Annotated in this window: 48 protein-coding genes and 1 pseudogene (1 of these 49 running past the window's edge); 18 read left to right on the forward strand and 31 right to left on the reverse strand. The window is 65.6% G+C overall.

Annotated features, from left to right (window positions below; genetic code table 11):
* Both KHO41_RS13565 and KHO41_RS13570 read left to right on the forward strand, forming a co-directional pair.
* A partial coding sequence (locus KHO41_RS13565; RefSeq protein WP_211953800.1) for an IS3 family transposase occupies positions 1–877 on the forward strand: 877 nt, incomplete at its 5' end.
* Positions 878–1,841: 964 nt separating this feature from the next.
* A complete protein-coding gene (locus KHO41_RS13570) occupies positions 1,842–2,114 on the forward strand; it encodes a hypothetical protein (protein ID WP_211953801.1) in 273 nt (90 codons plus the stop codon).
* A 150-nt stretch (positions 2,115–2,264) separates the two neighbouring features.
* Here the strand turns inward: KHO41_RS13570 and KHO41_RS13575 are convergent, their stop codons facing one another.
* From KHO41_RS13575 to KHO41_RS13585, 3 genes are all read right to left on the reverse strand, one after another.
* Complete coding sequence (locus KHO41_RS13575) at positions 2,265–2,756, reverse strand: hypothetical protein (protein WP_211953802.1); 492 nt, start codon at positions 2,754–2,756, stop codon at positions 2,265–2,267.
* Positions 2,757–3,033: 277 nt separating this feature from the next.
* Positions 3,034–4,299 (reverse strand): YihY/virulence factor BrkB family protein, encoded by a 1,266-nt coding sequence (locus KHO41_RS13580; RefSeq protein WP_211953803.1) that lies wholly within the window; start codon positions 4,297–4,299, stop codon positions 3,034–3,036.
* A gap of 289 nt (positions 4,300–4,588) precedes the next feature.
* Positions 4,589–5,959, reverse strand: a complete 1,371-nt coding sequence (locus KHO41_RS13585; RefSeq protein ID WP_211953804.1) for an FAD-binding oxidoreductase — start codon at positions 5,957–5,959, stop codon at positions 4,589–4,591.
* 183 nt (positions 5,960–6,142) lie between these two features.
* Here KHO41_RS13585 and KHO41_RS41220 point away from each other — a divergent pair, with 183 nt between their 5' ends.
* Positions 6,143–6,379, forward strand: a complete 237-nt coding sequence (locus KHO41_RS41220; RefSeq protein WP_244873830.1) for a hypothetical protein — start codon at positions 6,143–6,145, stop codon at positions 6,377–6,379.
* A 412-nt stretch (positions 6,380–6,791) separates the two neighbouring features.
* On the opposite strand, the gene KHO41_RS13595 is transcribed toward KHO41_RS41220, so the two are convergent.
* On the reverse strand, positions 6,792–7,787 hold the full coding sequence (locus tag KHO41_RS13595) for a LysR family transcriptional regulator (protein ID WP_211953805.1): 996 nt from the start codon (positions 7,785–7,787) through the stop codon (positions 6,792–6,794).
* 101 nt (positions 7,788–7,888) lie between these two features.
* Here KHO41_RS13595 and KHO41_RS13600 point away from each other — a divergent pair, with 101 nt between their 5' ends.
* Together KHO41_RS13600 and KHO41_RS13605 are read left to right on the forward strand one after the other, a co-directional pair.
* Positions 7,889–8,890, forward strand: a complete 1,002-nt coding sequence (locus KHO41_RS13600) for a Bug family tripartite tricarboxylate transporter substrate binding protein (RefSeq protein ID WP_211953806.1) — start codon at positions 7,889–7,891, stop codon at positions 8,888–8,890.
* A gap of 7 nt (positions 8,891–8,897) precedes the next feature.
* Complete coding sequence (locus tag KHO41_RS13605; protein ID WP_211953807.1) at positions 8,898–10,007, forward strand: CaiB/BaiF CoA transferase family protein; 1,110 nt, start codon at positions 8,898–8,900, stop codon at positions 10,005–10,007.
* 52 nt (positions 10,008–10,059) lie between these two features.
* On the opposite strand, the gene KHO41_RS13610 is transcribed toward KHO41_RS13605, so the two are convergent.
* The 4 genes from KHO41_RS13610 to ligD all read right to left on the reverse strand — a co-directional run bounded on the left by KHO41_RS13610 (position 10,060) and on the right by ligD (position 15,809).
* Positions 10,060–11,418 (reverse strand): serine hydrolase domain-containing protein, encoded by a 1,359-nt coding sequence (locus KHO41_RS13610; RefSeq protein ID WP_211953808.1) that lies wholly within the window; start codon positions 11,416–11,418, stop codon positions 10,060–10,062.
* 134 nt (positions 11,419–11,552) lie between these two features.
* The gene (locus KHO41_RS13615) at positions 11,553–12,368 is read right to left on the reverse strand and encodes a tetratricopeptide repeat protein (RefSeq protein WP_211953809.1); all 816 of its coding nucleotides are present in this window, start codon (positions 12,366–12,368) and stop codon (positions 11,553–11,555) included.
* 2 nt (positions 12,369–12,370) lie between these two features.
* Positions 12,371–13,276, reverse strand: a complete 906-nt coding sequence (ku, locus tag KHO41_RS13620) for a non-homologous end joining protein Ku (RefSeq protein ID WP_211953922.1) — start codon at positions 13,274–13,276, stop codon at positions 12,371–12,373.
* Between the two features lie 28 nt (positions 13,277–13,304).
* Complete coding sequence (ligD, locus tag KHO41_RS13625; RefSeq protein ID WP_211953810.1) at positions 13,305–15,809, reverse strand: DNA ligase D; 2,505 nt, start codon at positions 15,807–15,809, stop codon at positions 13,305–13,307.
* A gap of 150 nt (positions 15,810–15,959) precedes the next feature.
* Between ligD and KHO41_RS13630 the strand changes: the two genes are divergently transcribed.
* Complete coding sequence (locus KHO41_RS13630) at positions 15,960–16,727, forward strand: SDR family NAD(P)-dependent oxidoreductase (protein ID WP_211953811.1); 768 nt, start codon at positions 15,960–15,962, stop codon at positions 16,725–16,727.
* Positions 16,728–16,963: 236 nt separating this feature from the next.
* On the forward strand, positions 16,964–17,725 hold the full coding sequence (gene tolA, locus KHO41_RS13635; protein WP_211953812.1) for a cell envelope integrity protein TolA: 762 nt from the start codon (positions 16,964–16,966) through the stop codon (positions 17,723–17,725).
* Positions 17,726–17,817: 92 nt separating this feature from the next.
* Here tolA and KHO41_RS13640 read toward each other — a convergent pair whose 3' ends face one another.
* Positions 17,818–18,753 carry a LysR family transcriptional regulator gene (locus tag KHO41_RS13640; protein WP_211953813.1) on the reverse strand — a complete coding sequence of 312 codons (936 nt, stop codon included), beginning with the start codon at positions 18,751–18,753 and terminating at the stop codon, positions 17,818–17,820.
* A gap of 183 nt (positions 18,754–18,936) precedes the next feature.
* Between KHO41_RS13640 and KHO41_RS13645 the strand changes: the two genes are divergently transcribed.
* From KHO41_RS13645 to KHO41_RS13660, 5 genes and pseudogenes are all read left to right on the forward strand, one after another.
* A complete protein-coding gene (locus KHO41_RS13645) occupies positions 18,937–20,865 on the forward strand; it encodes an AMP-binding protein (protein ID WP_244873832.1) in 1,929 nt (642 codons plus the stop codon).
* Between the two features lie 106 nt (positions 20,866–20,971).
* Positions 20,972–21,919 (forward strand): annotated as a pseudogene (locus KHO41_RS13650) (NAD(P)H-dependent flavin oxidoreductase); the annotation flags it as partial.
* A gap of 146 nt (positions 21,920–22,065) precedes the next feature.
* A complete protein-coding gene (locus KHO41_RS41680; protein WP_280519698.1) occupies positions 22,066–22,188 on the forward strand; it encodes a hypothetical protein in 123 nt (40 codons plus the stop codon).
* 18 nt (positions 22,189–22,206) lie between these two features.
* The gene (locus KHO41_RS13655; protein ID WP_211953815.1) at positions 22,207–22,713 is read left to right on the forward strand and encodes a Bug family tripartite tricarboxylate transporter substrate binding protein; all 507 of its coding nucleotides are present in this window, start codon (positions 22,207–22,209) and stop codon (positions 22,711–22,713) included.
* Between the two features lie 44 nt (positions 22,714–22,757).
* Complete coding sequence (locus tag KHO41_RS13660; protein WP_211953816.1) at positions 22,758–23,279, forward strand: DsbA family protein; 522 nt, start codon at positions 22,758–22,760, stop codon at positions 23,277–23,279.
* Between the two features lie 9 nt (positions 23,280–23,288).
* Here KHO41_RS13660 and KHO41_RS13665 read toward each other — a convergent pair whose 3' ends face one another.
* The 3 genes from KHO41_RS13665 to KHO41_RS13675 form a co-directional block, all read right to left on the reverse strand.
* Positions 23,289–24,563, reverse strand: a complete 1,275-nt coding sequence (locus tag KHO41_RS13665) for a multidrug effflux MFS transporter (RefSeq protein ID WP_211953817.1) — start codon at positions 24,561–24,563, stop codon at positions 23,289–23,291.
* A 196-nt stretch (positions 24,564–24,759) separates the two neighbouring features.
* Positions 24,760–25,698 (reverse strand): hypothetical protein, encoded by a 939-nt coding sequence (locus KHO41_RS13670; protein WP_211953818.1) that lies wholly within the window; start codon positions 25,696–25,698, stop codon positions 24,760–24,762.
* A gap of 23 nt (positions 25,699–25,721) precedes the next feature.
* Positions 25,722–26,075 carry a hypothetical protein gene (locus KHO41_RS13675; RefSeq protein ID WP_211953819.1) on the reverse strand — a complete coding sequence of 118 codons (354 nt, stop codon included), beginning with the start codon at positions 26,073–26,075 and terminating at the stop codon, positions 25,722–25,724.
* A 207-nt stretch (positions 26,076–26,282) separates the two neighbouring features.
* Between KHO41_RS13675 and KHO41_RS13680 the strand changes: the two genes are divergently transcribed.
* Positions 26,283–26,801 carry a hypothetical protein gene (locus KHO41_RS13680; RefSeq protein ID WP_211953820.1) on the forward strand — a complete coding sequence of 173 codons (519 nt, stop codon included), beginning with the start codon at positions 26,283–26,285 and terminating at the stop codon, positions 26,799–26,801.
* 30 nt (positions 26,802–26,831) lie between these two features.
* On the opposite strand, the gene KHO41_RS13685 is transcribed toward KHO41_RS13680, so the two are convergent.
* From KHO41_RS13685 to KHO41_RS13745, 13 genes are all read right to left on the reverse strand, one after another.
* Entirely contained in the window at positions 26,832–28,331 is a 1,500-nt protein-coding gene (locus KHO41_RS13685) for an aldehyde dehydrogenase (RefSeq protein ID WP_211953821.1), read from the reverse strand.
* Positions 28,328–29,230, reverse strand: a complete 903-nt coding sequence (locus KHO41_RS13690; RefSeq protein WP_211953822.1) for a DMT family transporter — start codon at positions 29,228–29,230, stop codon at positions 28,328–28,330. The genes KHO41_RS13685 and KHO41_RS13690 overlap by 4 nt, the downstream gene beginning before the upstream one ends.
* The gene (locus KHO41_RS13695; protein ID WP_211953823.1) at positions 29,227–30,474 is read right to left on the reverse strand and encodes a Zn-dependent hydrolase; all 1,248 of its coding nucleotides are present in this window, start codon (positions 30,472–30,474) and stop codon (positions 29,227–29,229) included. The genes KHO41_RS13690 and KHO41_RS13695 overlap by 4 nt, the downstream gene beginning before the upstream one ends.
* Before the next feature lie 36 nt (positions 30,475–30,510).
* Entirely contained in the window at positions 30,511–31,584 is a 1,074-nt protein-coding gene (locus KHO41_RS13700; RefSeq protein WP_211953824.1) for a histone deacetylase family protein, read from the reverse strand.
* A gap of 31 nt (positions 31,585–31,615) precedes the next feature.
* Positions 31,616–33,328, reverse strand: coding sequence for a thiamine pyrophosphate-binding protein (locus tag KHO41_RS13705; protein WP_211953825.1), 1,713 nt, complete (start codon positions 33,326–33,328; stop codon positions 31,616–31,618).
* Positions 33,325–33,657, reverse strand: coding sequence for a cupin domain-containing protein (locus KHO41_RS13710; protein WP_211953826.1), 333 nt, complete (start codon positions 33,655–33,657; stop codon positions 33,325–33,327). The genes KHO41_RS13705 and KHO41_RS13710 overlap by 4 nt, the downstream gene beginning before the upstream one ends.
* Entirely contained in the window at positions 33,654–35,111 is a 1,458-nt protein-coding gene (gene gabD / locus KHO41_RS13715; RefSeq protein WP_211953827.1) for an NADP-dependent succinate-semialdehyde dehydrogenase, read from the reverse strand. The genes KHO41_RS13710 and gabD overlap by 4 nt, the downstream gene beginning before the upstream one ends.
* Positions 35,112–35,168: 57 nt before the next feature.
* Complete coding sequence (gene gabT / locus KHO41_RS13720) at positions 35,169–36,431, reverse strand: 4-aminobutyrate--2-oxoglutarate transaminase (protein ID WP_211953828.1); 1,263 nt, start codon at positions 36,429–36,431, stop codon at positions 35,169–35,171.
* Positions 36,432–36,481: 50 nt separating this feature from the next.
* Positions 36,482–38,119 (reverse strand): ABC transporter ATP-binding protein, encoded by a 1,638-nt coding sequence (locus KHO41_RS13725; protein ID WP_211953829.1) that lies wholly within the window; start codon positions 38,117–38,119, stop codon positions 36,482–36,484.
* 31 nt (positions 38,120–38,150) lie between these two features.
* Positions 38,151–38,990, reverse strand: a complete 840-nt coding sequence (locus KHO41_RS13730; RefSeq protein ID WP_211953830.1) for an ABC transporter permease — start codon at positions 38,988–38,990, stop codon at positions 38,151–38,153.
* The gene (locus KHO41_RS13735; RefSeq protein ID WP_211953831.1) at positions 38,987–40,003 is read right to left on the reverse strand and encodes an ABC transporter permease; all 1,017 of its coding nucleotides are present in this window, start codon (positions 40,001–40,003) and stop codon (positions 38,987–38,989) included. The genes KHO41_RS13730 and KHO41_RS13735 overlap by 4 nt, the downstream gene beginning before the upstream one ends.
* A 137-nt stretch (positions 40,004–40,140) precedes the next feature.
* Positions 40,141–41,745 (reverse strand): ABC transporter substrate-binding protein, encoded by a 1,605-nt coding sequence (locus tag KHO41_RS13740; RefSeq protein ID WP_211953832.1) that lies wholly within the window; start codon positions 41,743–41,745, stop codon positions 40,141–40,143.
* 67 nt (positions 41,746–41,812) lie between these two features.
* Positions 41,813–43,168 (reverse strand): ArgE/DapE family deacylase, encoded by a 1,356-nt coding sequence (locus KHO41_RS13745; protein WP_211953833.1) that lies wholly within the window; start codon positions 43,166–43,168, stop codon positions 41,813–41,815.
* Positions 43,169–43,314: 146 nt separating this feature from the next.
* Here KHO41_RS13745 and pdxR point away from each other — a divergent pair, with 146 nt between their 5' ends.
* Positions 43,315–44,910, forward strand: a complete 1,596-nt coding sequence (gene pdxR / locus KHO41_RS13750; RefSeq protein WP_211953834.1) for a MocR-like pyridoxine biosynthesis transcription factor PdxR — start codon at positions 43,315–43,317, stop codon at positions 44,908–44,910.
* A gap of 147 nt (positions 44,911–45,057) precedes the next feature.
* Entirely contained in the window at positions 45,058–46,476 is a 1,419-nt protein-coding gene (locus KHO41_RS13755; RefSeq protein ID WP_211953835.1) for an FAD-binding oxidoreductase, read from the forward strand.
* A gap of 39 nt (positions 46,477–46,515) precedes the next feature.
* Here the strand turns inward: KHO41_RS13755 and KHO41_RS13760 are convergent, their stop codons facing one another.
* Entirely contained in the window at positions 46,516–47,916 is a 1,401-nt protein-coding gene (locus tag KHO41_RS13760; protein ID WP_211953836.1) for a dihydrolipoyl dehydrogenase, read from the reverse strand.
* Positions 47,917–48,055: 139 nt separating this feature from the next.
* Complete coding sequence (locus KHO41_RS13765) at positions 48,056–48,787, reverse strand: glutathione peroxidase (protein WP_211953837.1); 732 nt, start codon at positions 48,785–48,787, stop codon at positions 48,056–48,058.
* Positions 48,788–49,040: 253 nt separating this feature from the next.
* Between KHO41_RS13765 and KHO41_RS13770 the strand changes: the two genes are divergently transcribed.
* A complete protein-coding gene (locus tag KHO41_RS13770; RefSeq protein WP_211953838.1) occupies positions 49,041–50,777 on the forward strand; it encodes a dipeptidase in 1,737 nt (578 codons plus the stop codon).
* 46 nt (positions 50,778–50,823) lie between these two features.
* Here the strand turns inward: KHO41_RS13770 and KHO41_RS13775 are convergent, their stop codons facing one another.
* Entirely contained in the window at positions 50,824–52,557 is a 1,734-nt protein-coding gene (locus KHO41_RS13775; RefSeq protein ID WP_211953839.1) for an FAD-dependent oxidoreductase, read from the reverse strand.
* 215 nt (positions 52,558–52,772) lie between these two features.
* Here KHO41_RS13775 and KHO41_RS13780 point away from each other — a divergent pair, with 215 nt between their 5' ends.
* On the forward strand, positions 52,773–53,477 hold the full coding sequence (locus tag KHO41_RS13780) for a YceH family protein (RefSeq protein WP_211953840.1): 705 nt from the start codon (positions 52,773–52,775) through the stop codon (positions 53,475–53,477).
* A gap of 46 nt (positions 53,478–53,523) precedes the next feature.
* Here the strand turns inward: KHO41_RS13780 and fliD are convergent, their stop codons facing one another.
* Complete coding sequence (gene fliD / locus KHO41_RS13785; RefSeq protein WP_211953841.1) at positions 53,524–54,993, reverse strand: flagellar filament capping protein FliD; 1,470 nt, start codon at positions 54,991–54,993, stop codon at positions 53,524–53,526.
* 499 nt (positions 54,994–55,492) lie between these two features.
* Between fliD and KHO41_RS13790 the strand changes: the two genes are divergently transcribed.
* The gene (locus tag KHO41_RS13790; RefSeq protein ID WP_211953842.1) at positions 55,493–56,431 is read left to right on the forward strand and encodes a patatin-like phospholipase family protein; all 939 of its coding nucleotides are present in this window, start codon (positions 55,493–55,495) and stop codon (positions 56,429–56,431) included.
* 42 nt (positions 56,432–56,473) lie between these two features.
* Here the strand turns inward: KHO41_RS13790 and KHO41_RS13795 are convergent, their stop codons facing one another.
* Entirely contained in the window at positions 56,474–57,472 is a 999-nt protein-coding gene (locus tag KHO41_RS13795) for a tripartite tricarboxylate transporter substrate binding protein (protein WP_211953843.1), read from the reverse strand.
* Between the two features lie 52 nt (positions 57,473–57,524).
* Positions 57,525–57,671: the end of an acyclic terpene utilization AtuA family protein gene (locus KHO41_RS13800; protein WP_211953844.1), read on the reverse strand. Its footprint extends 1,653 nt past the window's final position; the window shows 147 of its 1,800 coding nt (coding positions 1,654–1,800); its start codon lies beyond the right edge, outside the window — the gene reads right to left on this strand; the stop codon is at positions 57,525–57,527.

Below are 57,671 nucleotides of genomic sequence, written 5' to 3' on the forward strand. Positions count from 1 at the left end.
CAAGCTCAGCGAGGGAGAGCGGCAGGCCGTGCTGGCGGCGGCCAACAGCCCCGGCTACGAGAGCCTGACGCCGCACCAGATCGTGCCGAAGCTGGCCGACGAGGGGCGTTACCTGGCCTCGGAATCGACGTTCTACCGCGTGCTCAAGGCCGAAGGCCAGGCGCACCGGCGCGGGCGCGCCCACAACGCCAAGTCGCGCGCGCCGACCACGCACCGTGCCGATGGCCCCAACCAGGTGTGGTGCTGGGATATCACGTGGATGCCCACCACGGTGAAGGGCCGCTTCTTCTACTGGTACATGATGCAGGACATCTACAGCCGCAAGCTGGTGGTCAATGAAGTGCACGAAAACGAGTCGGACGAGCATGCCAGCCGGCTGCTCGAGTTGGGCTGTCTGCGCGAGCAAACGGCTGGCCGGCCGCTGGTGCTGCACTCGGACAACGGGAGCGCCATGAAGGGCACCACGATGCGAGCGGCGATGGATTCCCTGGGTGTGGTGGCGTCCTACAGCCGCCCCCGCGTGAGCAACGATAACGCCTACGCGGAAGCGTTGTTCCGCACGGCCAAGTACTGTCCGCTATGGCCTGAGCGGCCGTTCGACACGTTGGAGCAGGCGCGCGACTGGGTGTATCGGTTCGTACGTTGGTACAACGAGGAACACCGCCACAGCGGGCTGAAGTACGTCACGCCGAACCAGCGGCACAGTGGCGAAGCGACGCCCCTGCTGGCGCGACGAAAGGTGGTGTATCACGCAGCCCGTGCCCGGCATCCGCAGCGCTGGTCACGGGGCATCCGGAATTGGAATCTGGATGCCGTGGTCTACCTGAACCCCGAACGGGCCGAGCCGCAAACCACGGAGTACAGGAAAGCAGCATAGCGGCGGACGCGACAACTACCTTGACACACGCCGCGAGCGACAAAAAGTGACCAAAAAGCGCGTCGTTGCCGCTGGCCATCAATTCCACGGTGGCAGGGGTTCAAACGGCTTTGGATTCAGTTTTGGTGGTCGGCCGTTCCACCCTGCTACGCCATGTGAGTCAGAACCTGTGCCTGGCGCGGCACGGCGTTTGGACGATCCCCAAGACGGACTCGGGTACAGCGTTTCAACCAGGTCAGCGGTGGGACGCCTTCGGCTGCGCTGCGCGCACGTCGTCGTCTGGGGGCAAGCTCATCATCGTTGCAGGTGCCCAAGTCCCCCGTTCCAGTTCCTAATTTCCTGTCTCTACGCGCATGCAATGCGCCCAAGGCATCGTCACCGAGGCGAGGTTCGGGTCAGACCTTCGCGGACTTACTCCGAGCCGCGCGTAGCGCAGCCGTCGGCGTCCCCGTGAGGGCGATATTAGAAGGGACCACTCCGTAATCCGGGTTCGCTCGTACGCGCTGTCCCATCCTAATCATCTACGCGGCAGGCAGTCCAGCGGTCCTCTGATGCAACAATGGCATTGGGCTCTCGATTGACCACGTAAACGCGCTTTTGCCTCCTTTTGTCGCTCGGACAAAAGGAGGTCGCCGGCTACGCCGGCGAAACAGCAGCGCCAGCGAAAATCGACAACACACCCCCAACGAGAAGCCCCATCGGCTACGCCGGCGAAACAGCAGCGCATGCCAAGAACGATACCCCCGCAATTCGGCGATGACCCTTTGTTTTGTTCCTGGCCTGGATGCACGTCCCTACCGCACGCCCGTCATTGGATCGCACTTCCGCGGCTGGCGGCAGGGCCAAGCCATCGCCGGCTAACAATCCATTACAAATACAAGGATTGGTTTGCACTATCCTCCGGAGCCAACATGACGCGGCCCGCTCTGGCCGGTGACTCACGAGGCCTGAGGCCAAAGAATTTATGAAGACGATCCCCGCGCTTTTCCTGATGGTCTCGGCCGGGCTGGCAGCCGCAGGCGCTGCCCATGCGCAGCGTGTCGTCGGTGGCATGGGCGAGGAAGTCAGGCTCGGCGCTTTTTCCGAACCAGGCCATGCCAGCCGGAACCGTGACTATGCTGCCAATATCCGTACCTCCAAGGCCGGGCCGGGACGAACGCCAGTCATCAGCCAGCAGCCTCGCCACGCTGTCGGGCGCTCCCCGGTCGTCCCGCTGCCGGGCAAGCATCTGCCCTAGACGACCCGGGTGCATGGAACCATCAATGTCCGGAACCTCATGAGTCTTCCGTGCCGCGATCAAGATGGATCGCGCTTCTCGCACACGTCCCTGCGCTAACCGTTATATCGCGCACGTCGACGAATCAACCGAGGCATTGTGGTCGTACAGCTACAGACTCCTGTCGCGCCGGGAGTGACCAAACAGCTTTGCTCCGAGCAGTATGCCAATGCCCAGCGCCATGGACGCGGCACGAAGCGGATGCGCATTGATAAACGATTCAGCGCATTCTCGTCCCGTTTCCCACTCGTTCTTTACGCGTCCGGTGACACGCTTGGCGACGTCCGCGGATTTGGCAACTAGTTCTGTGGTGGTCCTTGTGGATTTGGCGGCAAATTTCAGGAACTCCGCCTTTGCCTTGTCCCGATCTTCCCCGACAAGACCCGGCAGCCGATCCAGCAGTTTGTCCAGTTCGCGCGACAGGCTTCGCGATGCATTCTCTTCCGCTGAAGCCGCCGCATCCTGCGTCCTGTCATTTGCAGGAGCGGAGTGCAAGGTACGTTCACCGTCGCCGTAGGAAGAAGTTCCGATTTGCGCACCTGGCGCAAAACTACCACCCGTTGCGCCTGTTCCGCCCGTTCCGCCCGATTCCGTCGTTTCCATCGCCTTCCTCCCGAATGATTGCGCGCGCCCGCGCGTCGTTTCCCATGAACGCGTGAGCAAAAGGGATGCCTGCGGGCCCTTCCACTCTTTCTGGCAGGAAGGCTGCCCGTCACGCGCGCAGACATGCCATAGGGGGTCTTCTCAGTCATGCGGGCTGCAGCGTGGCGGCAAAATGGCCGCGAGCGCTTAACTGCTACGCCGGCAGATTGCAAAAATTTACGGGGAGCGTCGTAATTTTGCATGCGACCAATTCCCGGTCGATGCAGCCAACCCAGGCTTAGACGGCGTCGAGGTAGGCCTTTACGTCTGCCACCCCGAGTTGGATCAGGCCCCGCGTCTCGGTAGAAAGATCGTCCGCCTCCGCAAGGACCGATAGCGCCAGCGAAAGCTCGCGCAGCCGTTCCCGCAATTCACGCTTGTCGGTTCTCGCGAGGCTTTGGAAGTGGATGAACGCGTTTTCCGCGGCGTCTGCGATAGAAGTGGCCGTCACCTGCCCTTCTTCCCCCGCCCTGTAGGCAGCCTTCAGAATTTCATCGACATAGACCGCGACGATTGGCGTGGTGACGCCACCCTCACCGTTTAGCGGATGTTGTCCTGCATTGCCTTGACCACTGACACCCATGCCTGCTCGCTCCCGGTGGCGTGAGGGACTGGAAGGCGGCGGGAGTTGGCCGCTGTGGCGCAATGACCCGAATCGCCGGGCGAAATGCCAGGTAAATTCGGCCCCCAACAGGAAAATCTGCGCGGCGTAGTACACCCATAGCAGCAACACCACCAGCGACCCCGCGGCGCCATAGCCGCTGGCAACACCGCTCTTGCCGATGTACAGGCCGATCAGGAACTTTCCCAGCGTAAATAATGCCGCGGTCACGACAGCGCCGAGCCAGACGTCGAACCATCGAACCTTCGTCCGCGGCATGAATTTGTAGATCATCGCGAACACCACCGTCGTCAGGACAAGACTCACGATGGTGTCCAGGACGTGGCCGAAGGCCTCGCGTATGCCGAGCAGCGGCCCCCACTCCCGGCCCATTGCCGAGATACCAGCACTGAGCAGCAACGAAACGACAAGCAGGAAGCCCATGCCCAGGATCATGCCGAACGACAGCAAACGCGAGCGGATGAGCGAAAACAGGCCGGATATCTTTTGGGGCTCGGGCACGCGCCAGATTCTGTCGAGCGCCGACTGCAATTCGGAGAACACGGTGGTGGCGCCCACGAGCAAGACCAGTACGCCAACAATGGCTGTCAGCGTACTGGCCGCCGGTTTGCTGACCGCCACCAACATCTCTTCCACGGCCTGCGCGCCTTCTGTGCCGATCAGTCCATTCAATTCGCCGACCACCTCGCCGCGCGCCGCTTCCGGACCGAATATCACGCCCGCAATGGTGATGACAATCATCAGTAATGGCGCAATGGAGAAGACGGTGTAGTACGCCAGCGCCGCGCCCATACTGGGCGCGTAGTCGTCGATCCACGAATTGATGCTTTCGTGGATGAGCTGGGACGCGGTACGTGCGAAGACGGTGCCAGGGAGAAGCATGGGACGATATCGGAACGCCTTCCCCGAATGAAGCAAATATCATTCCTGTGCCGTCGCGCGGCTGCGGCGCGCCGGGCCGGACAGAACTCCGGAAAAGCTGCCGAAACAGAGAGCAAGCGGCCCCAGAGCGGGCTCGTGCAGCGAGCCACGTGAAGGCAGGAAAGCACCACGGCGCAGGCGACGGTGCAAAACAACGACACGGGGGACGCTAGCTGGCTTCAGACTTTTGCCAAGGGTTGCCAGCAACGACGCCAAACGGCGCGGGCGCACACACCCGCGCCGTGTCGATTCACGCTTTCGGCTTGATGTTCTGGTTGACCCGGAACAGGTTATCGGGATCGTACTTCGCCTTGATCGCGGCAAGGCGCGTGTAGTTCTCGCCGTAGCTCAGTTCGACTCGGTTCTCGGCCTCGTCGGCATCCATGAAGTTGACGTAGGCACCTTGCAGATTGAACGGATGGACAGCGCCCCAGTAGGCACGGCCCCAGGTCTTGAGCGCCTCGGCGTCCTTGGGATCCGGGCTGATCCCGGCAATGACCATCGAAAACGAAGCGTCCCGCGCGCTCCATGGCGTGGCATCCCCGGCGACCCGCCGAACGGCGCCGTCTATGGGATAAAGGTGCATCAGGCAAAACGGGGTCGGTGCCTGGATCGCATTGGCGATGTGCACATCGATTGCCTCATCAGGCAGCGCCTTGACAAAGTCGCCCTTCCAGTACCATTGCAAGCCTTTGGGGAAGAAGGGGTCGAACAGGCTGTTGATGGCAGTCCAAGGCATCTCGCCCATCCAATTGAACAACGGGGCGGGCAGTTTACCGAGCAACGAGTCCACGAGCTTCTTGCCCTCTTCGATCGGCCCGTTGAACGCACCGATCAGCGCACAGGCGCGTTTGTTCCAGTGCTCCTGAGGGAAAGGGTCGGTGGGAGGCACGGTCTTCAGCCCGACAAACAGGCCGAGTTCCTCAGGGGCATTCGGGATGAAATCGCGGTACGTCGACATGACCTGCTTTGCATCCTTCGCGTCCCAGAAGATAGGGCCCGCGAACACCATTTTTGCTGGGTGGGCCTGAAACAGAAAGCTCGTGACCACGCCGTAGTTGCCGCCACCACCTCGCACGGCCCAAAAGAGGTCGGTGTGCTTGTCCTTGTTAGCGGTGACGAAAGAGCCGTCGGCGAGCACGACATCCACCTCCAGCAAATTGTCGACCGTAAGGCCGTACTTGCGCGTGAGATAGCCGGTGCCTCCGCCTAACGTCAGGCCTGCCACGCCCGTGCTGCCGACGATGCCCAGCGGTACGGCGAGACCAAAGGCGTGGGTCGCGTGATCGAGATCGGCCGCTGTGCAGCCCGGTTCGACACGCACCGTGCCGCTCACCGGCTCGACGCGCACGCTGCGCATCTGGGACAGGTCGATGACCAGTCCATCGTCGCAACTGCCAAGACCGGGCCCGTTGTGTCCGCCTCCGCGGATTGCGAGAAGCAGCTTGTTCTCACGCGCGTAGTTCACCGCCGCGATGACATCGGCGGCGTCCGTGCAGCGAGCGATCAGCTTGGGCCGCTTGTCGATCATGCCGTTGTACAGCGCTCGCGCCTCATCGTAGTCCTTGTCGGACGGGCCGATCAGCCTGCCGCGAAACCCCTGAATCGCAAACTCGTCCATGGCGCTCCCTCCTTGAAGAGTGACCCATCGCGCGCCCACGCAACCGTGCTATCCCACCGCAGCCTCGCGCGGGACAGTCGGCAGGATGCATCGAACGCACGTGATCAATCGGCATCCGCGAGTGCGACAACGATTCGCAGTGATCGGCCCCGCACCTCGCTCGATAACGAGCATAGTGCGCCAATGCCATTGCCGGAAGGAACTTCCGATGGGGAAATGGAGGGTGACGCCGCGATTGAAAAGGCGCTCCATGACGGCATGCTTAATGCCGTCATGGAGCGCGGTTTCCGTGACCATCTACTGCCCGTCGGCGCAATTGGCCAGCAATTGCTGGCCGGCAGCGTCGGAACAATGGGCAAGTACCGTTCCGGAAACACTGGATCGCATTCTCACGCTGATCCGCCGGCAGGCCGGCTTTGATCTGAGCGGATACAAGCCTTCACCACTGCTCTGGCGTATCCCGCAGCGCATGGATATGCGACGCGTCCACACGTTTGAAGACTACGCCCTGCTGGTTGACGGTGACGTGGTTGAACTCGAAGCATTGGTCCGCGGCCTGCCGATCCCTGTCGAGACTTCATCGGGAAGTCTCGTGGGATCGTTGTCCATGTATTTTGCGAAACCTCGGGAGCCGATCAGCCTGGACCTCGACTGGCCGCCGCCTTTACGCAAACGGCGGGCGTCATTATTTCCAGGCATCAGTCGTCGTGAGTGCTTGGGCTTGTCACGGGTTTCCGCTCAATTCTGGCCTGCGATCGTGGTGAGGCAATCCGCCCGTGTCACGCGATCCAATGTTGACTGCCCCCCGAAGGAAAACGAACATACTTGGCAATCACCTGGCCCCAGCGCCCACGAACTGAAGTCGGCTCGAAGCCTCCTCCATCAACTCGGCCAGCCCCTCGCTGACAGCGACCACGCCTGGCGCCCCCGCCGCGTCGTCGCGCGTGATGAACACCGTACGTCCGGCCGCGAACCAGCCGCCGTGCCGGACCTGCCGCACCATGCCCAGCTGCGCGTAGTGCCGCACCGCGCTTTCCGGCGCGATCGTCAGCATGCGGCTTTGCGCGACGATGCAGAGATTGGTGTGGAACGAGAAGGACTCGACCGTGGGCTGCGGCGGCACGATGCCGGCGTTGAGGAACGGCGCTTCAAACAGCGTACGCGTATGGGCGCCGCGCGGCGTGATCACCCAGTCGTAATCGCGCAAGTTGGAAAGTCCCAGCGCGCGCTTCCTTGCGACCGGGTGGTCCAGCGCGCAGGCAATGGCCAGGCGCTCTTCCCATAGCGGCGTCACGCGCATCTCGCGCGTCGCACTTGCTTCGAGGCTGCTGCCGACGCGGCCGATCACACAGTCGAGTTCGCCGCGGTCGAGCATGCCCAGCAGGCCGGCGACCGTGGATTCGTGCACCACGAGGTGTGGACAGCCCGGCCGCGAGGCCATTCTTGCAAGCAGCATGGGCAACGCGACGACGCCGGCCAGCGGCAGGATGCCGAGGCGAACCACGGGCACCGGCGGCGCGGCATCGATGGCTTCCATCGCAGCAGACATTGCATTGAGGGCGATCCGCAAGCGGCCGAGTGCGAGTTGCCCGGCCGGCGTCAGCGCCGCGCCGCGTGTCGTGCGCGCGACCAGTTCAGTGCCGAAAGCCGCTTCAATCTCCTGGAGCATCTTGGTGGCGGCAGGCTGGCTCAGCGCAAGCTCCGCGGCCGCGCCCGACAGCGAGCCGTGCGCTTCGATCAATCCGAGAAAACGCAGGTGACGGATGCGCAGGCGGTCGAGGCGACCAGCCAGCCTCGCCTGCCGCGTCTGCGGCGTGTTGTCACTCATAACAAAACGTGATGACTTGATCAATAACTAATAATTTACAGGAAATGCCAGGACTCCCACAATCGACACCATCTTCCAGACCATGACAAGGAGACCACACGGTGCGCACGACAGGAAGACTTCTGACCAGGCTGGGCCTGGTGGTCGCCATTGCAGGCGTTTCCTGGACGGCCGCCACGGCCGCTCCGGCCAGCGAAAGCGCCTTCCCTACCCGGCCAATCCGGCTGATCGTTCCCTACGCGGCCGGCGGCGGACCCGATATCCAGGCGCGCAAGCTGGCGGAAGTCGCCGCGCGCGAACTCGGGCAGCCGCTGGTGGTCGAGAACAAGGTCGGCGCGGGCGGCATTCTGGCGGCGGAGGTGGTCGCGCAACAGCCGGCCGACGGCTACACGCTGATCCTCGGTGCTTCCACGCACATCACGCAAAAGCTGCTTCAGCCATCCGTCAAGTTCGATCCGGTCACGAGCTTCACCCACATCATCCGGTCGGGGTTCAGCCCGCAGGTGATGCTCGTGAAGAACGACGCGCCCTATCGCACGGTGGCTGACGTCGTTCAAGCCGCGCGCAAGTCGCCCGGCTCGCTGAACTACGCGTCGGGCGGCATCGGCAGCGCGGCACATCTGGCGGGGGCGGCATTTGCCAATGCGGCAGGCGTCGACCTCGTCCATGTGCCGTACAAGGGTTCCGTCGAAATCGTGCCGTCATTGATCCGGGGCGACGCGACAGTCGGCTTTCCGGTCGCGTCGACCGCCATTCCGCAGTTGCAGAACCACGCGGTGCGGGCGCTGGCAGTAACGTCCGCGCAGCGGCTCGCAGGCTTGCCGCAGGTGCCGACGCTGAACGAGGCGCTTGGCCGGCAGGATCTCGTGCTGGACGCATGGATCGGCATCTGGGCGCCAGCGGGCGTGCCGAAGCCGGTCGTGGCGCGGCTGCATGCGGCATTCCTGAAGGCACTCAACGACCCCGGCGTGCGCGACTTCTACCAGAAGGCCGGCACGATCATCGACCCCACGCCAAGCCCGGAAGCGTTCGATCGCTTTATCGCCGACGAAACGGACAAGTACCGTTGCATCGTCAAACAAAGTCATATTGCGTTGCAGTGAGGCCGACATGAATTCGACAGAACTCTCCTTCGCCCCGCTGAGCGGGATCCGCGTGCTCGACTTCTCGCACGTCATCGCAGGGCCACTGGCCACGTTCTACCTTGCGCAACTCGGCGCCACGGTACTGAAGATGGAGAACGCCAACGGTGGCGACGTCATGCGTCGCACCGAGAAAGGCCGGCAGGGCTTTGTCGCGCTGAATGCCGGCAAGCAAAGCCATGCGGTAGACCTTGGCAATGCGGCAGACCTGGCCCGGGCGCTGGAAATGGCGGCGACTTGCGACGTGGTCGTGGACAACCTGCGCCCCGGCGTGCTGGAGCGATTCGGCCTTGGCTTCGAGGCGATCCGCGCGGTCAACCCGAAAGTCGTGTACTGCACGATCTCGGGCTATGGCCAGAACAGCGGCGACGTCACCGGCCGGCCGGCGTACGACCACGTGATCCAGGCCGCCACAGGCATGGCCTTCATGGCCGGCACCGAAGACGACCCGCCGATCAAGACCGGCTTTCCGGTCGTCGATGCCGCAACGGGCATGCAGGCCGCGCTGGCGATCCTGTCGGGGCTGCGCGAGCGGGACCGGCTGGGCTGCGCCGTGCAGCTCGATGTATCCATGACAGGTGCCGCGCTGCAACTGATGTACTCGTTCGCGTGCGAGGCGTTGACCAGCGGCACGACACCGCCGCGGGTCGGCAACCAGGGCTATTCCGGCAGCCCGACTGCCGACTTCTTTGCCACCGAGGACGGCTGGATCGCGCTCGGCGCCAATACGCCGCGCCAGTTGATGCGGCTATTGGAAGTGCTCGACCTGTCGCACCTCGCATCCGATCCCGCTTACTTTGCCGAGCCGCTGGATCCGGACACGCCGGTATCGTTCGTACGCTCCGTCGATCCCGCTCGGCTCAAGGCCGTGATCGCCGAACGCGTCAGGACGCTTGGGGCGGCAGACCTCGAACACCGTCTCGGCCCGCGCGGCGTGCCAGCCGCCAAGGTGCGCAAGCTTGGCGAATTCGCCACGGAAGCGCAGCGGCATGGACGCGTATCGACCGTCATGCTGCAGGACGAAGACGCTTCGGTGATCTCTCCGGGGCTTGGCTTCGGGGTGCGGACGCATCGCTGAAATCTCCTTTCGCAACGCCGGCGCGGGCCCGGGCGGTCTTCCGGCGACCGCCTTAGCGCGGTATGGCCGCGTAGATCGCCTGGATTGCCGCAATGAGGGCCGCCGACGATTCCAGCGTCCGGCCGGGCGATGCCGGTGTGCTTCCTGTTGCCGCCGTCGTGGCGCGCGGCGCGGCATCAGGGCTCGAGGAAAACTTCACCACGCTCAATCCCTTTGCCGGATTGATGTAGATTTTCTGCCCGAATCGCCCGCCGGCCTCGACGGACCCGTCGCCGTCGTTGACCTGGTACCAGTAGTCGCCATAGGCGTAGCCGGGCTTGCCCGCCGCGAGCCGGCCCCTGGAGAAGCCCGCCTGGTTCGCGGCCGGCCGCAAGGCAAGGCGGACCGCCTGAGTGGAAATCCCCGCGCTCGCATCACCGGCGGCTGCGCGCCGGACCGCGTCCGCAAAACGGGCCGCGTCGCGCAGGGTCGTGCTCAGACCGCCGCTGGCCATCTCTGTACCGAGCGAGTCCACCTGGATGTAGGCATCGTCCTCCGCCAGCCTTGACCAGATCCGTTCCTGCGCCAGGCTGGCCCACGACTTGCCGGAGATTCGGCGTATCGCCCACGCGACCGCTTCCGCCGATCCGTTCTGGTAGAACCAGTAGTCCGGCGCGGCAGCGTCCTTGCCGGCACCGACAGTCTTGAGAAAGTCGTAGATGTTGTCCGGCATGCCCGCGCGGCGCGGAATGATGCCGACCGCACCGAACAGCCCCAGATCGGGTGGAATGTCCGGCGCATAGGCGACAGGCACTTCCATGTCGAGATTCTTCTGTACGGTAGCCTCACCGAACGGATTGCCCGCCAGCTCGGGCACATAGGTGGCCAGCCTCGCCTGCGGATCCATTCTGCCTTCGGCGATCAGCGTGGCCGCCAGCAGGCCTGTCACCGACTTGGTCATGGAGGCCCAGATGTGTGGCTGCGTGGGGCCGAAGCCTGCCAGATAACGTTCGAAAACGATCTGCCCGTTGTGCAGCACGATAAAGCCGTCGGTGTGTGTGTCGCGGAGATACTCCGACAATCCGACCGACCGCCCATCAACTTCAAACTGCAGGTCGTCGAGATGCCGCGCGGACCGCTCCGTCAGCGCAAGCGGGACCGAAGCGCGCCGGATACCGGTCGTCGGCGAGGTCTCGCGGGCATGGCGGAAGGACCAGCGCAAGTTCGCAGGCGCGAAGGCATTGGCCTTGTTCACACGCAGCTCCGCAGGCGGTGGAAAGCCTTCCATGACGCCGGCCGCCGTCGGTTCCTTACCCGGACCCGGCTGCGGCGGCTGTGCCATCACCGCCCCGGCGGCCGCAACGAGCAGCGCCATCGTTACCTTTGCCCGGTACTTGCGCAGGCAATGCGTGCGGCGGCGTATGGTATCCATTCTGTCTCCTGTGCAAATTGTGCTCAGGAGTATGAAAGGCAGGAATCGCCCCTCACAAGACACTCAGGGGCATTACGTCATAACCGATGGGAATGTCCGGGCCCAGGTTCGCAGGAGACGAACTTCGCCACCGGTCACCGGACCGGTTCAAGCCGCCTGTACTGGTGAAAATGCCGGATCGCGCGCTGATGGTCGCCCATGGCTTCGTGCAGCCGTGCGGCGTTGTAGTGCGCGTCGGCCAGATCGGGCGCCAGCGCGATACATGCATGGTATTCGGCAAGGGCCGCTTCAGCGTACCCGCTGTCTTCCAGCGCAACGGCAAGATTGAATCGAATCAAGGGCCCGTCGAGCCCTTGATCCAGTGCGGCGCGATACAAATCGACGGCATCCGCGTAGCGCCCCCGGTCACACAACAGGCAGCCGAGGTTCACGTAGGCGTCCAGCAGGCCGGGATCGGCGGCAATGGCCTTGCGGTAGGCTATCTCGGCCTCCTCGGGATCCTCTCGTTCGAACTCCTGCGCAATCTCGAACAACTCATAGCCGCTCAGGCAGACGGCGGTGGCCGGTAAGGGACTCAGGGGAAGCACGGGCGCGGAGTGGTCAGGCGCTTCGAAGTCCATGATCCGCTGTCCGGTCTCTGCTTGCCATTGACCGTGCGCGTCCTTCACGGCCACGGATCCGCCCAGCGCCGTGATACGGATGCCGGTCAAAGGCCTGCCCGTGCCAAGCGCATCCAGCTTCTTGAGCGATCGAACGACACGCCGCGGCGGGACATTGGCGGCACGCAGCGATTGCGCCGTGCGGAACAGCAGCAGGTCCTGGAAGGAGAAGCGATACTGGCTCCCCGGTCCACGGGCCGGCGTCACGATGCCCGCTGCCACCATCGCATGGACCATGGAACGCGAAATGCCAGCCAGCGTCTGCACGTCGCGCAAGCTGAACGCCTGCATGCTCAGGCCTTCTTCGCGCGCTTCGGAATGGCTGCCACCGTGGCAGTGGTTCGCTTGGCGCTCTTGCGCGGCGCGGGTGGCTCCGCGGCAGGCGTCTTGGCCGTGGCTGTCTTGCTCGCAGCCGCAGACCGCTTGCCAGTGGACAAGCTCTTCTTCAGCGCCTCCACAAGATCGATTACCTGTCCGGACGGTGAAATCTCCACCGGCTCCTGAGAGATGATCTCCTTGCCGGCGATCTTCGCATCGATCGCCGCCAGGACGCGCTCCTTCTCTTCGTCGCGATACTCGCTGGCATCGTAGTGGTCCGCCGACGCCTGCTCGATCAGTTGAATGGCGAGCTTCATTTCGGCTTCGGACACGGCGACGTCCTCGACATGCAATTCGTCAATGGACCGGACTTCGTCCGCGAAAAGCAACTGCTGGAACACCAGCCCACCCTCGATGGGCCGGATCTGAACCATATGCGACTTGCCCTTGGATGCCCATTTCGCAATCGCGCACTGGCCCGTCTTTGCCATGGCGGCGCGCAGCAGGCTGTAGGGCTTGCCGCCGCGCTTGTCCGGGGCAATGAAGTAGGTCTTGTCGTAGTAGATCGGGTCGACACCCTTTTCCGGCACGAACGAGACGATCTCGACGATATGGCTCGCGCCCTCTTCGAGCGCCTTGAGTTCGTCGGGACTGAAGATCACGAACTGGTCTTTCTCGAATTCGTAGCCCTTCACCATCTCTTCGCGCGGTACCACTTCCCGCGTTTGCTCCGAGACGTATTGCTGCTTCAGCCGCGAACCGTCCTTGCTGAGCAGGTTGAAGCGCACGGTGCTCCCGGAATCCGTCGCGGTGTAAAGCTTCACCGGAATGGAGACGAGGCCGAAGGTTAGGGAAAGCGAGGCAAGTGATCGCGCAGCCATCATGCAATCTCCACGTCACGAAGGACAATCAAGACACCGTCAGCCCAAGTGCCTCCATGGCATCCTGAAGGCTCTGCGCCGTCGACCAGAAGTCACTCCACGGATCATTCGTGCGGAAGCTCAGGTATTCCCGGGTGTTCCGCACCGTCCACTGGTCGGCGCTTTTCAGCTGCGGCAGTTCATCCCATGATAGTGGCATCGACACGCCCATGCCGGGGCGCGCACGCGCCGAGAAGGCAGCGGCGGTAGTCTGCGCGGTGCCGTTGCGCAAGTAGTCGACAAACACCCTGCCCTTGCGATGGCCCGCGCCGGCCCTGGCCACGAAACGCTGAGGGAGGGCTTTGGCCAGGTGCAGCACGGCGGCACGCGAGAAGGACTTTACGGTGTCATAGTTGTGCTCCGGCACCAGCGGCACGACGACGTGCAGCCCTTTTCCGCCGCTGGTCTTGAGCCACGCTGCGAGCCCCAGCTCGCCAAGCAGTGTCTGCACCAGTATTGCTGCCTCCTGCACGTGTTGCCACGGCACGCCTTCCCCGGGATCCAGATCGAAGATGACGCGATCCGGGTGGGCAAGATCGGCGGCCGTGGAATTCCATGTGTGGAGTTCGACCACATTCAGCTGCGCGGCACCGACGAGCGCTTCGGCCGAGTCGATCGTCAGCAGGCGGTTATGTCCCGGCCACAGGGACGCCGGCTGCTCGGTCAGCCCCGGCAGCTTCGTGGTTTCAGCGTGCTTCTGAAAGAAGACTTCGCCGCCGATGCCATCGGGCGCGCGCAGAAGCGCCACGGGACGCGCGGCGAGATGCGGCAGCATCCAGTCCGCCACGCTTTCGTAGTACCGCACCAGGTCCAGCTTGGTCATGCCAGTGGTGACGTCAATCACTCTCTCGGGGGTCACTTTCACGGCAGCGCGCGTGGCACCGGGATCGACCCGCACCGCTTCCCTGCGGACATCGCTCGCCGGAGTCTCGCTGCGCAGGGCTTTGAACGATGATTGACGTATCTGGCCCGACGGCGTCCATTCGGCAAACTCGACCTCCGCCACCAGTAACGGCTTGACCCAATGCGGCGCACTGGTACTGGTCGAGCCCCATCTGCTGCGGCCCTTCGAGGCGGGGGCAAACGGCGCTGCATCGGTCTTCAGCTTTGCGAGCCGCGTCCGCAACGCGGCGGCGGTCTTGCTGTCCCATCCCGTGCCGACGTTGCCGGCATCGCGCAGTTGCCCGTCCTCATAGACGCCCAGCATCAGGCGGCCAATCTCGCCGGGCGCACCTTCCCGGTCCCCATAGCCGCAGATCACGAACTCCTGGCGCAGCCGGCATTTGGCCTTGAGCCAGTCGGCATTGCGGGACGAGCTGTAGGCGGAGTCAGCCCGTTTCAGCATCACGCCCTCCAGCCCTAACTGGGACGCGGCCTGGAAGACCTGATCCGCCGGCGCCTCGAAACTCTCGCTGAAGCGAACGCGCTCGGAGCGGGCGTCGACAAGTCGTGCCAGATGCGCCCGACGCTCTCGCAATGGCACGCGGCGCAGGTCGCGCCCTTCCCAGTACGGAATATCGAAAAGGAAGTAGACAATCGATTCGGTGCGATGGCTGTCGATGGCGTTCTGCAGCGCATTAAAGTCGGGCAGGCCGTCGCGCAGCACCACGATCTCACCGTCGAGCCATCCCTCGGAGATATCCAGCGTCTCGACTTCCTTTGCGAGACCGCCGAGCTTGCGCGTCCAGTCGTGACCGTTGCGCGTCATCAGGTGCACCTTGGCGTCGACGATCCGGGCCAGGAGCCGATAGCCGTCGAACTTGGTCTCGATGATCCAACCTCCGCCGCTGGGCAGTTTTGCCGTCGGTGTAGCCAGTTGCGGGGCCAGGCGTGGCGGCGCCGGTGCCGGTACTGCGGCCGACAGATCGGGGGCAGCAGATGTCGATGTGGTCGATGTGGTCGATGCGCTGCCATGCTCGCGTTTCTCGACCCGACCAAGCGGATGCGCGAGCACGCTGTCCGGCAACGCGGTGATGACATCGAACTCCGCATGCGGCCGCGCCCATCGGTCCCGCTTCTTGAACAGCATCCACTGGTCATCGGCATCGCCGGGCTTCGAGATTCGCACCAGTTCCCAGCGGCCGGCGAGCTTCTGGCCGTGCAAGGCGAATTCGAGCTTGCCTTTCGCCATGCCGGCCTGGGCGTCGCCCACCGGCTCCCACGTGCCGTTGTCCCACACAATGACGGACCCTGCTCCGTACTGCTTCGGCGGGATGGTGCCTTCGAACGCCGCGTAATCGACGGGATGGTCTTCGACGTGGATGGCGATGCGCTTCTCGGCCGGATCGAAGCTGGGTCCCTTGGGAACGGCCCAGCTCAGCAACACGCCATCGAGCTCGAGCCGGAAGTCGTAATGCAGGCGCCGCGCCCAGTGTTTCTGTACGACAAAGCGCAGTGGGCCCGGGGCGCGGCGGGTACGTGTACGCGGGCCCGGTTCAGCCGTGACCTGGAAATCACGTTTTTCGCGGTATCGGTCAAGGGAAGTTCGTGCCATGAAAACAGCATAGGCGCACGCTCACTGGTCCCGTAGCTGAAGGATTGGGCCGCCGCGCAACAGGTGGACCAAGTTCCACGTCCCTGAACTTATCGCTTGCGGCCGTCTCTCAGCGGAATCGGCTATGGATACGTGCCGGGGGTACGCACAATGCGATTGCAGGGAAAGACCGCTCTGGTGACAGGCGCCTCTGGCGGCATCGGGCAAGGCATCGTCGAGCGCCTGGCGACTGAGGGGGCCGACATTATCGTTGCCGTCCATACGGCCAACGACGCGGCGCAGGAAACGGCGGAGGCGGTGCGCGCCCGCAGCCGGCAGGCGTGGGTCATTGTGGGCGACCTGGCCAGTGCGACTCAGGCCGCCGACGTTGTGAACCGCGCGGTGGCGGCGGCCGGCCGCCTGCACATCGTCGTCAACAACGCCGGTATCGAAGTCCGTGCGCCGTTCTGGGATGCCACCGAGACGGATTACGACCGCGTGCTCGACACCAACCTGAAGGGCCCGTTCTTCCTGACCCAGGCCTTCGTTCGCCACCTGCGCGCCGAGGGCCGTGGCGGCAAGGTCATCAACATCAGTTCGGTCCACGAAGACCTGCCGTTCCCGCACTTCACCAGCTATTGCGTCAGCAAGGGCGGGCTGCGCATGCTGATGCGCAACCTGGCGATCGAACTGGCGCCGCTTGGGATCACTGTCAACAATATTGCGCCGGGCGCCATTCAGACACCGATTAACCGCAAGCTGACGCATGACCAGGCCAGACTGGACGCGCTGATGGCGCAGATCCCGCTCGGCCGCCTGGGCCAGCCTGCCGACGTAGCCGGACTGGCGGCCTTTCTCGCCAGCGACGATGCAGATTACGTGACCGGCACGACCTTGTATGTCGACGGCGGCCTGCTCTGGAACTATGCGGAACAGTAAACGCGATGGATGAGGTGCGCTTTCGAGCAGGTGCCGCATAAGATCCATGGCGCAGCTCGCTCCTGTTTTGCAGCGCACTTTGTAGAATGGTTCTGTGTAGGAACGCAGCCATCAAGTCTTTTTGGCTTCCCTGGCATTGCCTGAAGCCTGATGTCCTGATTGGCTCGAAGAGCATGCTGCCATCGGCCAGGGCCGGCAGGCCATTCTGCGTCGGGGCAGCGGCGAGGCAGGTGACCATGCAGGCCAGCGCATATCCGTATCATCCCGTGCGAGAACGGCGCACCCTGATTTGTTTCCTGGCGGCGCTGTTCATGCATATGCTGCTTGGCGCGCTGCTCTACTATGGCGTGCGTTGGCGCAGCGCGGCACCGGAAGGGGTTTCCGCCGAACTGTGGGAACCCATCGCGGAGGCCGTTCCGAATCAGCCCGCGGTCGCGCCGACGCCAAGCGCGAAGCCGGCCGAAGAAGAGCCCGCCGATATCTCGCTGCAGGAACAGCGGCGCAAGGCCGAGCGCGCAGCGCGCGACGAAGCGAACGCGCAACGCGAAAAACAGGCGCGCGCGGAAGCCGAGCGCAAGGCGGCACAACGCGAGGCACAGCGTGAAGCAACGGAAGCGCAGCGCCAGGCCAGCAATGCCGAACGCCAGAGCGAACTGGCCCGCTTGCGTGCGCAGGCCGGCGGCGCCAACGCGAATGCCGGCACCGGAACCTCCGGCAAGCCTTCGTCCGGCTATGCAGAGCGCGTCCGGCAGCGGGTCAAGCCGAACATTATTTTCAACGAGGACGTCAACGGCAACCCGGCGGCCGTGGTAGCCGTCCGGATGGCCCCGGACGGATCGGTGCTGTCGACGAGGCTTGCCAAATCGAGCGGAAACTCTGACTGGGACAACGCAGTCCTGCGTGCGGTGTCGCGCTCGGACCCGCTGCCACGGGACGAAAACGGCGTCGCGCCGTCCGAAATCAGGATCACGTTCTGGCCAAAGGACCAGGGGGGCTGATCCTCTGTTCCGGCTGTCGTTCCTCGCTTACTGTGCGGCGAACTCGCTCGACGCTGGCTCGATCGGCACGATCCCCTGCGTGACGCAAGTGTTCATCGTGTTTCGCGCTCGGCATAACGCTCCGCCACGGCCGCCAGGCTTCCGCCGCCGCCCTCGAAGGCGCGCACGATGAAATCCAGCAGCACCTTGACCTTCGCCGGCATGTAGCGCGTCGGCGGCGTGATGGCGTACAGCGTGGTGCCCGGCGTGCCCTGCACGGTGTAGCCCGCCATCAGGCGCCTGAGCCTGCCGGCCTTGAGCGCGGATTGCGCCACGTAGTCAGGCAGCACGCCCACGCCGAGCCCCTCGGTCAGCGCGCGCCGCAGCAGCGTCAGGTCGATGCATTCGAGCCGCGTACGGATCTTCACGCGCTCGATGTCTTCGCCACTATCCAGTTCCAGGAAGTCGCGGATGTACTGGTCGACCCAGGCCAGCCTGGCCAGATCCGCGGGGCTCGACGGCTCGGCCTTGTCAGCCAGATAGGCAGGACTGCCGCAAATCAGCCAGTGCACCGAGGCCAGCTTTCTGGCGACGACGGACGGGGCCGGCGAATCGGTGATCTGCAGGCTGATGTCGACCTTCTTGCCAGGAAAATCCGGCACATGGTTCTTGAGGATCAGCTTCAGGTCGACCATCGGATACTGGCTGCAGAAATCGACCGTCAGCGGCGCGACGACCTCTCGTGCCAGCATCGGCGGACAGCTGAGCGTCACGGTCCCACGGACCGAGCCGCTCAGGTCCCACATCGCTTTCTGGGCGTAGTCGACCTCGGCGCGCACCAGGCTGCAACGCTCATAGAAGAACGCGCCGGCCTCGGTCAGCTCCATGGAGCGTGTCGTGCGGCGCAGGAGCTGGGAACCCAGTTCCTGCTCCAGCTCGTTGATGCGGCGGCTGACGCTCGAGCGGTCCAGCCCCATCTGGCGCGAGGCGGCGGCAAAGCTGCCGGCGTCGACCACATTGGCGAAGAAAACGAGTGAAGTGGCTTCCATGCAATTCCGCTATCGCTAACGATTGGTGCATCCAGCACACCAGCATAGTGCATTGGCGGCGTCTTGTGCACCAGTCCGTCGGATGCAAACATGTCTGCCAAGCGGGCAACAGCTCCGCATGGCTGGATAAGGTCGCGTTTCAAATCGCCCGGATGCCGCCAGAACAGACAGGAGACAAACACCTTGGCCGATTACCCACCGGTCCATCCACCGCTGCGTGCATCCATGCAGGTGCGCGGCATGGATGACATCCGCGCACTCGAACAGACGCCGCTGCACGTGGTCATGCCACAGCGCAGCACCTACGAGCTGATCCACAACAGCAAGGCCGCGTTCGGCGACAAGACCGCCCTCACCTTCCTGCATACCGGCGATCCCGCCGGCCCGGCCACCAGCTGGACCTTCGACGCGCTGTTCGCGAAGGTCACGCAATATGCCAACGTGCTGCATGCGCTGGGCATGGGCAAGGACGATGTACAGGGCGTGCTGCTGCCCAGTTGCCTGGAGTATCAGCTTGGGCTGTGGGGCGCCTCGGCTGCCGGCATTGCCCAACCGCTGAACCCGCTGCTCAGCGAAGACAAGCTGGTGTCGCTGCTGCAGGCCTCCGGCGCCACGGTGCTGCTGGCCTGGGGTGATGAAGCCGAAGCCGGGTACTGGAGCAAGGCCATGCGGCTGCGCGAGCGGGTGCCGGGACTGCGGCTTGTGATCCGGGTCGCGCCGCCCGGCGAAACACGCGCGCAACGCCCGGTCCTGCCTGAGGGCGTGCATCACCTGGACGCTTTGATGGCAGCCCAGCCGGACAATCGGCTCGTCAGTGGACGCCGCATCGCGCCGGAAGACGTCGCGTCCTATTTCCATACCGGTGGCACCACCGGCGCCCCCAAGCTCGCCCGCCACCTGCACGGCGGACAGGTCTACACGTGCTGGGCCACGGTGGAGGTCGCCGATTTCCGCGCGAGCGACGTCGCGCTCAATGGCAGCCCGCAGTTCCACGTGGCCGGTACGCTGGCGGGCGGCCTGCCGGCAATCGCCGCGGGCGTGCACCAGGTGATTCCGACCGCCACGCTGTTCCGCAACCCGGAGGTGATCCGCAACTACTGGCGCATCATCGAGCGCTTCCGCATCACCACGAGCGGCGGCGTGCCGACGGTGATGGCCGCGGTCTGCCAGGTGCCGATCGGGGACACCGACATCTCGTCGCTGCGCTTCTGCCGCTCGGGCGCGGCCATCCTGCCACCCGAGCTGGCGGCGCGCTGGGAACGGCTGACAGGCCACAAGGTCCACGAGACGCTCGGCATGACCGAGACTTCGGGTGTGTCGACCACCACGCCGCTCGGGATCGCGGGTCCAGCGGGCAGCGTCGGTTTCCGGCTGCCGCACATGCAGATGCGCCTGGTGGAAATGGATGCCGACGGCCAGGCGACCGACCGCGACGCCGCACCCGGCCAGCCCGGCATCGTCCTCTACAAGGCGCCCAATGTATTCGCCGGCTACCTCAACCCGGCCGACACTGCGAAGGCCTTCACCCACGACGGCTGGCTCATTACGGGCGACATCGGCTGGCTCGATGCGCAGGAGCGCCTGCAACTGAGCGGCCGCGCCAAGGACCTCATCATCCGCAGCGGCCACAACATCGATCCAAAGGTCATCGAAGACGCCGTCGGCGCCCATCCGGCGGTCAAGTTCGCCGCGGCGGTCGGCGCGCCGGATGCCTATGCCGGCGAGCTGCCAGTGGTGTTCGTGGCGCTGCACGAAGGCAAGCCGGCCAGCCCGGAGGAGTTGATGGACTTCGCCGCCGCCCGCGTGGACGAGCCGCCGGCCCGCCCCAAGCGGGTGTTCATCATCGACGCCATGCCGATGACCAACGTCGGCAAGATCTACAAGCCCGAGCTGCGCGCCATGGCGGCGCGGGCCACGGCCCAGCGCATCGTCGACGGCCTCAGCGACCAGTTTGGCGTGCCGCAGCACGCGCGCCCCGGCGCCGCGTGCTCCGAGGCCGATGGCTTGTCCGTGATGCTGAACGGCACGCACAGCCCCGCCTTCGAAGCCGCGCTACGCGCCGCGCTGGCGGAGCTGCCGCTGAAGCCGCAGCGCGTGCTGCGCGCCGCATGACTCCGTGCGCCTGTCTGGATGGCGGGCGCACTTCACCGACTTTAGGATTCGAGTCCTGCCCGGCCGCCTTTCGGCCCGGCGAAACACCCAACCTGAGAAACGCCCCATGTCCAAGCTGCCTGACGTCCTGCGCGCGCCGCGCCTGCCCATCATCTGCTCGCCGCTTTTCATCATCAGCAATCCCAAACTGGTGATTGCGCAATGCATCGCCGGCGCCATCGGCAGCATGCCGGCGCTCAACGCCCGCCCGTCCGAGTTGCTTGACGAGTGGCTTGCCGAAATAACCGAAGGCCTGGATGCGTGGAACCGCGCCCACCCCGACCGCCCCGCCGCGCCCTATGCCATCAACCAGATCGTGCACAAGAGCAATGACCGGCTCGACCACGACATGGCGCTGTGCGAGAAGTACAAGGTGCCCGTAGTCATCACCAGCCTGGGCGCGCGCGAGGAAATCAACCAGGCCGTGCATGGCTGGGGCGGCGTGGTGCTGCACGACGTCATCAACAATGGCTTTGCCCACAAGGCCGTGGACAAGGGCGCGGACGGACTGATCGCCGTGGCGGCGGGCGCCGGTGGCCATGCCGGCGTGAAGAGCCCGTTCGCGCTGGTGCAGGAAATCCGCGAGTGGTTCGACGGCCCGCTGGCGCTTTCGGGATCGATTGCCGATGGAGCCTCGGTGCTCGGCGCGCTCGCCATGGGCGCCGACTTCGCGTACATCGGCAGCGCCTTCATTGCCACCGAGGAAGCGCGCGCGCCCGAGGGCTACAAGCAGGCCATCGTCAATGCAACCTCGGACGACATCGTCTACAGCAACCTGTTCACTGGCGTGCACGGCAACTACCTGGCCCCGTCGATCCGCGCTGCCGGCCTGGACCCGGACAACCTGCCCACCAGCGACCCGAGCGCGATGAATTTCGGCTCGAACGCCAAAGCCAAGGCGTGGAAGGACATCTGGGGCAGCGGCCAGGGTATTGGCGCGGTCAAGGCCGTGGTGCCGGCCGGCGAGCTGATCGGGCGACTCGAACGCGAGATGGAGGCTGCCAGCGCGCGCCTGCACGGAATCCGGCCGGCCGCCGGCCACGCGTCCACGGCGGCCAATCAGCCGGTCGTACAAGCCAAGGCGTAATCGCCGCAGCGGCTGCCTCGGCCGCTTGCCCCGCCGCGGTACCTGGCCATCCCGCCTCACGCACAGGAGACGACATGAGTCATCGTCAGCCTTTCCCGTCCGCCGGCATGCCGCTGCGGCGCCTGCTTGGCTCCCTCTTCGGCGCGGCTGCGCTGCTGCCGCTCGCCACACCGGCGGCGCATGCCGCGGACGCCTAGCCAACCAGGCCGGTCCGCGTGATCGTCGGCATGGCGCCCGGCGGCGCCACCGACGTGCTGGCGCGCATCCTGGCCGAGAAGATGGGTCCGGCGCTGGGGCAGCCGATGGTGGTCGAAAACCGCCCCGGCGCCGGCGCCATCATCGGCACCGCCGCGCTGGCCAAGTCCGCGCCGGATGGCTACACGATCTCCGTCATCCTGAGCAACGCGGTCATCAGCAACCAGTTTGTCTACAGCAAGCTGCCCTACAACCCGGACACCGAGATTGCCTTCGTCTACCAGCTCGTGGACGCCGCCGTGGTACTGGTGGCGGACGCGCGCCAGCCGTACCGCACGGCGAAGGAGTTCGCGAGCTATGCACAGGCAAATCCGGGCAAGATCACCTATGGCTCGTACAGCACGGGGTCGTATGGCCATGTGGCAATGTCCTGTCTGGACGAACGCCTCAAGAGCCGGATGACCCACTTTCGGGCGCGAAGCTGTAGTCGATCAGCTGGCGGCGCGGCGAGGCCGGTCAGCGCCTAAACTGGAAAGTCCCCGGGCCGCCCGCCCATGAACCGGAGCGCTCCATGCCAGACGTCGCCGTTACCGCCGCCGACCATGCCATCGGCCCCGACACCGCCAGGGTTACCGTCGTCGAGTATGGCGACTTCGAATGCGAATACTGCCGCATGGCCTACGGCGCCATGAAGATCCTGATGGAGCACTATGGCCCGCAGGTCCGCTTCGTCTATCGCCACTACCCGGTGTCGCACTGGCACCCGTCCGCCGAAGCCGCGGCCGAATGTGCGGAAGCGGCCGGCGCGCAGCAGAAGTTCTGGCAGATGTACCGGCTGCTGCACGAAAAGCCGAACGGCCTGAAATCGGAAGCGCTGCGCCACTACGCCGGCATGCTCGGCATGGACCTGGACCGTTTCGACAGCGACATGGCGGCTCACGCGCACCTGCCGCATATCCGCGATGACATGCGCGGTGCCACGCAATGGCAGGTACGGGGCACGCCATCGTTCTTCGTCAATGGCATGGTCCAGGACGTGACCTTCGGCATGGAACGGCTGCAGCGCGCCATTGACGTGGCGTTGGCGGGTTGAGCCTGGGTTTCACGGCGAAACCACGGCTACCCTGTGCCGTTGCGCGGCCATGAACATGATGAGGCCGAATAACTGCAGCGCTGCCATGCAGAGCGCCAGCTTGACTGTCGAATCCAGCAGCAGCGGGACCAGCAGCGCCGACATCAGGAAATTGCCGAACTGCTGCACCGTGACATAGCCGCTCGAAGCAAGCCCGCGCCGTTCGGGGAAACAATCGAGCGCCAGCAATTGCAGGCTCGGCTGCGTGATGGTCATGCCCGCGCCGTAGACGGGCAGTGCAATCAGCGCCCACGGCATGGCCGCGGCGTGCAGGGTCGTGACCGCAATGTTCAATATGGCCGCGACCAGCATGACAGCGTGCCCGAGCAGCACGCTGCGCACCGGGCTGATCTTGCCGGCCATGCGATGCGACACCAGCGAGCCCAGCATGATCCCCGCTACGATCGGAATGAACAGCCAGCCGAACGACTGCGCACCGAGCCCGAGATGTCGGGTCACGAACGTGGGCGCGGCAAAGATATACACATAGATGCCGACGTTGACCCCGGCGTTCGCGAGCGTCAGCGCAACAAAGCGCCAATGAGTCAGCATGGACCCGTAGCCGCGCGCCAGCAAAGCGGGATGAAGCGGATGCCGGCGTGCCGGCGGCAAGGTTTCCGGCACCCATCGCCAGCAGGCGACGAGAAGCAATGCTGACACCAGCGCCAGGAAGACAAAGATGCTGCGCCACCCTGTCCACAGCAAGAGCCAGCCGCCGCAAACCGGCGCAATCGCCGGAGCCAGCGCGAAGATCATCGCGACCAGCGCCATGACCTGCTGGGCCTGCATGCCGTCGAAGACATCGCGCACCATGGCCCGGCCGACGATCACGCCAATGCCGGCACTGACGCCTTGCAGGGCCCTTCCCGCGTGCAGCGTCTCAATGCCCGTGGCGCCAGCGCAGATCAGCGAGCCGATGGTGAACAGCGCACTGCCGAGAAGGATCATCCGCCGGCGGCCCACGGCATCGGAGATAGCGCCGTGCCATGGCAGCATCAGCGCAAAGGGCAGCAGATACGCCGTGAGCGACTGCTGGACCTGCGCGTTCGTGGCATGCAGGGCATCGCCCATGCTCGCGAAGGCGGGCAGGTAGGTCGCGATGGCAAACTGCCCGAGCATCGACAATCCCGCTGCAATGGCCGCCATGGCGGCAATGCCAGGAAGCGCCTTCGGCAGTGGATCGCTCTGCGGGGTCAGCAAACCGGATGCTGCCCGTTCATCAGGTCCGCTGCCCTTCAGTTCCATTCGGGTCTCCCTGTGCCAGGCAGCACAATGTATGGACCCGATGGTATTGGCGTGAAGCCTTTCAAAAGGCACAAATCGCGCCAAAAGAATGGCAATTCATGCCACGCAAGGGTTTACGCCAATCAGTTTGATGGATTCGATCCGCTGCAGGCCTCACGCGATGCCTGTTCGATGGCCGGTTCGATGGCTCTTCCAGTCATTGCGCGGTCTGCTGCCTCTGATATTCGTTCAGCTTCATCGTCATGTAGGCATCCCGATCCACCTCGTGCAGCTGGCGCGAATATTTCTCCGTGGCATCGAACCAGTTGGCCAGACGCTGGCCAAGGCGCTTGGCGGGTGGAACGGACAGCGTGGCGAGATACGCGTCGATGGCCAGGTAATAACGCATCGTGTTGCGCTCCAGGAGGCCTCGCACCCCGCCGATATATTCGGTCTTCCCGGTCGATGGATCACGCGTGGTGGTAAAGCCCACCTTGCCACTGCCCAGGGTCGCCAGATAGGTCTTCATCGCCACGCGCCCGGCAGTGCCATAGCTGTATGCGTACGTCAGATGCACGAAGGTACGGCTGGCGGAGATCGAAGTGGCCTCCAGTACGATGCGGTAATCGCGCGTGCTCATCGGACCGCTGTCCGCGTTGAGCCTGACCTGGAAGTAGTCGGGTCCAGAGGCCACTACGCGGTAGTTGAATTGCACGCGGTACGTGGAGGAGAGTTTCTCCTCGACCTTTCTGCCCAGGTTGACGGTCAGGCTGGCGCCGTTTCCGCTTGCCGATGCCCGGCAATATTTCACGTTCAGGTGCAGGATCAGCGCGTCGCACCAGTTGGCAGGGCCCTGCACCGGATCATTGAGCGATCCGTTGACGGTGGCGAAGGGGTAGTCGACCACGGCATAAATATCCCCGGTCAGCGTGGAGTCGGTTTCCGTTGACGCCAGGTATAGCTGGCGCTGAAACGGGTTGCGGCTTAACTGCTCGGTCAGGCTCGCGTATTTGTCGCGCAAGCGCGCCGCATTGCCGGTTTCCTGCGCAAACACGCAGGGGCTCGCGCCGATGAATGCAAGGACGGCAAGGATCGCGAGGATCAGTCCCAACGCATGTTGTCTGCCGTTTGCTGGCGTCATCGCAAGTCCGATCATTAGCTGTCATCCGAACGCAAGGCCTACTGCGTACACTTTTCCTGATACACCTTCTGCAATTGCCTGCGGGTCCGGTCGCGCTCGACCGTGGCCACATCGTTGCCCTGGCTGTTCTCGACCGGCGCGTTCGAAGGCCGGTAACTGCGGCTCGGCGTCTGGCCGATCTGTTCGGCAAGCCGGTCGCACTGCTCGTCACGCGAAAGTGGTTGGCTAGGAGTGGGCTGGAACCGATGCGACCCTTCTCGTACGGCATCGGAGATGGCGTCATTGATGGCGGGGTCCGGCGCAGATGGCCGCTGGGTCTGGGCATGGCCACTGAACAAGGGCGCCAGACCGGCGAGCAAGGCGAGTTGGCACAGATGGCGGCGCAGTGACATGGAAGGCTCCTGGCTGGATGTACTGGTACACCGCAACATGCGGCAGGCGCAGACTCGGTCCCATTCAATATACCGTGGTATGTCCCGGCGCGTTCACTGCCTCATCGGGAAGTCTGGATACCTTCACCGTCGTTGCCTAGACTCAGGGGACAAATCCGCGCCTCGTTGCGCGAGGCGCTCCTGCGTTTGGCCACCGGAGAGCGACACATGAAATGCTTCTTCTTCGCCACTTGCATTGCAGCCCTGGCTATGTCCGGCCCCGCGATAGCCGCGGAGAGCACGACAAAATCGGCCCCTGCCACCAAGAGCACGTCGAAAAAGAGTACGACAAAGACCACCAAGGCCCCGGCGGCTCCTGCCGGCGAGAAATGGCAATGCGAGCTGGGGACCGTGATGTACCTGTCCGGTAACCTGCAGGTGGACCAGGTGATCGGCCTGCGCTTCCAGGGCAAGAACTATCGCCTGCCGCGCGTGGCCACCACGACTGGCGCCGATCGCTATGCCGATCAACGCTCGGGCATGGTGCTTGTCGTGATCCCGAGCAAGGCAATGCTGCTCAACAGCAAGGGCGGCCACCGCCTTGCCGACGAGTGCCAGACCGAGGCGATGCTGGCGGGTGCAGCCGCACCCACCCAGGCCGGTGGGCTTCGCGGAGGACCCAGTACGGGTCTGCTGGGGCCATCGACCTCAGGCGGGGCGTCACAGCCCCAGTCTCAGCCCCAGTAGTGGACTGGTATCGCCGTGAAGCCGTGATGCCTACACCAGGCTGATCCACGTCGTCTTCAGATCGGTGTACTTGTCGAGCGCGTGCAGCGACTTGTCGCGCCCGGAGCCCGACTGCTTGACCCCGCCGAACGGCACGGTGACATCGCCGTCCATATAGCAGTTGACCCACACGAGGCCGGCGCGCAGTCGGCGCGACACCCGGTGGGCCCGCGACAGGCTGGCGGTCCACAGGCCTGAGCCGAGGCCATACGGCGAATCGTTGGCCATGCGCACGGCTTCGTCTTCGGTGTCGAAAACGGTCACCGCCAGCACCGGCCCGAAGATCTCCTCGCGCACGATGGCGAGTGACTGGCTCGGGCACTCGAAGATGGTGGGCTGCAGGAAGTAGCCGCCAGTGTCCGCGCGCACGCGCTCGCCGCCCAGGCGCAGGCGCGCGCCTTCGCGCCGCCCGCCATCGACATAGGACATCACGCGATCGAGCTGCCGCGCGTCGACGATGGCGCCCATCGCCGAGGCCGGATCGAGCGGGTCGCCGGGCTGCATGGCTTTGGCACAGGCCTCCAGCTTCGCCATGAATGGCTCGTAGACGGCCCGGTGCACATACAGGCGCGAGCCGGCGATGCAGATCTCGCCCTGGTTGTTGAAGATGCCGATGGCGGCGGCCTGCGCAGCCCTGTCCAGGTCGGGGCAGTCGTCGAACACGATATGCGGCGACTTGCCACCGCACTCCAGCCAGACCCGCTTGAGGTTGGACTGGCCCGAGTATTCCATGAAGCGCTTGCCAGTCGCCGTGGACCCGGTAAAGGCAATGCAATCGACGTCCGGATGCAGGCCCAGCGCCTGGCCTGCCTGTGCGCCCAGCCCCGGCACCACGTTGAACACGCCCGCGGGAATGCCCGCTTCCGCGGCAAGCTCTGCCAGGCGCAGCGCGGTCAGCGGCGACTGCTCGGCCGGCTTCAGGATGACGCTGTTGCCCGCCGCCAGCGCCGGCGCGACCTTCCAGCTTGCCATCAGCAGCGGATAGTTCCATGGCACCACTGCCGCGACCACGCCCAGCGGCTCGCGCGTGATGGTGGCCAGCACATTGCCGCCAGTGGGCGCGATTTCGTCGTAGACCTTGTCGATGGCCTCGGCGTACCACGCGAACGTGCGCGCGGCCTCCGGGATGTCGTAGGCCAGCGTGTCGCCAATGGGCTTGCCCATGTCCAGCGTTTCCAGCAGGGCCAATTCCTCGCCATGGGTTTCGATCAGCGCGGCCAGGCGCAGCAGCACGGCCTTGCGTTCGCGCGGCGCCAGGCCCGCCCACACGCCTTGCTCGAACGACCGGCGCGCGGCTGCCACGGCACGATCCACGTCCGCTGCGCCGCACGCCGCCACCCTCGCCAGCACGCGGCCGTTCGCCGGGTTGATACTGTCGAAGGTGGCGCCGTCGGCGGCGGCGGTCCATTCGCCGCCGATACAGGCACGGCCTTGCGGACGCAGCGTGGCCGCGCGCGCCTGCCAATAGGCCAGATCGCGAATTTCGCTCATTGGGTTCCTCGTTTGGTTGAGATGGTGGCGGGCGCCGGCAGCGTCTGCGTCAGGCCAGCCACCACGATCAGGGCAATGCCCGCAAGCGCCAGCGCGTCAGGCCAGCGGCCAAACCACAGCGCGCTGTAGACCAGCGCCAGCAGCAGGTGGAAGTAGTTCAGCGGCGCCAGCCGCGAAGCCGGCGCGCGTTGCAAGGCGAGAATCAGCAGCACCTGCGCCGCCGCGCTCATCAGGCCCATGGCCGCTATCGCCAGCCAGTCGGCCAGGTCCGGCCACACCGGCGGCGGGAAAAACGGCGCGGGCAAGCCGGTGGCGACCATGCAGATCAGCGCGGCAAAGCCATACTGCACGCGCGCATCCACCTGCCCCGCCATGCGCCGCGTCAGCAGCTGCAGCATGGCGTAGGCGAGCGTGGCGGCCAGCATCAGCACCGTGCCGAGCCACGACACCGCACCGCCCGGACGCACGATCAGCAGCATGCCGCAGAAGCCGGCGCCTACGGCGAGCCACTGGCGCGGCCCGACCGTCTCGCCGAGCATCCACGGCGACAGGCCCACCACCATCAGCGGCGCCATGAAGTAGATGGCGGTCGCTTCGGCCAGCGGCATCCACAGCAGCGCGGTCATGAAGCAGGTGCCCACGATGGCCAGCATCAGCCCGCGCAGCACAAGCAGGCCCCGGTGCGGGGTATGCCAGAAGCGCAGCCGCCCCGAGCCGGCGAGCATGGCCACGGCCACCGCCAGCGTTGCGGCGTAGCGCACCGCATTCAGAAACGGCGCGGGATAGCGCCCGACCAGGTGCTTGGCGGTGGCATCCACCGTAGCGAACAGCATCACCACGCACAGGAACAGCAGTCCGCCGCGCCACCAGTCCGGCGCGCCCCGGGCCGCGGCGGTCATGCGCCGGCCTGCGCCACCATCGCGCCCAGCAGCACATTGGCCCCGGCTTCCAGGTGCTCGGGCCGCGCGTCTTCCACTTCGTTGTGGCTGATGCCGTCCTTGCAGGGCACGAAGATCATCGCGGTCGGCGTCACGCTGGCCATGTAGACGGCGTCGTGGCCCGCGCCGGTGACGATGTCCTGATGGCTGTAGCCGCGCGCCATGGCCTCGCCGCGCACGTGGTCGACAAGCTCCCGTGCGAACGGAGTCGGCGGGAAATACTGCACGTCCTCGATCTTCACATCCAGGCGCGCCCCGGTGGTCTTGCCCTGGGCCAGCGCCTCGCATGCGGCGCGGAACCTGGCATCCATCCCGGCGAGCTTGTCGGCGTCTTCATGGCGCAGGTCGACGGAGAACTTCACCGCGCCGGGAATGACATTGCGCGAACCCGGGTGGATGTTCACCACGCCCACCGTGCCGCGTCCGTGCGGGGCAAAGTCGTTGGCAATGCGAACGACTTCCTGCATGACGTGCGTGGCGCCGAACAGCGCGTCGCGGCGCAGCGGCATCGGCGTGGGGCCGGCATGGGCTTCCATGCCGGTCACGGTGACGTCGTACCAGCGCAGCCCGAGCGAGCCCGTGACCACGCCAATGACGTTGTCCGCAGCCTCCAGCACCGGGCCCTGCTCGATATGCGCCTCGAAATATGCGCCCACCTGACGCCCACCCACTTCCGCGGCGCCGGCATAGCCGATCGCCTGAAGCTCGTCCGCCACGCGCTTGCCGTCGACATCGGTCGCGGACAGCGCTGTCTCCAGCGGAAAGATGCCCGCGAACACGCCCGAGCCCATCATCACCGGCACGAAGCGCGTGCCTTCCTCGTTGGTCCAGATGGCCAGCTCCAGCGGCGCCTCGGTGGTCACGCCGTGGTCGTTGAGCGTGCGCATGACTTCCAGCCCGGCCAGCACGCCGAAGCAGCCGTCGAACTTGCCGCCGGTCGGCTGGGTATCGATATGGCTGCCGGTCATCACCGGCGGCAGCGCATCGTTGCGGCCCGAGCGGCGGCCGAAGATATTCCCCACGCGGTCCACGGTCACGCTCAGGCCGGCCTCGCGCATCCAGCCGCAGACCAGGTCGCGCCCCTGCCCGTCAAGCGCGGTCAGCGCCAGCCGTGCATTGCCGCCCTTCGGCGTGGCACCGATCCGCGCCAGGTCCATCAGCGATTGCCACAGGCGCTGGCCGTTGATCGCGATCTTGCTAGTCATTGCTGTTCTCCTGTATTCGAAAGTGCGCCGGCCCGCTCAGGCCATTGCCGGCGCGAAGCCGGCCAGGAATGCATCGAGCCCTCGCCCGATCGCCTCCACCTCGTAACCGCCCTCCTGCACCACCACCGTGGGCAGGCCCAGCGCGTGGATGCGCTCGCCGATGCCGCGGTAACCGTCCATGCTGACCTTGAGCACGCTGATGGGGTCGTTCTCGTAGGTATCGAAGCCCAGCGCCAGCACGACCGCTTGCGGGCGGTAGTCGCGCAGCGCGTCGAGCGCGCCGTCCAGTGCCGACAGGAACTCCGCGTCGCCGCTGCCGTGTGCCAGCGGGAAGTTGAGGTTGTACCCGTAGCCTGCACCATAGCCGCGCTCGGTGGCATAGCCGGTATAGAACGGGTAGTAGCCGGCCGGATCGGCATGCAGCGAGAGCGTCATCACGTCGGAGCGGTGATAGAAGATCTGCTGCGTGCCGTCGCCATGGTGCGCGTCGACATCGAGCACCGCCACCTTGCCGAAGCGGTTCAGCAGCGTCTGCGCCGCAATAGCCGAGTTGTTGACGTAGCAGAAGCCTGCCGCTCGGTCGCTGTGGGCATGGTGGCCGGACGGGCGGCACAGCGCATAGGCCATGCCGGCGCCATCCTGCCGCTCGCACACGTGGCGCGCGGCCGCCACCGCGCTGTGGGCGCCGCGCAGGATCGCGCGCCAGCTGTCCGGCCCGAGCGGGCAGCTCAGGTCGCCAAGGTAGTAGCCAGCCTGCGCGATCACCGAGTCGGTAGGACACACGGGCCTGCGCGGCTCGCCCACCTTGCCGTTGTGGTACGGCGACAGATTCGGCAGCACTTCGATGCCGGGCTCGAAGCCGGGGCGTGCCAGTTCCTGCCAGCGTGCATAGGCGCTCGCCAGAAAGTCGAGATACGCCGGACTATGCACCGACTCCAGCGATGCGCGCCCGAAGTCGGGCGGCGCCGCCAGTTCGATGCCGCGCGCGGCCAGCGCGTGTTGCAGTGCCGCTGCCCGGGCCGGCACGTCAGTCGGCTCGCACAGCCGGCCCGCGCGCATGAACTGGCGGGGCTCATGCAGCAACTGTTCATCCGAGAAGAAGGCACGCATGGTGTTGGAATGTTGGTGAACGGGTTGAGCGTCAGCCTGCCGCCTGGCGGGCCAGCGCCGCCGCGCGGATGCCTGACAGCGTCGCGCCGGGCGCGATGCCATCGGGGTCGTAGCGCAGTTCCAGCAGCGCCGGCATGCTGTGGGTGCTGGCGAAGTCCAGCGCGCGGTCAAGTGCCGGGCCGAACTCGGCATCGCTGGCGACGACCTCGCCATAGCCGCGATAGGCACGCGCCAGTTCGGCGAACTCCGGGTTCTCGAAGCCCAGTGCAATCGTGCGCCCGGGGAACTCGCGTTCCTGATGCGCGCGGATGGTGCCCCAGATGCCGTTGTTGAACACCAGCACCACGATGCCGAGACGGTACTGCATGGCCACGCCCAGCTCCTGCAGGTTCATCTGGAAGCAGCCGTCGCCCGCATAGCAGACCACCGTGCGTTCCGGATGCTCGAGCTTGGCCGAAATTGCCGCCGGCAGGCCGTAGCCCATCGATCCGACCGTGGGCGCAAGGCTGGTGCCGGGGCCCTTGTAGCGGTAGTACGTGTGCGGGAACACCGCGTAGTTGCCGGCACCGACGGTAATGCAGGCGTCCTGCGGCAGTCGTTCGCGCACATGGCAGGCGGCCTGGTTCAGGTTCAGCGGACCCGGCGCGGGCAGCGCCTTCTGACTGTCGAGGTAGTCGCGTCGCGCACGTTCCACCCGGGCCGCGCGGTCATGTCCGCGCGCCGGCCGCAGGGCATCGACCGCGGCCGCGAACGAAACCACATCCGCGACGATGGGGAGTTCCGCGCGGAACACCCGGCCCAGTTCCTCGGGATCAGGATACACATGAACCAGCCGCTGGCGCGGCAGCGGGCTTTCCACCACGGTATAGCCCTCGGTGGTCGCCTCGCCCATGCGGGTACCCACGGCGATCAGCAGGTCGGACTTGCGGATGCGCGCGCGCAGCGCCTCGCCCATGCCCCAGCCGACGTGGCCGGCATAGTTGGGATGGTGGTTGTCGAAGCACTCCAGGCGACGCCACGCCAGCCCCACCGGCAGCCCGAAGCGTTCGGCAAAACCTTCCATCTGGCGCATCGCCTCCGGCGTCCAGCCGGAGCCGCCGATCATCAGGAACGGCCGCTCGGCCTGTTCCAGCAGGCCGGCCAGCGACGCCAGCGCCTGCGGCGTGGGCGCGGCATGGCTGCGCACGTAACGCGGCATGTCCGCCACGGTGGCCTTGCCCCACAGCGTGTCCTCGGGCAGCGCCAGTACCACCGGGCCGGGCCGGCCGCTGGTGGCTACGGCAAAGGCGCGCGCGATGAACTCGGGAATGCGGTCGGTGCGGTCGATCTGTGCAACCCACTTGGCCATCTGCCCGAACATGCGGCGGTAGTCGATCTCCTGGAACGCTTCGCGCTCGTAGAAATCGTTGCCGACCTGGCCCACGAACAGGATCATCGGCGTCGAGTCCTGGAACGCGGTATGCACGGCAATGCTTGCGTTGGTGGCGCCCGGGCCGCGCGTGACGAAGCACACGCCCGGCTCGCCGGTCAGCTTGCCGTGGGCCTCGGCCATGTAGCCGGCGCCGCTCTCCTGGCGGCAGACGATTGGCGTGATCGTGTCCTGGTGGTCATACAGCGCGTCGATGCACGGCAGGTAGCTCTCGCCCGGCACCAGGAACACGCGGCGCACGCCCTGAATGCGCAATTGCTCGACAAGAATCTGGCCGCCGTTGCGTTCGCGCAGATTGGTGTTGGCCTGGCTCATTGGCTACTTCCTCCGCCCGCGGCGCCCGCCGCCGGCTTGATCTCGATCTCCACGAAGACGCACTCGCCTTCATGGGCATTGATGACGTTGTGCTCCACCCCGGCCGGGCGGTAGTAGGCGTGGCCGGCGACCAGCTGGCTGACCGCTTCACCGGCCGGCGTCTGCAGCCGCAGTGCGCCGGTGGTCATCGGCACCACGACGTAGTCGCAGCCATGGCGGTGATGTCCTGTTTCGGCACCGGGCGCAAAGCGCCACTCGGTGACCACCACGCGCTCGTTGTCGACCTGCACCGTGCCGACAGCCTTGGGCCTCTCCTGCGCTTCGCTCATCGGTCCACGCCTCCCATGCACAGGTACTTGATTTCCAGGTACTCGTCGAGCCCGTACTTCGAGCCCTCACGGCCCAGGCCCGACTGCTTGACGCCGCCGAACGGCGCCACTTCGTTGGAGATCAACCCGGTGTTGATGCCGACCATGCCGTATTCGAGTGCCTCGGCCACACGCCACACGCGGCCGATATCGCGGCTGTAGAAGTACGAGGCCAGGCCGAACTCGGTGTCGTTGGCCATGGCAATGGCTTCCTCGTCGGACGAAAAGCGGAACAGCGGCGCCAGCGGACCGAAGGTTTCCTCCTTCGCCACGCACATGGCCGGCGTGACGTCGGCCAGCACTGTCGGTTCGAAGAAGGTGCCGCCGAGCGCATGGCGCTTGCCGCCGGACAGGACGCGCGCACCCTTGCCGAGCGCGTCGGCGATATGCGACTCCACCTTGGCCACCGCGTCCTGGTTGATCAGCGGGCCCTGCAGCACGCCAGGCTCGACACCATAGCCAACCTTCAGCCTGGCGACCGCGGCGACGAGCTTTTCGGCGAACGCGTCGTAGACCTTGTCGTGGACGTAGAGCCGGTTGGCGCAGACGCACGTTTGCCCGGCATTGCGGTACTTGGACGCGATGGCGCCCTCCACCGCCGCATCAAGGTCGGCGTCGTCGAACACGATGAACGGCGCGTTGCCGCCGAGTTCCAGCGAAAGCTTCTTGATCGTGTCGGCGGATTGCCGCATCAGGATGCGGCCCACCTCGGTCGAGCCGGTAAAGCTGAGCTTGCGCACCACCGGGTTGGCGGTCAGTTCGCCGCCGATGGCAACCGCGTTGCCGGTGATCACGCTGAACAGACCTGCCGGCAGGCCCGCGCGCTCGGCCAGCACGGCTAATGCCAGCGCGGACAGCGGCGTGTCTTCGGCCGGCTTGAGCACCATCGCACAGCCCGCTGCCAGCGCCGGGCCAGCCTTGCGCGTGATCATCGCGAGCGGGAAGTTCCACGGCGTGATGGCAGCGCACACGCCCACCGGCTCCTTCACGACCACCAGGCGCTTGTCGCTGGCTGGCGTGGCCAGCACATCGCCGCTCACGCGCTTGGCTTCCTCGGCGAACCATTCGAGGAAAGAGGCTGCATACACGACTTCACCCTTGGCCTCGGCCAGCGGCTTGCCCTGCTCGGTGGTCATCAGCAGCGCGAGATCGTCGGCGTGCGCGAGCATCAGTTCGTACCAGGCGCGCAGCACCGTAGCGCGCTCTCGCGCCGTCTTGCGGCGCCAGCCGGCCTGGGCCGCCTGCGCGGCGTCGATGGCGCGGCGCGTCTCGGCAGCGCCCATTTGAGGCACGGTGCCAATCAGTGCACCGCTGGCGGGATCGGTCACGGCAAAGGTGGCGCCGCTGTCGGCGTCCTGCCAGTTGCCGGCGAGATAGGCCTGCGCACGCAGCAGGCCGGGGTCCTTGAGTTGCATGAATCGCCTCGTCGATATCGGTGGTGTGGGCGTAGCGGAAAGCCGCGCTTCAGCGCTTCAGCGCGTCAGTGCCTCGGCCAGGATGTCCAGGCCTTCATTCATCACCGCGTCCTGGATCGTCAGCGGGAACAGGAAGCGGATCACGTTGCCGTAGACGCCGCATGACAGCAACAGCAGGCCTTTCTCCAGCGCGCGGTTCTGCACCGTGCGCGTGAAGTCGGCATCGGGCGTGCCATCGGCCTGCCGGAACTCGACCGCGACCATGCCGCCGACACCGCGCACTTCGGCAATCTGCGGCACGCGCGGGCGCAGGCTCTCCAGGCGGGACATCAGGCGCTGGCCCAGTTCGGCGCCGCGTGCAATCAGGTTCTCGCTTTCGAGCACATCCAGCACCGCCAGCGCCGAGGCCACGGCCAGCGGGTTGCCCGCATACGTGCCGCCCAGGCCGCCGGGGGCGGGCGCGTCCATCACCTCGGCACGGCCGCACACGGCCGACAGCGGCATGCCGCCCGCCAGGCTCTTGGCCATGGTGGTGAGGTCCGGCGCCACGTCGTAGTGCTCCATCGCGAACAGCTTGCCTGTGCGGCCGAAACCGGTCTGCACCTCGTCGGCAATCAGCAGGATGCCGTGCTCGTCGCACACCGCACGCAACGCGCGAACGAACTCCGACGGCGCCACGTTGAAGCCTCCCTCGCCCTGCACGGGTTCGAAGATGATGGCGGCGACGCGCCTGGGATCGATGTCCGCCTTGAACAGGTGCTGCAGCGCCTTGAGCGAGTCATCGGTGCTCACGCCATGCAGCGCGCACGGATACGGCGCGTGATAGACCTCGCCCGGGAAGGGCCCGAAGCCGATCTTGTACGGTGCGACCTTGCCGGTCAGCGCCATGCCCATCATGGTGCGGCCATGGAAGCCGCCCGAGAACGCAATCACACCGGGCCGGCCGGTCGCGGCGCGGGCGATCTTGATGGCGTTCTCGACCGCCTCGGCGCCCGTGGTGAAGAACGCGGTCTTCTTGGCGGAGCGGCCGGGCGCGCGCTGGTTGATCTTTTCGGCCAGCTCGATGTAGCTGGCGTACGGAACGATCTGGTAGGCGGTATGCGTGAAGCGGCCCAGTTGCTTTTCCACCGCCTCGACCAGGCGCGGATGACGGTGGCCGGTGTTGAGCACGGCGATGCCCGCGGCGAAGTCGATATAGCGCTTGCCCTCGACGTCCCAGATCTCCGAGTTCAGCGCGCGCTCGGCGTAAAAATTGCACATCACACCCACGCCACGCGGCGTGGCGGCGTCCTTGCGGCGGACCAGATCGGCGTTCTTCATCACTTCTCTCCAGTTATCTTTGCTTTGGCTACAGGTTGGATCCGCGCCGCTCACGCAGCGGCACGGATCAGTGTGGGGTCCCATTCCTTGCCGGGAATCGCGCCGATCAGGCGCTGGGTATAGGCGTGCTGCGGAGCGTCGAAAATCTGCGCGGGCGGGCCGGACTCCACCACGCGCCCCTTGTGCATCACGATCACGTGGTGGCAGATCTGCGCGGCCACGCGCAGGTCGTGGGTAATGAAGATCAGCCCGATGTTCAGGCGCTTCTGCAGATCGCCCAGCAGTTCCAGCACCTGCGCCTGCACCGAGACGTCCAGCGCGGAGACCGACTCGTCCGCCACCAGCAGCTTCGGTTCCAGCGCCAGTGCGCGCGCAATGCCGATGCGCTGGCGCTGGCCGCCGGAGAACTGGTTCGGGTAGCGGTCGAATGCCGACGCCTCCAGGCCAACCAGTTGCAGCAGTTCGCGCGCACGCGCCTGCGCGGCGGCCACGGGCACGCCGTTGGCGACCGGGCCGTCGCTGATGATGCGCCCCACGGTATGGCGCGGATTGAGCGATGCGAACGGGTCCTGGAAGATCATCTGCACGTCGCGGCGCAGCGGGCGGAACTGGCGCTCGGACAGTTTCGCGATGTCCTGCCCGTCGAACAGCAACTCGCCGCTCTCGATGCCGGTCAGCCGCAGCAGGCACTTGCCGATGGTCGACTTGCCCGAGCCCGATTCCCCCACAATGCCCAGCGTTTCGCCGCGGCGCACGGTAAAGCTGACGCCGTCCACCGCGTTCACCACGCGCTTCTTCGTGAACAGGCCGCCACCGGTGACATAGGTCTTGCGCAGCTCGCGCACCTCCAGCACGGTCTCTGCCTGGCTGCGCGCGCGCTCGCTGGCGCGGCCGTGCGGCACCGCACCGATCAGGCGCCGCGTGTACGGATGCTGCGGGTGGTTGAGCACTTGTTCCGCGCGGCCCATTTCCACCAGCACGCCCTTCTCCATCACCGCGACGCGGTCGGCGATCTCCGCCACCACGCCGAAGTCGTGGGTCACGAACATGACACCCATGCCCTTCTCGGCCTGGATGCGGCGGATCAGGTCCAGGATCTGCGCTTGCGTGGTCACGTCCAGCGCGGTGGTCGGCTCGTCGGCAATCAGCAGCGCGGGCTCGAGCGCGAGCGCCATCGCAATCACCACGCGCTGGCGCTGGCCGCCCGACAGGCGAAATGGGAAGGCATGCATCAGCGTGGCCGGATCCGGCAGGCCGACGAACTCGAGCAGTTCGAGTACGCGCCGCGCGCGCGCTTCGCCGGGACAGGCGTGGTGCACGCGCATGACCTCGGCGATCTGGTCGCCCACGGTCATCACCGGGTTCAGCGCGGACAGCGGCTCCTGGAACACCATCGCCATGTCCTTGCCGCGCATGGCAAGCAGCGTCGCTTCGTCCTGCGCGAGCAGGTCGCGCCCCTTGAACAGGATCTGGCCGCTCTCGGGCCTGAGATAGGACGGCAGCAGGCCCATGATGGCGTTGGCGCTCATCGACTTGCCCGAGCCCGATTCGCCGACGATGCAGAGGATTTCGCCGGCATGCAGGTCATAGGAGATATCGCGCACCGCATAGGGCCGGTCGCCGCCCTTGGGCAGCGCGATCGAAAGATCGCGGATCGACAGCAGGGGCGCGTGGTCACTGGTTTTCATCACAGTATTCCTTGGCTAGTCCGGGGGGCGGTCACTCGCCGCGGCGGCGAAGCTGCGGGTTCATGGCGTCGTTCAGGCCTTCGCCGATCAGGTTGATCGACAGCACGGTAAGCAGGATGGCCACGCCCGGCCACACGCTCATCCACCAGGCTTCGCGGATCATGGTGCGCGCCGCGCCGATCATGAAGCCCCAGCTCATCATGTTGCGGTCGCCCAGGCCCAGGAACGACAGCGCGGATTCCGTCAGGATCGCGGTCGCGACCATGAACGAGGCCGACACGATGATTGGCGACATGGCGTTGGGCAGGATCTGCGTGCAGATGATGCGCACCGGCTTCTGCCCGATGACCACCGCGGCCTGCACGAACTCCCGCTGCTTGAGCGAAAGGAACTCGCCACGCACCAGGCGCGCCACCGGCGGCCACGACACCACCGAGATGGCGGCAACGATCGAATAGATCGACGGGTTGAAGATGGCCACGATCACGACCGCCATCGCCAGTTGCGGGATGGTCTGGAAGAACTCGGTAATGCGCATCAGCGCATCGTCGATGCGGCCGCCGCAGTAGCCGGCCACCGCGCCCACGGCGACACCCACGGCCAACGCCACCGCAGTGGAGATCACGCCCACCAGCAGTGATACGCGCGCACCGTACAGCATGCCCGCCGTAATGTCGCGGCCCAGCATGTCCGTGCCAAACGGCATGGACGCGTCGGTGAACGGCTTCACCAGCGGCTCGGCCACCATCAGCCACGGAGATTCCTGGTAGAAGACCGGCGCCAGCATGGCCAGCGCCAGCACCGCCAGCAGCACGAGCAGGCCGATCACCGCGCCGTAGTTGCGGCAGTAGCGTTGCAGGAAGGCTTTCATGCTGCGGCTCCCGTGGCGCCCGCCGCAATGCGCGGGTCGATAAAGCGGTAGATCACATCGGTGACCAGGTTGAAGAACACCACCAGCGCCGAGGTCACGAAGAAGATCCCGAGCAGCAACTGGTAGTCGCGCTGCAGCAGCGCATCGAACATCAGGCGGCCGATACCGGGCCACGAGAACACGGTTTCGGTCAGCACCGCGCCGCCGGCCATCTGGCCAAGCTGGATGCCGGCGAAGGTAATCACCGGCAGCAGCGCGTTGCGCAGCACATGCAGGCGGATCACGCGGCCGGCCGGCACGCCCTTGGCCCGCGCGGTCTTGACATAGTCCATGCCCATCACCTCCAGCATGGAAGCGCGCGTCAGGCGCACATACACCGCCATGAAGAAGCAGCCGAGCGACACGGTCGGCAGGATCAGGTGCAGCGCAATGTCCCCGACGCGTTCGAGCCCGGTATAGCCGGCGCCGATGGATTCCATGCCGAACGCCGGCAGCCAGCCCAGCACCACCGAGAACAGGATGATCGCCATCAGCGACAGCCAGAACAGCGGCGTGGCGTACAGCAGCAGCGCGCCAGACATCACCGCGCTGTCGATCCAGCGTCGGCGGTTCTCGTAGCGCGTGCGTGCCGCGATCACGCCAAGCAGCACGCCCAGGATGATCGAGAAGAGAAAGGCACCGCTCATCAGCAGGAACGTGGCGGGCAGCCGGTCAAGGATCAGGTCCAGCACCGGCAGGTGGTTACGGTAGGAATAGCCCAGGTCGAGCCGGGCCACGCCCTTGAGATAGATGCCGAGCTGCGTCAGCACAGGCTGGTCAAGGCCGAACTGCTCGCGCAGCTGGTTGACGAAGGCGGCATCGCCGGCACCGGCTTCGCCTGCCATCACCGTGGCGGGATCGCCCGGCGCCATGCGGATCAGGAAGAAGTTGATAACGACCACGCCGAGGACGACCACGACGGCCTTGCCGAGACGCGCGCCAAGGAAGGATAGAAAGTTCACGGCTTGCTCCATGCTGGCGGCCGGGGCAGTCGACCACGACAACGGGATGCAGCTGGCCCTCACCGTGCCCCATATGGGGTGCGGCGACGGCAGCAAATCGGGGCGTACCGCCCGGCCGGCTCAGGCACGGGCGGCGTCTTGCGTCTCGCTCAGTTCTTCTCGATCGAGACGTTGTCGAAGGACTCGTTCAGGCCGATCGCGGTGGTGACGAGGTTCTTGACGTGCTTGCGATACAGCGTCGGGAACTCCACCTCGAACAGGTTGGCGTTGGCCACCTCGGTCACCAGGATCTTCTGCAGCTCGCTGTACATCTTCTGGCGCTCCGCAGGGTCCATGGTCGAACCAGCCTTGGCCCACAGGTCGTCCGCCTTCGCGTTGCTGTAGCCCTGCACGTTGGCGAACGGCGTGCCCTTGACGATATTGCGCGTCACATAGAGCCGCTCCACGCCCAGCGCGGGGTCGCCGTACTGGTAGGTGTAGGTGGTGGTCAGGTCGAAGTCCCAGTTGCTGACGCGCGCCGACCACGTCCCCGCGTCGGCCGACTCGATGCTGACCTTGAAGCCGAGCTGCTCCAGCATCTGCTTGACGTACTCGTCCAGGCGATCCCAGTTGGCGCCATACGAAGTCGACAGGATCTTGATCGGGTACTTGCCCACGTCGACACCCGATTCCTTGACCAGGTCGCGCGCCTTCTTCAGATTGAAGTCGTACTCGGGCATGTTCTTGTCGAAGAACAGCGTGGTCGACGAGAACGGGCTGATCGCCGGCTTGCCCATGCCGAAGAAGATGTTGTTGACGATCATCTTGCGGTTGAGCGCGTGCATGACCGCCTGACGGACCTTCACATTGTCGAACGGCGGCTTGCGCTCGTTGAGCAGCATGCTCGCCATCGGCGAGAACATCTCCCAGCCCTTGGTGGTGTACTCCACGTTCGGCAGCGCGCGCAGGCGCTTGACGTCCACGTTGTCGACATCGCCGCCGCGCAGCACCTGCACGTCGCCCTTTTCGAACGCCACCGCACGCGAAGCGGAATCCGGGATCACGTAGAAGACGACCTCGTCCAGGTACGGCTTGCCCTTCTTCCAGTAGTCCGGGAACCTGGCCAGCTTGATATACGCGCCCTTCTTCCACTCCTTGAACATGAAGGGGCCGGTGCCGACGGGCTTCTGGTTGGCCGGGTTGTTGCGGTAGTCGGTGCCGTCGTAGATGTGCTTGGGCATCATCGGCATGGTGCCGGTCTCGAACATCGAGATGAACGGCGGGAACGGCTCCTTCAGCTTGATCTCGACCGTGCTGTCGTTGACGGCGCGGATCGACGCCATGTACTTGTTGATGACCGCGCGCGTGCGCACATGCACGTCGCGCAGCATCTTGTCGATCGAAAACACCACGTCGGCCGACGTGAACGGCTTGCCGTCATGCCACTTGACGCCCTTCTGCAGCTCGAAGGTATAGGTCAGGCCATCCGGCGAGATGGACCACGATTTGGCCAGTTCCGGCCGGGGCTTGAGGTCCGGGCCGTAGGTCAGCAGGCCCTGGTAGATCTTGCCCGCCACGTACTGGGTCGGCGCCTGCGAGTTCATCGCGCTCACCAGGATGGGCGGCTCGGGCTGGACGATGCCGGACAGCGTGCCGCCTTTGGTCTGGGCCATGGCGTTGCCGGCCGGCAGCGCCAGCGGCAGCAGCGAAAGGCCGGCAGCGGCCAGGGCCATCGAACATGCGCTCCTCGTCAGGCGCATCTTGAATCGGTTCATCGGGCAGTTCCTCAGTTTGGTGTGGACATCGGGATGGCAATGCCGGTTGTGCTTGCGCGCGGCTTCTTCAGGCTGCGTCGCCGGCCGGTTCCACGCCGCACCAGTCCACCAGGAACTGGGCCAGCGTCGTGGTCACGCGCACCATGCTCTCCAGCGACACCGATTCGTCGATGCCGTGGATATTGCGGGCCTGCGGGCCATAGCAGGTCACGGGCGTTTCCAGCCCGATGCGGAAATGCCGGGCATCGGTGGTCGCCGTGGTCGCCTCGCGGCGGATCGGCTCACCGTTGACCTTGCGGTGCGCTTCGCCCAGCGCCTGCATGCTGGGCACATCGAGATCGAATTCGCAGCCGGGCGCATGAAAGCCCTCATAGCGGATGCGCAGTTCGAGATTGCTGGCCAGGCGTTCCACGGTCGCGCGGATGCGCGCCTCGACCGTGGCCTTGGCCTCGTTGATATCCATGCTGGGGAAGAAGCCGATGCGCACGCCCAGCGTGCACGTGCACGGCACCGACGAATTCCATTCCCCGCCCTGGATCTGGCCCAGGTTGAAATTGATCGGATGAGCGTGGTCGCGGTACACCGCGGGACGGTGCTCCGGGCGGTTCCATTCGGCTTCAAGCTGGCGCAGGTCTTCCATCACCGCAATGCCGGCCTCGACCGGATTGACGCCGCTGGTCATGTACGCGGCATGGGCGGGCTTGCCGGTCAGTTCGATGAACATCCAGAACACGCCCACCTGCGCGCTCATCAGGCTTTCGCCGAGCGGCTCGGGAATGATCACGGTGTCGAACGAAGCCAGCTTGCCGGCGCCAACCGCGCTGCGAAGCGCCGCGACCGTGGCCAGCGCGCCATTGCCGGTGTTCTCTTCTTCAAGCACGGCATTGAAGCCGACCGCCCCGGCCGGGCGCAGGCCCAGGCTGGCCAGCGCCTTGAACGCGGCCAGCGCGCACACGATGCCGCCCTTCATGTCGCCGGCACCGCGCCCGTAGAGCCATCCGTCCCGGACCACCGGCTCGAACGGCGACTGGCTCCACATCGATTCGGGCCCGGTCGGCACCACGTCGAGATGGCCATTGAACAGCACCGACCGGCCGCCCTTGCGGCTGGGCCGGTGCGTGGCCAGCAGGTTGTAGCGGCCGCCGTCGGGACAGCAGGCCGGCGAGTACATCGGCAGGTGCCGGATGTCCTCGGTACGCAGCGCGATGCGCTCGGAAGCCAGGCCCAGCTCGGCCAGCGCCGCTTCGATGAAGTCGGCGGCGGGCTGCTCTTCGCCCGACGGACTCCTGGCCGCCACAAAGCCCGACAGCGTCTCGACCATGTAGGGCAAGAGCGCGCGCACGGCGCCGGAGAGTTCGTCGGTGGTTGGCACCGCGGCCTGCTGCGAGGACGCGTGAGCCGCGAAGGAATCGGAACCTGACATGAATACTCCTGGCGTGTGGGGGCTGGCGAGGGGGACACGTGGGCCGCCGACCGGAACCTGACTGATCGTGCGATCCATGGATGGAAAATTAAACGATAGTTGGTACCATACATAGATCCATATTCGGGCCACTTGCTGGAGCCACTTTGAAAGAAGTCATTCTGTCCGAGCTGCTACTGCAGCGCCTGGAACGTTCGGCAGGCGCCAAGGCGGAGGGCAATGGCGCCCATATGAACCGCCAGCTCTACGAAATCATCCGACAGGAGATCCTTGCTGGTTCTATGCCAGCGGGTTGCAAGCTGCCGGCATCGCGCCTGCTTGCGAAGGAACTAGGGGTTTCCCGCAATACCGTTCTCTACGCATACGAGCAATTGCTCGCCGAGGGATATGTCACGGCCTCGACCGGAAGTGGCACCTTTGTGTCGCAGACTTTTCCCGACCATAGTGCACTGCACAAGGGTGGCGCGCGGAATGGCACCATGCCAGTGCCTGCGGCACAACAAAGCACGAACCGCTTTGACTTGTCCCGACGTGGCATGCACCTTGTCGCCAACGCTGGCGCGTCGGATCGCCAGTGGGGCGCCTTTATGGCAGGTGTGCCCGATGTCTCGCTGTTCCCGCATGCCGTCTGGGCAAGGCTGCTGAACAAGCATTGGCGCAATCCGCGCCCGGAATTGCTGACGTACGCCCACCATGGTGGCTATATGCCGCTGCGGCGCGTGCTGGCCGAGCATTTGCGGCTCGCACGAGCGGTGCGCTGCGAGCCGGAGCAGATCATCCTGACCACCGGCATCCACCAGGCCATCGACCTGATCGCACGGCTGCTCGCCGATCCGGGCGACAAGGTATGGATGGAAGATCCGGGGTACTGGGGCACGCGCAGCCTGCTGACCAACGCCGGCGTGGACGTGATCCCGATCCCTGTGGACGACGAAGGCATCGCACCCGACGCCGCCACCCTGCAGAATCCGCCGCGCTTCATCTTTGCCACGCCGTCGCATCAGTATCCGCTTGGCACGGTCATGAGCCTGACGCGCCGGCGCATGCTGCTCGAGTACGCACGCCAGCGCGGTGCGTGGATCGTCGAAGACGACTACGACAGCGAGTTCCGCTTCGAGGGCCGCCCGCTTGCGTCGCTGCAGGGCCTGGACGAGCATGACCGCGTGATCTACATGGGCACGTTTTCCAAGACGCTCTTCCCCGGCCTGCGCATGGGCTTCATGGTGCTGCCCAAGCCGCTGGCACCGCATTTCGCCACCGGGTTGTCCGAGCTGTTCCGCGAAGGCCAGTTGATGCAGCAGGCGGTGCTGGCGGACTTTATCGAGGAAGGGCACTACGCCACCCACCTGCGCCGCATGCGCCAGCGCTATGCACAGCGCCAGGGCCTGTTGCGCGAAGCCATTGCCACGCGCTTCGGCCGGGACTGGCCCACATCCACGCACGAGGCCGGCTTGCACCTGGTGATGCACCTGCCGCCGGGCGCCGACGATCTCGGCATCAGCATGGCGGCGCGCACGCAGGGCCTGTCGGCACGGCCGCTGTCGCGCTACTACGCCGATGAAGTGCATGCGCGCCAGGGCCTGCTGCTGGGCTACGCCTGCGTGCCCGAGGACGATATTGGCCCCGCGTTCCACAAGCTCGCCGAAGTGATCGAACCGGCGATGGAGCACCTGGCCCGCACGCGCCAGCCGCCGCGCGAGTTCCGCGCGCGCATCAACAGCGAAGCCTGGAGCGGCGCCTGATCGCGCTGGTGGCAATGTTGGCGCCGGTGGCGCCAACAAGCCGGCACCGATTGGCCCTTACCAGCGGCCACCGGCTTGCCTAGCATGTCCCGCTGGCCTGGCTCGCCGCCTTCGACGTCCCCCTACACGCAAACGGAAACACCCCTCATGGCATCCCCGCAAGACACCTCCGCCCTGCTGGCCGAACTGGCCGCCGTCCTCGACCCCGCTGGCTTGCAGGCCGGCGATGCCATCGAGACCCGCTTCCGCAAGGACTGGTATGCGCCGCTGGACCCGCTGCCGCCGATCGCCGTGGCCCGGCCGCGCAGCACGGCTGAAGTCTCGGCAGTACTGGCCATCTGCAACCGTTACCGGCAAGCCGTGGTTCCGCAAGGCGGGCTGACCGGTCTGGCCGGCGCGGCCACGCCTGCGGGGGGCGAACTGGTGCTGTCCCTCGAGCGCATGCGCGGCGTGGAAGAAATCGATACGCAGGCGGGCACCATGACCGTGATGGCCGGCACGACGCTGCAGGCCGCGCAGGATGCCGCACGCGCGTCGGACTGGCTGTTTCCGGTGGATCTCGGTGCGCGCGGCAGTTGCCAGATCGGCGGCAATATCGCCACCAATGCGGGCGGCAACCGGGTGATCCGCTACGGCATGATGCGCGACCAGGTACTCGGGCTCGAAGCGGTGCTGGCAGATGGCACCGTGGTCAGTTCGCTCAACAAGATGCAGAAGAACAATGCCGGCTACGACCTGCGCCAGCTGTTCATCGGCAGTGAAGGCACGCTGGGCGTGATCACGCGTGCGGTACTGCGCCTCGCGCCGCTGCCGGGTTGCACGCAGACGGCCTTGTGCGCCCTGCGCAGCTATGACGACGTGGTCGCGCTGCTGCGCCACGCGCAGCGCCGGCTATCCGGACGCGTGTCGGCGTTTGAAGCGATGTGGGCCGATTTCTATGAACTCGTGACCACGCGCGTGCCGGGCGTACGCGCACCGTTGCCGGCGGGCGCACCGTTCTATGTGCTGCTGGACCTGCAAGGCAATGACGCCGGCCAGGATGGCGCGGCGTTCGAGTCGATGCTGGAAGCTGCAATGGAAGCCGGTCTGATCACCGACGCCGCCGTGGCGGCCAGCGAGAAGGAAGCCGCAAGTTTCTGGAAACTGCGTGACGCCGTGGCCGAGTTCCCGGTGATGTGGGCGCCCAACGCCGCCTACGACGTGAGCGTGCCGATCGGTCAGATCGGACGCTTTGCCGAGAGCCTGCGGGCCGCCGTGCTGGCGCGCTGGCCGCACGCCGAACTGGTCAACTTCGGCCATGTGGGCGACAGCAATCTGCATATCAGCGTCTACCTGCCCGGCTGCACGGCCGACGACTTCCCCGAGCACGAGATCAGCGAGGTCCTCTACCCGAAAGTGCGCGAATTCGATGGCAGCATCTCGGCCGAGCACGGCATCGGCACGCACAAGAAGCCATTCCTCGGCCATTCCCGCACGCCCGAGGCACTGGCGCTGATGAGATTGATCAAGCGGTCGCTCGATCCGAACAACATCTTGTGCCCGGGACGGGTCATCGACGTGGATTAAGCGGCCGGCCTGGCGCCGGCCGCCGATGCCTCAATCGCCTCAGCTCTCAAGCTTCGCCGCCGCATCGCGCAGCGCCGTGCGCAGCCCCTCTTCCACCACCGGGTGGTAGAACGGCATGGCGAGCATCTGCGCGATGGTCAGCCCCTGCTGATAGGACCACGCCAGCAGGTGCGCGATGTTCTCGGCGCGCGGGCCGGTCCATTCGGCGCCCAGGAACTGGCCGGTCGCCTTGTCGGCATACACGTGCATCAGCCCACGGTTCCTGAGCATGACGCGGCTGCGGCCCTGGTCTTCGAAGCTGACTTCGCCGGTGACGAAGCTGCCGTCGGCCAGGTCGGCAAAGCGCTTGCCCACCATGGCGATCTGCGGGTCAGAGAACACCACGGCGAGCGGGGCGCGGCGGACCAGCGGCAACACCCGCGGGTACGTCGCGGCATTCTCGCCGGCGGCCTTGCCCTCGTCGGCGGCTTCATGCAGCAGCGGCAGGATGTTGTTGGCATCGCCGGCGATGAACACTGGCGATACGCCGCACTGCAGCGTCGCGGGATCGAACACCGGCACGCCGCGCGCATCGAGTTCCAGGCCCGTGTTCTCCAGGCCCAGGCCGCGCACATTGGGCTCGCGACCGGTCGCGGCGAGCACGTAATCGAAGGTCTCGGTGACGGACTTGCCTTCACGGTCGGTGTAGGTGATGCGTGCCAGATCGCCTTCGCGCGCCATCTCCGTGACGCTGGCCTCGGTATCGAGATAGAACTCCTTGCGGAAAGTCTCGTCCGCATAGCGGCGGATGACGGGGTCGGTCAGCGGACCGAGCGAGCCGCGCACACCGAACACACGCACCCGCACGCCAAGGCGCGACAGCGCCTGACCGAGTTCCAGACCGATCACACCGGGCCCGAACACGACCACGCTGCGCGGCAGGTCTTCCCATGCGAACACATCGTCATTGACGATCAGGCGGTCGCCGAACACCTTGAACGGTGCCGGCAGCACCGGACGCGACCCCGTGGCGATGACCACGCGGCTGGCACGCACGGTGATGTTGCCGTCGTCGGCCGCTACTTCGAGCGTGGTGTTGTCGATGAACGAGGCGTAGCCGCGAATGCGGTCTGCCTCGGGAATGCCGTCCACACCGCGCACCACGAAACCGACGAAGCGGTCGCGTTCGCTGCGCACGCGCGCCATGACCTCGCGGCCATCGATACGGATCTGGCCATCCACGTGTACGCCGAACGGGGCCGTGTGGCGCAGTTCGTGCGCGGCTTCCGCGGCGGCGATCAGCAGCTTCGACGGCATGCAGCCCACGCGGGCACAGGTGGTGCCGTACGGGCCGCCTTCGATGATCACGGCGCGCTTGCCGGCCGCGATGGCGGCGCGGTAGGCGGCGAGTCCGGCGGTACCTGCTCCGATGATGGCGACGTCGGTCTGGATGGTCTTCATGGTGTACGGTTCCTTCCCTTCTGAGATTTCTTGAAATCGATCTGACATCAATCGGCGGGCTGGATGGCACCGCGCAGGCAGCGCGGCGCCATCGGGTCCGGCGACTGCCGGACCGCGCGGGGCGGTCGTGATACGGGGATTACTGGCCCAGGTACTGGTCGAGCGCAGCGGCGCCGCCGATCAGCTTGCCGTTGATGAACACCTGCGGTGCGGTCATCTCGCCGGACACGGCGCCCAGCACCTTGCCGCGCACCTTGTTGTCGAGCGGCACTTCGATGTACTCGTAGCCGGCGTCGGACAGTTGCTGCTTGGCCTTGGCGCAGAACGAGCAGCCTACCTTCGAGAACACCACCACCTGGTCCGGACGCTTGGCGTCGGGGGCGATGTGGTTCAGCATGGTGTCGGCGTCGGAGACCTTGAACGGGTCGCCCGGCTCGTCCGGCTCGATGAACATCTTCTCGACCACGCCGTCACGGACGAGCATCGAATAGCGCCAGCTGCGCTTGCCGAAGCCCAGGTCGGCCTTGTCCACCAGCATGCCCATGCCTTCGGTGAATTCGCCGTTGCCGTCGGGGATCATGGTGATGTTCTGCGACTCCTGGTCCTTGGCCCATTCGTTCATCACGAAGGTGTCGTTGACCGACACGCACAGGATGTCATCCACGCCCTGCTTGGCAAATGCCGGCGCCAGTTCGTTGTAGCGCGGCAGGTGGGTCGACGAGCAGGTCGGCGTAAAGGCGCCGGGCAGCGAGAACACCACGACAGTCTTGCCGTTGAACAGATCGCCGGAGGTAACAGTCTTCCACTCGTTGTCCTGGCGGATGCGGAAAGCGACATTAGGAACGCGTTGGCCTTCACGGGATTGCAGCATCGGGATCACTCCTTGGTGGTTTCAGTGGTTTGCTGCGTGTTGCAGCGATGGACCCGATTCTGGCGACTCCAATGTGATTTGTACAATTCATCGTTTTAACCAACGTCATTAACCTTTACTATCAATGACGGATAGACTTCCCTTATGGACAGGTATAGGTGCTATATAAGGCACACCTATTTTTTACAATAGGATAGACAAGTGCCCTATCATGCGGCCATCTGTCGACCTCCTTTCGCATCCCCAAGCGCCGATGAGCCGCCCTACCACCCGATACGCCCTCTCCGCGCTTGTGCTTTCGCTTTCGCTTGCGCTCGCCTGTCCGGCAGGCGCCGAAACGCTACGCAAGCCCGCCCTGGACGCGCTGATCGCCTCGCAGAAGCCCGGCGCGCAGGAAGGCCTCGAAACCTTCCTGGCCAACGCGGCCAAGGCCGACCCTGCCGTGGCGCCTGCCGTAGCGGCGTGGCAGGGCGGGTTGCCGCTCAGTGGCGACAACCTCGTCAACATCGGCCGTCTGCTCGGGGTCTACAACCGGGTACGCAACGAGGCAGCGGTCATCGACACGATGGGCAAGATGGTCGCGCTGCGCACCGTTCGCGATGACAAGATGCCGCAGCACGAAAACCCCGCCATCATCGAATTCGGCAAGCTCGTCGAGGGCATGGCAAAGTCTTTCGGGCTGATCTACCGCAACGTGGACAACCGCGTCTTCGAGGTCACGCTAACCGGCACCGGCACCGACATCTTCGGCATCCTGACCCACGCCGACGTGGTCCCAGCCGTCGCCGAAGACTGGGTGCTCGACAATGGCACGAAGCTCGATCCGTTCGCCGTCACGCGCGTCGGCGACCGCCTGTATGGCCGCGGCACCATCGACGACAAGGGCTCGATTGCCGCGGCGCTCTACGCTATGAAGACCGTCAAGGAAAGCGGCGTGCCGCTCGAGCGCAGCGTACGCCTGATGATCGAGACCACCGAAGAGACCGGTGGCGACGGCATCAAGTACTACCGCGAACACAATGCGCTGCCCGACTTCAACATCGTGCTCGACAGCAAATACCCCGCCGTCGTGGCGGAGAAGGGTTCCGGCGCGTTGCGGGTGCTGTTCCCCGTGCAAGCGACCGATAGCAAGCGCGCGACCATCGTTGCCATGCGTGGCGCGGCGTCCGCCAATACCGTGCCGGAGAGTGCGACCGCGCGCATTGCCGGCGGCAATCCGGCATCGGTCCTGAGCGCGCTCGATAACGCGCGTGCGGCCTTTATCCGCAAGTACACCCCGCAGGGCGGGAAGTTCGCCATCGACGTCAAGCGGGACGGCGACGAAGTCGTGGTCAAGGTGACCGGTGTGTCGGCACACGGTTCGCGGCCCGAGGAAGGCGTCAACCCGCTGCCGCGGCTGGCGCTGTTCCTGCAAACGTCGGGCGTGCCGCTCACCGACAACCACTACCTGCGCGCCGCGCGCTATATCGCCGATCTGTATGGCCTGGGCTACCTTGGCGAGAAGATGGGACTGGCCTACCGTGACCCGTTCATGGGCCCGCTGACCATGTCGCCGAACCAGATCCGCGAGCAAGGCGAATTCATCGAAGTCACCGCCAATGTGCGCATGCCGCGCGGCAGCACGCCAGAGGCGCTCAGCGGCAAGGTGCTGCAGCGCATCTACAAGTGGGCGGCCTCCACGGGCTCGACCGTGGAGGTCAAGCATGACCAGGGCAACTGGATGGCGCGCGACCCCAAGGGCGCCTGGCTCTCGACGCTGCTGAACATCTTCGGTGACACCACCGGACTCGAAGCCAAACCCGTGGCTACGGCGGGCAGCACCACGGCCAAGCTGCTGCCCAACGCGATCAATTTCGGACCGGCCATGCCCGGCAAGAAGTACACCGCGCACAATGCGAAGGAGTACAAGGAAGTCCCCGATCTGGACCTGGACCTGCAGATGTTCACCGAGATGATCGTGAGGATCGGAAACCTCGGCAGGATGCAGTAGAACTTGGCAGGCCGGCAACCCGCGCTACACCGTGCGCGGCAGCCGCTCAGGCGGCCTGCGGCCCCATCTGCAGTCCGGCGAGATAGCTGTGGATCTGCGCCACCACGGAGGCGCCTTCCCCCACTGCCGCGGCCACGCGCTTGGTCGAACCCGAGCGCACGTCGCCAATCGCGAACACGCCCGGCACGCTGGTCTGCAGCGGATACGGCACGGCCGACGCGCAGCCTAGCGTCCCGCCACCCGTGCGCACGAAGCCCTTGTCGTCGGTCTCCACGTTGCACGTGCGCAGCCACGAGGCATTGGGATCGGCGCCGATGAACAGGAACAGGTGGCGCACCGGCAGCGAGACCAGCCTATCGCTTTCGGTGGGCGCGTGATAGCGGACATCGGACAGCCACCCGTCGCCTTCGAGCGCATGGATTTCCGCGCGGGTGTGGAGTTGCACGTTGGGCAGCCCGCCGATACGGTCGACCAGATAGCGCGACATGGTGGCCGCCAGGCCCTGCCCGCGCACCAGCATGTGGACATGCGCCGCATGCGTGGCCAGGAACACCGCCGCCTGCCCGGCCGAGTTGCCGCCGCCGACCAGCATCACCGGCTCGTTCTTGCACAGCTTGGCTTCCACCGGCGAGGCCCAGTAATACACGCCGCGTCCCTCGAAGCGTTCGAGCGCGTCGATGGCCGGCCGGCGGTACTGGGCGCCGGTGGCGATCACCACCGTATGGGTCGAAATCATGCGGCCATCGACCAGTTCGAGCCGGATCGGGTCCGAACCGCAATGCAGGGCCTTCACTTCGAGCGGGATCGCAATGTGGGCGCCGAATTTCAGCGCCTGGACAAACGCGCGCCCGGCCAGCGCCTGGCCCGAGATGCCGGTGGGAAACCCGAGATAATTCTCGATGCGCGCGCTGGCGCCGGCCTGCCCACCCGGCGAGCGGCAGTCGATCACTGCCACCGACAGCCCTTCGGACGCGGCATATACGGCCGTGGCCAGGCCGGCGGGACCCGCGCCCACCACGACCACGTCGTAGACGTGGGCCGGATCGAATTCGGGCAGCAGGCCAAGGCAGGAGGCGAGTTGCCCTTCATCGGGCGCGCGCAGCACGCGGCCGTCCGGGCAGATCACGAGCGGAAAATCCGAATCCGGCGCGTTGGCGAACTCGCTCAGGCAGGAGCAGTCGCGCTCGACGTCCATGTCGATCACCGTGTACGGGTGGCCGTTGCGGCGCAGGAACGCCTGCAGCGCCAGCAGCAGCGGCTCGGCGCCATGGCCGACCAGCACGGGACCGCTGCCGGACTCGATCAGCCCGACCCGGCGCAGGATCAGCGCGCGCATAATGCGCTCGCCAAGGTCCGCTTCCGCCACCAGCAAGGCGCGCAGCCTGTCTGGCGGGATCGCGAAGCCTTCGGAATCGGTCACCGCGCGGCCGTCCACGAGCGACGGGCGCCCGGTCAGCGTGCCGACTTCGGCCGAAAACATGCCCGGCCCGAGGTCGGTAATGCGGTGCTCATGCCCGAGCCCGTCGCGGCGGATGATCTGGATACAGCCGCTCACCACCACGCACATGCCGCGGCCCACCTGCCCGACCGAAAACAGCTGTTCGCCGGCTTGCCAGCACTGCGGCGTGCCAAAATGCCGCATGCGTTCGACTTCATCGGCACTGAGTGTCGGAAACATCTGGTGCCATCGGCTTTCCAGCGTCGAATACGGTGCATCGAGGCTTGCCGTGGCCTCGGTGCCCTGCCCCTCGACGCTCTCCGTCCGGTCCGCCTTCGCCATACTGGCCTCCCCGTAAGCAAAAAGAATTTGTCGGCTTTCGTGCACACCGATGCTTGGGCGCTGCCCGGCCGTTGCACCTCATCGATAGTAGTCGGCGGCCGCGCGAAAGCGAGGTACGGCAACAAGATGGGGACGGCCAGTTGCACATTGCGCCGGCTTGCGTTTGAATGTCCGCCTTGCCGGCACTCCGCCGCCGCACCACGACACACTCCCCCATGAGCTCCACGCCTGACACCCCCTCCCGCCAGCCGATCCGCGCGCTGACCCCGATCGAAGGACGCGTACTCGGCGTGCTGAAGGAAAAGCAGCACACCGTGCCCGACACCTACCCGCTGTCGCTCAATGCGCTCACCGCGGGCTGCAACCAGAAGACCGCGCGTTCGCCGGTCATGAATGTCACGGAAGCGGAAGTAGTCGTGGCCATCGACGGCCTGAAAGGCCTGAGCCTGGTGTTCGAAGGCAGCAGCAGCCGCGTGCCGCGCTTCGAACACAATATGAACCGCGTGCTGGGCGTGCCCTCGCAGTCGGCCGCGCTGCTGGCCATGCTGCTGCTGCGCGGGCCGCAGACCGCGGCCGAACTGCGCCTGAACACGGTGCGCCTGCACGCGTTCGCGGACATCTCGTCCGTCGAAGGGTTCCTGGACGAACTGGCCGAACACGAGCCGCCCTACGTGGTGAAGCTGCCCCGTGCGGCAGGCGAGCGCGAACATCGCTGGATGCACCTGCTCGGCGGGGAAATCAATGTGGAAAGCTTTGCCGCGGCCGGACCGGCCCTGGCTGACGAATCCGTCGCGCCCTCGGAACTCGAACGGCTGCGCGCCGAACAACGCGACCTCTCCAACCGGGTGCAGCGCCTGGAAGCGCTGGTCGAACACATGGCCAGCCAGCTCGGCATTGACCCGGACGCGCTGACGCCCTGATCCTGGCGCGGGCCGGGGCAAACCCGGCCCGCGAACGGCTACCTTCTTAGCCGCTCGAACTCATGGCACCGAACTGCTGCGTCAGGTAAGTGCTTGTGTTCTTCATCTGCGCCATGATCGTGTCCAGCTGCGTGAACTCCTGGCGATAGTTTGCGATCGTGTCGTTGATCGTGGTCTGCGTGGAGTCGTACTGCGCGCTCAGGTCCTTCAGCGTGCTGTTGATGCCATCGGTCGCGGAACTCAGCTCGCCATTGGTGCCGGTCATGTTGTCGACCAGACTGCTGATCTCGTTGCCATAGCCGGTCTTGCCGTCGCTGTTGCTGAACAGCGCGGCCACCCCTGCCATATTGCTATTCATGGCACTGGACAGCTTGGTAGTGTCCAGCGACAGCGTGCCGTCGTTCTGGAAGCTGACACCGACATCAGACAGCATCGTGAACGCGTCCTGGCCACCGCCCTCCGGCATATTGAGCGCTGAGCGAAGCTGCGTCTGGATGTTGCGCAGCACACCGTCACCCGTCAGCGGGGCGGCCTGCTGGCCCTGCGCCGCGGTCGGGTCGAAGGCCGACAGGCTCGTGGCCGTGCTTTGCAGGCTGTTGTAGGCCGTGACGAAGGCCTGGATCCCGTCCTGGATGGCCGTGTTGTCGCGCTGCACACTGACGACCGACGTGCCGGTCTGCGACAGCGACAGGCTCAGGCCCTGGATGGCCGAGACGTTATTGCTGGCGCTCTGAATGTCGATGTTGTTGACCGAGAGCTTGGCATCGCGCGCGGCGACAGTCTGCTCCATGTTCTGGGTGCCGGCCGGATCATTGGCCACCAGGCCGGCCAGCGCGCCCGTGCTGTCGCCGGTCACGGAAATGCGCATGCTGTTAGCCTGGCCTGTGTCGTTGGACGTCAGCACCAGCCGGTACGGGGATCCCGATCCGTCATTCAGGATGGTCGCGGTCACACCGGCATTGGCCGCATTGATCGCGTCGCGCACGCCTTCGAGCGTGTCATGGGTGCTGTCGATATTGATATCGACACCCGTGCTGCCGTCCTTGGCAGCAAACGTAGCGCCCGTGTACTTGCCGTATGTGGCGCTGGTGCTGTCGGTATCCAGCGTGCCACCGCTGATCGTGCCGAAGTCGATATGGATCGAGCCCGTGCCGATGGCGGCGTCCTCCTTGGCTTGCCCGGCACCGACGAGCGACTGGGCCTGCGCCAGCGCCGTGACGTTGACCGAGTACGTGCCCGGAGCAGCGCCGGTAGTGCTCGTGGCGCTCAGCACGTCGGTACTGCTCGACGAGATCTTGGTCACGTTGAAAAAGTCCGGCTGGCCCAGCTTGCCTGCTGCCGACTGAAAGGCGGTCAGCGCATTCTTGAGCTGGCCATAAGCCGACAGCTTGGTCTGGTAGCTGGATTCCTGGTCCTGGATCGCTTGCAGCGGCGCCTGTTCAGATTGCGTCAGCTGATCCAGCAGGGAATTCAGGTCGAGACCCGAGCCGACGCCCAGATTCGATATGGTTGTCATGCGTATTCCTGCAACGGTTGCTTGGATAGGTGCGGCCGCAATGTCCAGACATTGGCCGCGAGCCACCATAGCAGCGCGGATTTCGACCAACTCTCTTCAACTGGCGGCAATTTCCGGCCTATTTAATGAACCGTAATCTTTCTGATACGGCCCCGTAACCTGAACCCGGGAAGGCTTGTCCACTTCGTTACAAGCAGCATGGCTTTGTAAGCCATTTGGTACATAGGATGTGCGCAATACCAAACTCACCACCTCCCTGACGCCAGATTGAGTACGACCGCAGGTCGGCTGGAAGTGGTGATGAACTCAGGTCGGTTAATTGCGCAATTGACGTACATACCGCGTCCGGCACACACGACAACGCGGGGCAGCGTGCATTCGGTTTCGCAAAGCCAGTCCTGAGCCAGTCCTGCCAACCGGCGCAAGTGTCGCCTATGCTTTGCTCAGGACGATTTCAGCCAAAGCACAAGCGCGGCGTGGATTGCGCCGCACCCATATCATGGAAAAAACCGCTTTTGTCTTTGCCGGCGGCGGCAGCCTGGGCGCAATCCAGGTCGGCATGCTGCGCGAACTGGTGGCGTGGGGCCTGACGCCCGACCTCGTGATCGGGGCCTCGGCCGGGGCCATCAATGGGGCCTACTTTGCGTGCCACCCGGGGCGCGAAGGGGCCGCGCAACTGGAGCAACTGTGGCGCGCGATCCGGCGCGCGGAAATCATGCCGTGGTCGTGGCGCAGCTTGCTGGGCATGCTGGGCGGCAGCCGCGGCTATCTGGTGGATGCGTTTGGCCTGCGCACCTTGCTGAACCGCAACTTCGGCGACGCCCGACTGGAAGGTGCCGCGCTGCCGCTGCACGTGGTGGCAACCGATATGCAGAGCGGCGCGGAGGTCCTGCTATCCAGCGGCGGCATTGTCGATGCCGTGCTCGCCAGCGCGGCGATTCCCGGCGTGTTTCCGCCGGTCCAGTTCGAAGGGCGCTCGCTGATCGACGGCGGCGTGGCGAACAACACGCCCGTTTCCACTGCGATCCGGCTCGGCGCCACGCGCGTGATCGTGCTGCCGGCAGGTTTCACGTGTTCCGAGCGGCGTCCGCCGCGCGGGGCACTCGAACACGCGTTCAATGCGCTTTCACTGCTGGTGGCGCGCCAGCTTGTCCACGACCTGCAGCACTGGAGCAGCCACGCGCATATTTCCGTGGTGCCACCGCTGTGCCCGCTCGATATCTCACCCTATGACTACTCGCGCTGCGGCGAGCTGATCGACCGGGCGGCCGGCACCACCGCGCTGTGGCTGTCGCGCAATGGCCTGGACAGCCAGAATGTGCCCGGCGCCCTGCATCCGCACACGCATGATGCGGAATCGCCGAGTTGCAGTGCGGATCTGCACCCGGCGCCCCACCAGCATCACGACCATTCGCCGCCTGCCGAGCGGCATCTGTAGCAAACGGGGACCGGCGCGGGACATCGGGCCGGCCCCGCCGTCTCACTCCACCTTCACGCCGCCCTTCCTCACCACCTCGCCCCAGCGCACGGATTCATCCTTGATGAAGGCCTGGAACTGGTCGGCCTTGCCGCCCACGGGGTCGATGCCGTAGTCGATCAGCCGCGCGCGGACATCGGGCTGTCGCAGCACGGCGTCCATCTCTGCGGAGATCTTTGCGAGTACCGCTGGCGGCGTCTTGGCCGGCGCGATCAGGCCGATCCAGCTGCTGGCCGTCACGCTCGGATAGCCGGCCTCGGCCATCGTCGGCACGTCCGGTGCCGCCGGCCAGCGCGTCGGGCTCGAAATCGCCAGCGCGCGGACCTTGCCGGCCTTCACCTGCGGCATCATGGTCTGGACCGAATCGAAGATGATGGCGATCTGCCCGGAGAACAGGTCCGGCAACGCCGGCGAAATACCCTTGTACGGGATGTGCACCATCTTCACGCCCGTGGTCTGCGCGAACAGCTCGCCGGCCAGGTGAGCGCCCGAGCCGTTGCCGCTGGAGGCAAAGGTCATCTTGTCCGGATGGGCCTTGCCCCAGCTCACCAGTTCCTTGACGTTGGTCGGCGGCAGCTGGGCGCTCGACACCAGCAGCAGCGGAATCCGGCCGATCAGGCTGACACCGGTCAGATCCTTGATCGGGTCGTAGCTCATCTTCGGATACAGGCTCGGGTTGATCGCATGCGCGGCCACCACCACCAGCAGCGAATAGCCGTCCGGCGCGGACTTGGCTACGTTGTCCGAGCCGATCATGCCATTCGCACCCGGGCGGTTTTCCACCACCACGGGCTGGCCAATGCGCTCGGCGAGCTTCTGCATCACCAGCCGCGTGACGGCGTCGGACACGCCGCCGGGCGTGTAGGGCACGACTACCCGTACGGGGCGGCTGGGCCAGTTGTCGCCCTGAGCGACCGCCGGCATCGCGCCCGCAATCAGTCCTGCGAACAGACCCAGTCCCAGCAGCCTGCGGATGCGCCCGTTGGGCTTGCGTTGTGTCATGTCTCCTCCTTGTCGGATGCGCGCCTGTAGCCGGCGCAATCGGTTCTGCGATTCAGTTAGCGATGTCTTGTGCCCAGCTCTGTGGGACCGACAACGGGAAGTCCAGCAGCATCTGTGCGTAGCTCTTGCCGAGCGGATCGGAGCGCAGGCTTGCGACACCGCCGCCGCCCAGCGCGCCATGCATCAGGAAATTCAGTGC

The sequence above is a fragment of the Cupriavidus numazuensis genome (assembly GCF_905397435.1).
In the GTDB taxonomy this organism is placed as follows: domain Bacteria; phylum Pseudomonadota; class Gammaproteobacteria; order Burkholderiales; family Burkholderiaceae; genus Cupriavidus; species Cupriavidus numazuensis.

Bases quoted from the DNA above. Each gene is read 5' to 3' on its own strand.
- KHO41_RS13670 (WP_211953818.1), bottom strand. From the start codon at position 25,698: ATGATCGGACTTGCGATGACGCCAGCAAACGGCAGACAACATGCGTTG.
- tolA (WP_211953812.1), top strand. From the start codon at position 16,964: ATGCAGGCCAGCGCATATCCGTATCATCCCGTGCGAGAACGGCGCACC.
- KHO41_RS13610 (WP_211953808.1), bottom strand. From the start codon at position 11,418: ATGGATACCATACGCCGCCGCACGCATTGCCTGCGCAAGTACCGGGCA.
- KHO41_RS13755 (WP_211953835.1), top strand. From the start codon at position 45,058: ATGGCATCCCCGCAAGACACCTCCGCCCTGCTGGCCGAACTGGCCGCC.
- KHO41_RS13605 (WP_211953807.1), top strand. From the start codon at position 8,898: ATGAATTCGACAGAACTCTCCTTCGCCCCGCTGAGCGGGATCCGCGTG.
- KHO41_RS13705 (WP_211953825.1), bottom strand. From the start codon at position 33,328: ATGAGCCAGGCCAACACCAATCTGCGCGAACGCAACGGCGGCCAGATT.
- KHO41_RS13685 (WP_211953821.1), bottom strand. From the start codon at position 28,331: ATGAGCGAAATTCGCGATCTGGCCTATTGGCAGGCGCGCGCGGCCACG.
- KHO41_RS13695 (WP_211953823.1), bottom strand. From the start codon at position 30,474: ATGACTAGCAAGATCGCGATCAACGGCCAGCGCCTGTGGCAATCGCTG.
- KHO41_RS13780 (WP_211953840.1), top strand. From the start codon at position 52,773: ATGAGCTCCACGCCTGACACCCCCTCCCGCCAGCCGATCCGCGCGCTG.
- KHO41_RS13580 (WP_211953803.1), bottom strand. From the start codon at position 4,299: ATGCTTCTCCCTGGCACCGTCTTCGCACGTACCGCGTCCCAGCTCATC.
- KHO41_RS13660 (WP_211953816.1), top strand. From the start codon at position 22,758: ATGCCAGACGTCGCCGTTACCGCCGCCGACCATGCCATCGGCCCCGAC.
- KHO41_RS13735 (WP_211953831.1), bottom strand. From the start codon at position 40,003: ATGGAGCAAGCCGTGAACTTTCTATCCTTCCTTGGCGCGCGTCTCGGC.
- KHO41_RS13700 (WP_211953824.1), bottom strand. From the start codon at position 31,584: ATGCGTGCCTTCTTCTCGGATGAACAGTTGCTGCATGAGCCCCGCCAG.
- KHO41_RS41220 (WP_244873830.1), top strand. From the start codon at position 6,143: ATGCCATTGCCGGAAGGAACTTCCGATGGGGAAATGGAGGGTGACGCC.
- KHO41_RS13730 (WP_211953830.1), bottom strand. From the start codon at position 38,990: ATGAAAGCCTTCCTGCAACGCTACTGCCGCAACTACGGCGCGGTGATC.
- KHO41_RS13630 (WP_211953811.1), top strand. From the start codon at position 15,960: ATGCGATTGCAGGGAAAGACCGCTCTGGTGACAGGCGCCTCTGGCGGC.
- KHO41_RS13615 (WP_211953809.1), bottom strand. From the start codon at position 12,368: ATGCAGGCGTTCAGCTTGCGCGACGTGCAGACGCTGGCTGGCATTTCG.
- fliD (WP_211953841.1), bottom strand. From the start codon at position 54,993: ATGACAACCATATCGAATCTGGGCGTCGGCTCGGGTCTCGACCTGAAT.
- KHO41_RS13775 (WP_211953839.1), bottom strand. From the start codon at position 52,557: ATGGCGAAGGCGGACCGGACGGAGAGCGTCGAGGGGCAGGGCACCGAG.
- KHO41_RS13570 (WP_211953801.1), top strand. From the start codon at position 1,842: ATGAAGACGATCCCCGCGCTTTTCCTGATGGTCTCGGCCGGGCTGGCA.
- KHO41_RS13585 (WP_211953804.1), bottom strand. From the start codon at position 5,959: ATGGACGAGTTTGCGATTCAGGGGTTTCGCGGCAGGCTGATCGGCCCG.
- KHO41_RS13745 (WP_211953833.1), bottom strand. From the start codon at position 43,168: ATGTCAGGTTCCGATTCCTTCGCGGCTCACGCGTCCTCGCAGCAGGCC.
- KHO41_RS13710 (WP_211953826.1), bottom strand. From the start codon at position 33,657: ATGAGCGAAGCGCAGGAGAGGCCCAAGGCTGTCGGCACGGTGCAGGTC.
- KHO41_RS13690 (WP_211953822.1), bottom strand. From the start codon at position 29,230: ATGACCGCCGCGGCCCGGGGCGCGCCGGACTGGTGGCGCGGCGGACTG.
- gabT (WP_211953828.1), bottom strand. From the start codon at position 36,431: ATGAAGAACGCCGATCTGGTCCGCCGCAAGGACGCCGCCACGCCGCGT.
- KHO41_RS13765 (WP_211953837.1), bottom strand. From the start codon at position 48,787: ATGCTGCAATCCCGTGAAGGCCAACGCGTTCCTAATGTCGCTTTCCGC.
- KHO41_RS13675 (WP_211953819.1), bottom strand. From the start codon at position 26,075: ATGTCACTGCGCCGCCATCTGTGCCAACTCGCCTTGCTCGCCGGTCTG.
- KHO41_RS41680 (WP_280519698.1), top strand. From the start codon at position 22,066: ATGAGTCATCGTCAGCCTTTCCCGTCCGCCGGCATGCCGCTGCGGCGC.
- gabD (WP_211953827.1), bottom strand. From the start codon at position 35,111: ATGCAACTCAAGGACCCCGGCCTGCTGCGTGCGCAGGCCTATCTCGCC.
- ligD (WP_211953810.1), bottom strand. From the start codon at position 15,809: ATGGCACGAACTTCCCTTGACCGATACCGCGAAAAACGTGATTTCCAG.
- KHO41_RS13770 (WP_211953838.1), top strand. From the start codon at position 49,041: ATGAGCCGCCCTACCACCCGATACGCCCTCTCCGCGCTTGTGCTTTCG.
- KHO41_RS13595 (WP_211953805.1), bottom strand. From the start codon at position 7,787: ATGAGTGACAACACGCCGCAGACGCGGCAGGCGAGGCTGGCTGGTCGC.
- KHO41_RS13795 (WP_211953843.1), bottom strand. From the start codon at position 57,472: ATGACACAACGCAAGCCCAACGGGCGCATCCGCAGGCTGCTGGGACTG.
- KHO41_RS13740 (WP_211953832.1), bottom strand. From the start codon at position 41,745: ATGAACCGATTCAAGATGCGCCTGACGAGGAGCGCATGTTCGATGGCC.
- KHO41_RS13790 (WP_211953842.1), top strand. From the start codon at position 55,493: ATGGAAAAAACCGCTTTTGTCTTTGCCGGCGGCGGCAGCCTGGGCGCA.
- KHO41_RS13640 (WP_211953813.1), bottom strand. From the start codon at position 18,753: ATGGAAGCCACTTCACTCGTTTTCTTCGCCAATGTGGTCGACGCCGGC.
- KHO41_RS13575 (WP_211953802.1), bottom strand. From the start codon at position 2,756: ATGGAAACGACGGAATCGGGCGGAACGGGCGGAACAGGCGCAACGGGT.
- KHO41_RS13680 (WP_211953820.1), top strand. From the start codon at position 26,283: ATGAAATGCTTCTTCTTCGCCACTTGCATTGCAGCCCTGGCTATGTCC.
- KHO41_RS13725 (WP_211953829.1), bottom strand. From the start codon at position 38,119: ATGAAAACCAGTGACCACGCGCCCCTGCTGTCGATCCGCGATCTTTCG.
- KHO41_RS13760 (WP_211953836.1), bottom strand. From the start codon at position 47,916: ATGAAGACCATCCAGACCGACGTCGCCATCATCGGAGCAGGTACCGCC.
- ku (WP_211953922.1), bottom strand. From the start codon at position 13,276: ATGGCTGCGCGATCACTTGCCTCGCTTTCCCTAACCTTCGGCCTCGTC.
- KHO41_RS13665 (WP_211953817.1), bottom strand. From the start codon at position 24,563: ATGGAACTGAAGGGCAGCGGACCTGATGAACGGGCAGCATCCGGTTTG.